Annotated in this window: 54 protein-coding genes (1 of these 54 running past the window's edge); 18 read left to right on the plus strand and 36 right to left on the minus strand. The window is 67.0% G+C overall.

Features of this window, described 5'->3' with window-relative positions; genetic code table 11:
* Positions 1–343 precede the first annotated feature (343 nt).
* Positions 344–976, minus strand: coding sequence for a TetR/AcrR family transcriptional regulator (locus IBX18_RS28160; RefSeq protein WP_194836531.1), 633 nt, complete (start codon positions 974–976; stop codon positions 344–346).
* 129 nt (positions 977–1105) lie between these two features.
* Here IBX18_RS28160 and IBX18_RS28165 point away from each other — a divergent pair, with 129 nt between their 5' ends.
* The 3 genes from IBX18_RS28165 (at position 1106) to IBX18_RS28175 (ending at position 2997) form a co-directional block, all read left to right on the plus strand.
* Positions 1106–1552 carry a hypothetical protein gene (locus IBX18_RS28165; RefSeq protein WP_194836532.1) on the plus strand — a complete coding sequence of 149 codons (447 nt, stop codon included), beginning with the start codon at positions 1106–1108 and terminating at the stop codon, positions 1550–1552.
* A gap of 198 nt (positions 1553–1750) precedes the next feature.
* Positions 1751–2521 carry an SDR family oxidoreductase gene (locus tag IBX18_RS28170; protein WP_194836533.1) on the plus strand — a complete coding sequence of 257 codons (771 nt, stop codon included), beginning with the start codon at positions 1751–1753 and terminating at the stop codon, positions 2519–2521.
* 158 nt (positions 2522–2679) lie between these two features.
* Complete coding sequence (locus tag IBX18_RS28175) at positions 2680–2997, plus strand: DUF222 domain-containing protein (RefSeq protein WP_194836534.1); 318 nt, start codon at positions 2680–2682, stop codon at positions 2995–2997.
* A 68-nt stretch (positions 2998–3065) separates the two neighbouring features.
* Here IBX18_RS28175 and IBX18_RS42325 read toward each other — a convergent pair whose 3' ends face one another.
* A complete protein-coding gene (locus IBX18_RS42325) occupies positions 3066–3377 on the minus strand; it encodes a helix-turn-helix transcriptional regulator (RefSeq protein ID WP_234390876.1) in 312 nt (103 codons plus the stop codon).
* Between the two features lie 102 nt (positions 3378–3479).
* Here IBX18_RS42325 and IBX18_RS28185 point away from each other — a divergent pair, with 102 nt between their 5' ends.
* A complete protein-coding gene (locus tag IBX18_RS28185) occupies positions 3480–4433 on the plus strand; it encodes an alpha/beta fold hydrolase (RefSeq protein WP_194836536.1) in 954 nt (317 codons plus the stop codon).
* 46 nt (positions 4434–4479) lie between these two features.
* On the opposite strand, the gene IBX18_RS28190 is transcribed toward IBX18_RS28185, so the two are convergent.
* A complete protein-coding gene (locus IBX18_RS28190; protein WP_194836537.1) occupies positions 4480–5307 on the minus strand; it encodes an endonuclease/exonuclease/phosphatase family protein in 828 nt (275 codons plus the stop codon).
* Positions 5308–5337: 30 nt separating this feature from the next.
* Positions 5338–6567, minus strand: coding sequence for an NAD(P)/FAD-dependent oxidoreductase (locus IBX18_RS28195; RefSeq protein WP_194836538.1), 1230 nt, complete (start codon positions 6565–6567; stop codon positions 5338–5340).
* Positions 6568–6669: 102 nt separating this feature from the next.
* Between IBX18_RS28195 and IBX18_RS28200 the strand changes: the two genes are divergently transcribed.
* Positions 6670–7539 carry a LysR family transcriptional regulator gene (locus IBX18_RS28200; RefSeq protein WP_194836539.1) on the plus strand — a complete coding sequence of 290 codons (870 nt, stop codon included), beginning with the start codon at positions 6670–6672 and terminating at the stop codon, positions 7537–7539.
* Between the two features lie 77 nt (positions 7540–7616).
* On the opposite strand, the gene IBX18_RS28205 is transcribed toward IBX18_RS28200, so the two are convergent.
* The 8 genes from IBX18_RS28205 to IBX18_RS28240 all read right to left on the minus strand — a co-directional run bounded on the left by IBX18_RS28205 (position 7617) and on the right by IBX18_RS28240 (position 21806).
* Positions 7617–8990 (minus strand): hypothetical protein, encoded by a 1374-nt coding sequence (locus tag IBX18_RS28205; protein ID WP_194836540.1) that lies wholly within the window; start codon positions 8988–8990, stop codon positions 7617–7619.
* 93 nt (positions 8991–9083) lie between these two features.
* Positions 9084–12887, minus strand: coding sequence for a WD40 repeat domain-containing protein (locus IBX18_RS43195; protein ID WP_194836541.1), 3804 nt, complete (start codon positions 12885–12887; stop codon positions 9084–9086).
* Positions 12888–13182: 295 nt separating this feature from the next.
* A complete protein-coding gene (locus IBX18_RS28215; protein WP_194836542.1) occupies positions 13183–13443 on the minus strand; it encodes a hypothetical protein in 261 nt (86 codons plus the stop codon).
* Positions 13444–13468: 25 nt separating this feature from the next.
* On the minus strand, positions 13469–13993 hold the full coding sequence (locus tag IBX18_RS28220; RefSeq protein ID WP_194836543.1) for a hypothetical protein: 525 nt from the start codon (positions 13991–13993) through the stop codon (positions 13469–13471).
* Between the two features lie 50 nt (positions 13994–14043).
* Positions 14044–19218 carry a hypothetical protein gene (locus IBX18_RS28225; RefSeq protein WP_194836544.1) on the minus strand — a complete coding sequence of 1725 codons (5175 nt, stop codon included), beginning with the start codon at positions 19216–19218 and terminating at the stop codon, positions 14044–14046.
* Positions 19219–19381: 163 nt separating this feature from the next.
* On the minus strand, positions 19382–19681 hold the full coding sequence (locus tag IBX18_RS28230; RefSeq protein WP_194836545.1) for a hypothetical protein: 300 nt from the start codon (positions 19679–19681) through the stop codon (positions 19382–19384).
* A 289-nt stretch (positions 19682–19970) separates the two neighbouring features.
* A complete protein-coding gene (locus tag IBX18_RS28235) occupies positions 19971–21290 on the minus strand; it encodes an MFS transporter (protein ID WP_194836546.1) in 1320 nt (439 codons plus the stop codon).
* 132 nt (positions 21291–21422) lie between these two features.
* Positions 21423–21806, minus strand: a complete 384-nt coding sequence (locus tag IBX18_RS28240; RefSeq protein WP_194836547.1) for a hypothetical protein — start codon at positions 21804–21806, stop codon at positions 21423–21425.
* On the opposite strand from IBX18_RS28240, the gene IBX18_RS28245 reads away from it, so the two are divergent.
* The 3 genes from IBX18_RS28245 (at position 21805) to IBX18_RS28255 (ending at position 24531) form a co-directional block, all read left to right on the plus strand.
* Positions 21805–23268, plus strand: a complete 1464-nt coding sequence (locus tag IBX18_RS28245; protein ID WP_194836548.1) for an amidase — start codon at positions 21805–21807, stop codon at positions 23266–23268. The genes IBX18_RS28240 and IBX18_RS28245 overlap by 2 nt on opposite strands.
* Positions 23269–23317: 49 nt before the next feature.
* Positions 23318–24241: a cation diffusion facilitator family transporter gene (locus IBX18_RS28250; RefSeq protein ID WP_194836549.1), complete on the plus strand. Its 924-nt coding sequence runs from the start codon at positions 23318–23320 to the stop codon at positions 24239–24241.
* Between the two features lie 98 nt (positions 24242–24339).
* Positions 24340–24531 (plus strand): DUF6011 domain-containing protein, encoded by a 192-nt coding sequence (locus IBX18_RS28255; RefSeq protein WP_107655802.1) that lies wholly within the window; start codon positions 24340–24342, stop codon positions 24529–24531.
* Positions 24532–24559: 28 nt separating this feature from the next.
* On the opposite strand, the gene IBX18_RS28260 is transcribed toward IBX18_RS28255, so the two are convergent.
* Positions 24560–25537: a LysR family transcriptional regulator gene (locus IBX18_RS28260; RefSeq protein ID WP_194836550.1), complete on the minus strand. Its 978-nt coding sequence runs from the start codon at positions 25535–25537 to the stop codon at positions 24560–24562.
* Positions 25538–25807: 270 nt separating this feature from the next.
* Between IBX18_RS28260 and IBX18_RS28265 the strand changes: the two genes are divergently transcribed.
* Positions 25808–26311: a hypothetical protein gene (locus IBX18_RS28265; RefSeq protein ID WP_194836551.1), complete on the plus strand. Its 504-nt coding sequence runs from the start codon at positions 25808–25810 to the stop codon at positions 26309–26311.
* Positions 26312–26468: 157 nt separating this feature from the next.
* On the opposite strand, the gene IBX18_RS28270 is transcribed toward IBX18_RS28265, so the two are convergent.
* The 6 genes from IBX18_RS28270 to IBX18_RS28295 form a co-directional block, all read right to left on the minus strand.
* Entirely contained in the window at positions 26469–26636 is a 168-nt protein-coding gene (locus IBX18_RS28270) for a DUF4236 domain-containing protein (protein ID WP_135236547.1), read from the minus strand.
* Between the two features lie 77 nt (positions 26637–26713).
* Positions 26714–27532 (minus strand): endo alpha-1,4 polygalactosaminidase, encoded by an 819-nt coding sequence (locus IBX18_RS28275; protein WP_194836552.1) that lies wholly within the window; start codon positions 27530–27532, stop codon positions 26714–26716.
* A gap of 223 nt (positions 27533–27755) precedes the next feature.
* Positions 27756–28730, minus strand: a complete 975-nt coding sequence (locus IBX18_RS28280) for an alpha/beta fold hydrolase (RefSeq protein WP_194836553.1) — start codon at positions 28728–28730, stop codon at positions 27756–27758.
* Positions 28731–28901: 171 nt separating this feature from the next.
* Complete coding sequence (locus IBX18_RS28285; protein ID WP_194836554.1) at positions 28902–30140, minus strand: VWA-like domain-containing protein; 1239 nt, start codon at positions 30138–30140, stop codon at positions 28902–28904.
* The gene (locus tag IBX18_RS28290) at positions 30140–31360 is read right to left on the minus strand and encodes a MoxR family ATPase (RefSeq protein ID WP_194836555.1); all 1221 of its coding nucleotides are present in this window, start codon (positions 31358–31360) and stop codon (positions 30140–30142) included. Before IBX18_RS28290 ends, IBX18_RS28285 begins: the two co-directional genes overlap by 1 nt.
* 72 nt (positions 31361–31432) lie before the next feature.
* Positions 31433–32449 carry a hypothetical protein gene (locus tag IBX18_RS28295; RefSeq protein ID WP_306796452.1) on the minus strand — a complete coding sequence of 339 codons (1017 nt, stop codon included), beginning with the start codon at positions 32447–32449 and terminating at the stop codon, positions 31433–31435.
* A gap of 619 nt (positions 32450–33068) precedes the next feature.
* On the opposite strand from IBX18_RS28295, the gene IBX18_RS28300 reads away from it, so the two are divergent.
* The gene (locus IBX18_RS28300; protein WP_306796453.1) at positions 33069–33674 is read left to right on the plus strand and encodes a GNAT family N-acetyltransferase; all 606 of its coding nucleotides are present in this window, start codon (positions 33069–33071) and stop codon (positions 33672–33674) included.
* Here IBX18_RS28300 and IBX18_RS28305 read toward each other — a convergent pair.
* Positions 33646–33936, minus strand: coding sequence for a hypothetical protein (locus tag IBX18_RS28305; protein WP_194836557.1), 291 nt, complete (start codon positions 33934–33936; stop codon positions 33646–33648). The genes IBX18_RS28300 and IBX18_RS28305 overlap by 29 nt on opposite strands.
* Before the next feature lie 178 nt (positions 33937–34114).
* On the opposite strand from IBX18_RS28305, the gene IBX18_RS28310 reads away from it, so the two are divergent.
* Both IBX18_RS28310 and IBX18_RS28315 read left to right on the plus strand, forming a co-directional pair.
* Positions 34115–34873, plus strand: coding sequence for an SDR family oxidoreductase (locus IBX18_RS28310; protein WP_194836558.1), 759 nt, complete (start codon positions 34115–34117; stop codon positions 34871–34873).
* 26 nt (positions 34874–34899) lie between these two features.
* Positions 34900–35223 (plus strand): nuclear transport factor 2 family protein, encoded by a 324-nt coding sequence (locus IBX18_RS28315; RefSeq protein ID WP_194836559.1) that lies wholly within the window; start codon positions 34900–34902, stop codon positions 35221–35223.
* Positions 35224–35257: 34 nt separating this feature from the next.
* Here the strand turns inward: IBX18_RS28315 and IBX18_RS28320 are convergent, their stop codons facing one another.
* On the minus strand, positions 35258–36166 hold the full coding sequence (locus tag IBX18_RS28320; RefSeq protein ID WP_194836560.1) for a LysR family transcriptional regulator: 909 nt from the start codon (positions 36164–36166) through the stop codon (positions 35258–35260).
* Positions 36167–36387: 221 nt separating this feature from the next.
* Between IBX18_RS28320 and IBX18_RS28325 the strand changes: the two genes are divergently transcribed.
* From IBX18_RS28325 to IBX18_RS28335, 3 genes are all read left to right on the plus strand, one after another.
* Positions 36388–37899 carry a M28 family metallopeptidase gene (locus tag IBX18_RS28325; protein WP_194836561.1) on the plus strand — a complete coding sequence of 504 codons (1512 nt, stop codon included), beginning with the start codon at positions 36388–36390 and terminating at the stop codon, positions 37897–37899.
* Positions 37900–38000: 101 nt separating this feature from the next.
* On the plus strand, positions 38001–38411 hold the full coding sequence (locus IBX18_RS28330) for a hypothetical protein (RefSeq protein ID WP_194836562.1): 411 nt from the start codon (positions 38001–38003) through the stop codon (positions 38409–38411).
* Between the two features lie 157 nt (positions 38412–38568).
* On the plus strand, positions 38569–39066 hold the full coding sequence (locus IBX18_RS28335) for a DUF6764 family protein (protein ID WP_228541957.1): 498 nt from the start codon (positions 38569–38571) through the stop codon (positions 39064–39066).
* A gap of 72 nt (positions 39067–39138) precedes the next feature.
* On the opposite strand, the gene IBX18_RS28340 is transcribed toward IBX18_RS28335, so the two are convergent.
* From IBX18_RS28340 to IBX18_RS28395, 12 genes are all read right to left on the minus strand, one after another.
* Complete coding sequence (locus IBX18_RS28340; RefSeq protein WP_194836563.1) at positions 39139–39600, minus strand: SRPBCC family protein; 462 nt, start codon at positions 39598–39600, stop codon at positions 39139–39141.
* 141 nt (positions 39601–39741) lie between these two features.
* On the minus strand, positions 39742–40725 hold the full coding sequence (locus IBX18_RS28345; protein WP_194836564.1) for a DUF5914 domain-containing protein: 984 nt from the start codon (positions 40723–40725) through the stop codon (positions 39742–39744).
* A complete protein-coding gene (locus IBX18_RS28350; RefSeq protein ID WP_194836565.1) occupies positions 40722–42281 on the minus strand; it encodes an NAD(P)/FAD-dependent oxidoreductase in 1560 nt (519 codons plus the stop codon). Before IBX18_RS28350 ends, IBX18_RS28345 begins: the two co-directional genes overlap by 4 nt.
* Positions 42278–42610, minus strand: a complete 333-nt coding sequence (locus tag IBX18_RS28355) for a lycopene cyclase domain-containing protein (protein WP_194836566.1) — start codon at positions 42608–42610, stop codon at positions 42278–42280. Before IBX18_RS28355 ends, IBX18_RS28350 begins: the two co-directional genes overlap by 4 nt.
* Entirely contained in the window at positions 42607–42978 is a 372-nt protein-coding gene (locus IBX18_RS28360; protein WP_194836567.1) for a lycopene cyclase domain-containing protein, read from the minus strand. Before IBX18_RS28360 ends, IBX18_RS28355 begins: the two co-directional genes overlap by 4 nt.
* Positions 42979–42987: 9 nt before the next feature.
* Complete coding sequence (locus IBX18_RS28365) at positions 42988–43977, minus strand: phytoene/squalene synthase family protein (protein WP_194836568.1); 990 nt, start codon at positions 43975–43977, stop codon at positions 42988–42990.
* A complete protein-coding gene (crtI, locus tag IBX18_RS28370; protein WP_194836569.1) occupies positions 43974–45497 on the minus strand; it encodes a phytoene desaturase family protein in 1524 nt (507 codons plus the stop codon). The genes IBX18_RS28365 and crtI overlap by 4 nt, the downstream gene beginning before the upstream one ends.
* Before the next feature lie 13 nt (positions 45498–45510).
* Entirely contained in the window at positions 45511–46614 is a 1104-nt protein-coding gene (locus IBX18_RS28375; protein WP_194836570.1) for a polyprenyl synthetase family protein, read from the minus strand.
* Positions 46605–47915, minus strand: coding sequence for a glycosyltransferase (locus IBX18_RS28380; RefSeq protein WP_194836571.1), 1311 nt, complete (start codon positions 47913–47915; stop codon positions 46605–46607). Before IBX18_RS28380 ends, IBX18_RS28375 begins: the two co-directional genes overlap by 10 nt.
* 251 nt (positions 47916–48166) lie before the next feature.
* Positions 48167–49027: a MerR family transcriptional regulator gene (locus tag IBX18_RS28385; protein ID WP_306796454.1), complete on the minus strand. Its 861-nt coding sequence runs from the start codon at positions 49025–49027 to the stop codon at positions 48167–48169.
* 133 nt (positions 49028–49160) lie between these two features.
* Positions 49161–49613 carry a hypothetical protein gene (locus IBX18_RS28390; RefSeq protein WP_228541958.1) on the minus strand — a complete coding sequence of 151 codons (453 nt, stop codon included), beginning with the start codon at positions 49611–49613 and terminating at the stop codon, positions 49161–49163.
* A gap of 140 nt (positions 49614–49753) precedes the next feature.
* On the minus strand, positions 49754–51460 hold the full coding sequence (locus tag IBX18_RS28395; RefSeq protein ID WP_306796455.1) for a hypothetical protein: 1707 nt from the start codon (positions 51458–51460) through the stop codon (positions 49754–49756).
* Between the two features lie 526 nt (positions 51461–51986).
* Here IBX18_RS28395 and IBX18_RS28400 point away from each other — a divergent pair.
* The 3 genes from IBX18_RS28400 (at position 51987) to IBX18_RS28410 (ending at position 55434) form a co-directional block, all read left to right on the plus strand.
* Entirely contained in the window at positions 51987–52868 is an 882-nt protein-coding gene (locus tag IBX18_RS28400) for a hypothetical protein (protein WP_228541959.1), read from the plus strand.
* Positions 52869–52973: 105 nt separating this feature from the next.
* Complete coding sequence (locus IBX18_RS28405) at positions 52974–54353, plus strand: MFS transporter (RefSeq protein ID WP_194836954.1); 1380 nt, start codon at positions 52974–52976, stop codon at positions 54351–54353.
* 181 nt (positions 54354–54534) lie between these two features.
* The gene (locus IBX18_RS28410; RefSeq protein ID WP_194836572.1) at positions 54535–55434 is read left to right on the plus strand and encodes an SAM-dependent methyltransferase; all 900 of its coding nucleotides are present in this window, start codon (positions 54535–54537) and stop codon (positions 55432–55434) included.
* A gap of 27 nt (positions 55435–55461) precedes the next feature.
* Here IBX18_RS28410 and IBX18_RS28415 read toward each other — a convergent pair whose 3' ends face one another.
* From IBX18_RS28415 to IBX18_RS28425, 3 genes are all read right to left on the minus strand, one after another.
* Positions 55462–56424: a Gfo/Idh/MocA family protein gene (locus IBX18_RS28415; protein ID WP_194836573.1), complete on the minus strand. Its 963-nt coding sequence runs from the start codon at positions 56422–56424 to the stop codon at positions 55462–55464.
* Positions 56425–56440: 16 nt separating this feature from the next.
* Complete coding sequence (locus tag IBX18_RS28420; RefSeq protein ID WP_194836574.1) at positions 56441–57253, minus strand: VOC family protein; 813 nt, start codon at positions 57251–57253, stop codon at positions 56441–56443.
* A gap of 110 nt (positions 57254–57363) precedes the next feature.
* Positions 57364–57671 carry the 3' portion of a YafY family protein gene (locus IBX18_RS28425; RefSeq protein WP_194836575.1) on the minus strand. The gene runs 652 nt beyond the window's last position, so 308 of the gene's 960 nt are visible here — the last part of the coding sequence; its start codon lies beyond the right edge, outside the window — the gene reads right to left on this strand; its stop codon occupies positions 57364–57366.

Consider the following 57671-nt stretch of genomic DNA (forward strand, 5'->3'; position numbering starts at 1 on the left):
GAGGACGTCCAGGCGGTCTCGAGTAGCTGACCTCGCCGAACGCACGCATGTGCCGCGGAGCGCGTGTTGGTTGAACGTCCAGATTAGTTGGACGACAAGGCTTCCCAACGCACGCAAATGCCGAATATCGCGCATCCGATGGAGCTCGTCCTTCGGTTCGCGGGAGCGCACAGAAGACCAACGGGCCGGGCGACTTCCGGCCTCTGGCAGTGCGTGCTCATGCCGCTGAGCGAAGCGGCGAAGCCTCGGCCGGCCGATCGCACTGATCTGCCGATTACACGGTGATTGCAATGCTGTTGGGCAAGTCGATCCGCGGCTGGACAGCTCTCGATACCGCCGCTGTCTACGTGAGCGTTGGCGCCTCTGCTTGCAGGGCGTCGGGAATCGCGGCGAAGGCCTCGTGCAGGCGGGTGATAAGCGCGGATCGGCCGCCGGCGCCGTCGGCGGCGACCCAACCACGCCCGGCGATGCTCCAGGCCGTAGTGGTCAGTTCGGCGAGGATGCGGGGGCGCAGATCGGCGGGGGGAAGGGCGAGTTTGGACGAAAGGTGTGCTGCCACTTCGGTTTCCACACCGGAGCGGGCGTACTCGATGTGTCCGAGCAGGCTGGGGGCGGTCAGGATCAGGTTGCGTGTGGCGATGTAGCGCTGATCCCAGTCGGCGGGCAGCGCGGTTGCCGCGTCGGTGAGGACGTCGCGTAACGCGGTGAGGATCGGCCCGGTGAGTTCACTCGCTGCGAGGGCTTGGAGATAGCCGGTCCAGAGCTCGGTTTCGGCCTCGACGGCCACGGCTTCCTTGGTGGGGAAGGCCCGGAAGAACGTGCTGCGGGAGACCTCTGCCGCCTCGACGAGTTCCTCCACGGTGGTGGCGGCGAAACCCTTCTCGGTGAACAGCGCCAGGGCGGCGTCGGCCAGCGCGCGGCGGGTGCGGATCCGCTTGCGTTCCCGGAGCGGCAGGGCGCGGTCGTCTGCAGACATACCGAGATCCTAGCGCTTAAAGAACCTCAGGCCCGAAAGATACTCAGTCTAAATTGGTACTTGCGCACTTCTGATACTTAGTGTCAGAATTAATCACGTCACCGAGCACACCCGCACAAGGAGATCGCAATGAGCACCGCAACCGCCCCGACCACCCTGAACCCCTCGATCATCGGCCAGGCCGAGAAGCACCACACCGCGGTCCTGACCCGCGCGCTGTCCGGCACCACCCTGGACGAGAAGCAGTGGATCGTGCTGAATCAAGCCGTTGCCGCCGGCGAGCCGGTCGAGCAGGGCGCCCACATCGCCCGGATCGCCGCAATGACCCAGTGGGCCCCCGCCGAGGTCGAAACCGCACTGGACGCACTACTCGCCAAGGGCCTACTGGCCACCACACCCCGCGGACCCCTCGAGCCCACCGACACCGGCAAGGCCGTGGTGAGCAAGGTTCGCACCGAATCCGGCGCGATCGTGGCCGCCGCCTACGGCGCGGTCCCCGCCGAAGACCTGGCCACCGCGGCCCGAGTCCTGGCCACCATCACCGCCCGCATGGCCGACGAATTGGGCCACGCCTGAAACGAATTCGCCACCGGCCCAACGCTTTCGCGAGCGCGGCCGGTGGCACACGAGGCCCCGGCGGCAGCCGATGGCGAGACCGCCCGATCGACCAGCACGAGCGAACCGAAACTCGTTGGCACACGGGCCGGGTGGACCCTGAACGCCATGTCCGAATCCAGCCGGACATCGGATGATCATGTCCGTTGAATAGCTTTCATGAGCGAAACCGACATCCCGACAACCAAAACGGCCCTGGTCACCGGCGCGAGCCGGGGCATCGGCCGCGCCATCGCGGAACGATTGGCCCGAGACGGTGCGGTGGTAGCAGTACATTTCGGTCACAACGACACGGCAGCCAAAGACGTAGTCGCCGGCATCGAGGCCGACGGCGGCCGAGCTTTCGCGGTCCGTGGCGACCTCGGCTCCACCGACTTCGCCACCCTCCTGGACGACGTGGACGCGGGCTTTGCCGGCCTCGGCGCTCCCGCCGGCCTGGACATCCTGGTCAACAACGCGGGCATGACCATCATGAAAGGCGTCGACACCATGACGCCGGCGGAATTCGACACCCTCTTCGCCACCAATGTCCGCGCCCCGTTCTTCCTGATGCAGGGCGTCCTCGACCGGCTCCGGGACGGCGGCCGCGTCGTGAATCTGTCCTCGGCCGTCACCCGGATGGCGGTCCCGGAGATCCTGGCCTACACCATGACCAAAGGCGCCATCGACAGCTTCACCCGCGTCCTCGCCCAGACCCTCGGCCCGCGCGGCATCACCGTCAACGCCGTCGCCCCCGGCTATGTCCTCACGGATATGAACGCCTGGCTCATCGACAACCCCGACGGACAGCGCGAAGCCTCGTCCAATGTCGCTCTCGGCCGCGTCGGCCGTCCCGCCGACGTTGCCGACATCGTCGCTTACCTCGTCAGCGACGACGCCAGGTGGATCACCGGCCAAACCCTGGACGCCAGCGGCGGTACCGCACTCTGATAAGACCTGCTGTGCCGCAGTCGATTACGGTGCACGACAGTGCGCCGATAATCGTTACCGAGTCGAGCTCGCCGATCCGGCGGACGGCACAACCCCGGCCGACACCAGCAAGCCCGAATAGTCGAACATATGTTCTATTCTGCGGTAGGCTCCCTCGCGTGAACATACATTCGACCGCGCTGGCGCCGGATGCCCGGACACCGGGATGGGCGGAACTGGCCGATGCCGACTTGCTGCGCACCCTCGTCGAAACCGAACGCCGCCGGAGGCGACTGGATGCCGCCATGCGCGCGGCCGTCGCCGAAGCCGAGCGCCGCGGCCTCGCCGTGGACACCGGCTATCGGGACACCGTGGAGCTATTGACCGATCTGCTGCGGATCAGTGCTCACGAAGCGCGCCGGCGCATCGAATTCGCGACTCCGCAGGTACGCTCGCGGTCCAGAAAGCGGTGGCGGGTGCTGGCGGCAGCGAGCTGAGGCCGAACCCCTATCCCCCGAGCTTCGCGAGTACCAGCCGCCCGGTCGCCACGTAAGCGTGGCGACGTTTATCGAGACCCGATGGGTTCGGCGAGGGCCAGGTCGAGCAGGCCGGGGAAGCGTGCGTCGAGGTCGGCGCGGCGCAGGGTGAGGTAGAACTTGCGGCCGACGCGGCGCTGATGGATTATCCCGGCTTCGCGCAACGCCCGCCAATGGTGGGTCAGGCTGGATTTGGGTTCACTGGGCAGGATTTCGCCGCAGAACCGTTCCTCGCCGTCGGCCAGGGCGTGAACGGCTTCCATGCGCACCGGGTGACCGAGCGCGGCGAGCACGTCGACGAGACGGATCGCGGTTGCCTCGGGGTGATACAGGTCGACCACACCCCCACTGTACGTGATCTTCGTACGATGGGTTGACTTCCCGGTTCGATTGTACCAACATCTCGTACTATCAAAGGTACGAAATGTTCGTACAATCGAACGATGCGTGAGGAAGTCACCATGCCCAGCACCACCGCGCCCGAGATGTTGTCCGACGCCGCCCTGGCCGCGTCGCTGGAGGGCGGGTTCACCAGCCATGTCGCCGAGGTCAACGGTGTCCGGCTGCACTACGTCGAGGGCGGCACGGGCACGCCGCTGCTGTTGCTGGGCGGCTGGCCGCAGACGTGGTGGCAGTGGAACAAGGTGATGCCCTCGTTGGCAGGCCGGTACCGGGTGATCGCGGTCGACCTGCGCGGCATGGGCGGTTCGGACAAGCCGGTCGACGGCTACGACAAGAAGACGATGGCCGCCGACCTCCGCAGCCTGGTCACACACCTGGGACTGGAGTCGGTGAGTATCGCCGGCCACGACATCGGCGCGATGGTGGCCTATGCCTACGCGGCCAACCATCCCGAGGCCACCGACAAGATCGCGCTGCTCGACGTGCCGCACCCCGACGCGGGCTGGTCGCAGTTCGGGCTTCTTCCAGAGCCGGATCAGCACGTCGACTCGGTGATCGAGGCCGGAAATCGTTCGTATCTATGGTGGTTCGCGTTCAACCAGGTCCAGGGCCTGCCGGAGCTGCTGCTCGGCGACGGCCGCGTCCGGCTGCTGATCGACTGGCTGTTCGGCCGCCAGGCCAAGTATCCGACCACCATCGACGAGCACTCGCGCCAGGTCTACGCCAACGCCTACGCCACCGCCGATGCCATCCGCGCCGGTAACGGCTGGTACCGCACCTTCAACCAGGACATCGCCGACGAGCGCGGCTACGGCCCGATCAACGCCCCGATCCTTGCGCTGGGCGGCGACGAGAGCAACTATGAGTACCTGCGAAACCTGATGCCCACCAAGGGAACCGACGTCACCGTGGTAGAGATCGTCAACTGCGGTCACTACGTCCCCGAAGAACAACCCGACGCCGTAATCGAGGCTCTGGTCACCTTCCTCGGCTGACCGATACTCCTGACGCGCGCAGATCGCGCATTCGCCGACACGATGCTCACTTGTCCTTGCCGATCTCGACGTCGACCACTACCCCGTAGTGGTCGCTCGGCCAGACCCCATCGGTGGGCTGATTGAAAGCGAGTCGCGCGGCACGAATCTCGCAGCGCGCCTTCGGATGTGCATGCCAGGAGCCGGTGAAGACGTAGTCGAGCCGACGGCGATGACCGGGCTGTCGCACGATCTGGTCGAACAGTGCTGCAGCGGTAGCGTTGTCGACGCTCCAGGTATGGCCGGGACCGTCACCGGCCACCTCCCACGCGTCGTGGTAGTGCACGCTGCGTCCGGAAATCGATTGGCGGCCGGTGAGATAGCGGATGCTTGCCGCGTCGGGGTCGGCGTTGAAATCACCGGCGATGATCGTGGGTAGGTCGGTGCGGTGCCGGGCATCGAGATCGGTGAGCGCTACGGCCTGCTGCTCGCGGACCGCCTCGGCATCCAAACGCCAAGCGGCCGTGGTCGATACGAACAGCACCTCGCCTTCGCCTGGCAATGGAACTTCGGCCGCCACCGTGCACCAGGGGACGTCCCCGGCACCCGCCAGGCGCAGATCGAGCACTTCCACGACCCGGTGGGGCCAGCGGCTGGCCACCGCGGTCCCGCCGTAACGGTCGACGAACGGCGGGGCGTAGGCCATCACCTCGGCCTGGTGGGTGCCGTGCAGCTCGGTGCCGTCCAGTAGCGCGTCGAGCTGCTCGGTGTCGACAACTTCCGACAGCGCGACGAGATCGGGGGCCAGGCGACGCAACTCCTGGTTGAGCAGGCCCAGTCGGCGAGGGTCACCCTCGTTGTTCTGAACGTTGATCGTGACGATGCGTAAATGCATTGTGGCTCAGGCTTTCTGAACTCGCGGCGGTCAGCCGACGATCGTGGCCAAATCGACTGTGGGATCGGTGAGGCGGTCTACCTCGGTGTAGGGGTGATCGCGGATGATCCGCTGCCACTGCTCGAATTCACTGCTCCGACCGACGTACGTCGCCGCTACCAGGCGATCGTCCTTCCAGAACAGCGCGGAGAAATCCAAGTCCCCCGGTTCACCGCGGACCGTGCAGCCTCGCTCGCCGTAGACGTCGGCGGCGTCGGGCCACCCGCAAATTTCCAGTCGTGTGCCGAACTGCTCGGACGTCGCGGAGGGAACTGGCGCGTAGGAAGTCTTGTTGCCCAGCATGTTCCGCGCCGCGGCGGTCGCCTGCTCCAACGCATTGCCGTAGTGCTCGATCCGGTACAGCCCGCCGAGCAGCGGATGGGTGATCGTGGTGACGTCACCGGCCGCGAAGACTCCCGGCGCGGAGGTACGGCACCACTCGTCGACGACGATGCCATCGCTGACGGCGAGTCCGGCATGTTCGGCCAGCCCGGTCGCGGGCACCATTCCGACCGCAGCGACCGCGAGGTCGGCGGACCAGTTGGTGCGCCCGTCCTCGGCTACCGCGACGACACCGTCCTCGGTTCGGCTCACCCGGTCCAGCCGCACACCCAGTCCGAACCGCACACCGTTACGCCGATGCAGCGCGGCGAAGAGACCACCGAGCCACGGCGGTGCCACCCGGCCCAGTGGTGCACCGGCGACTTCCAGGACTGTGACCTCACACCCCAGCGAGCGGGCCGTGGCCGCCACCTCCAACCCGATCAGCCCCGCTCCGACGACCAGCAGCGAGCGCTGCGCGGTCAGTTCCGCGCTCAGGGCGAGCGCCTCGGGCAGGGTGCGCAGCGTGCGCGCACCGTCCATTCCCGGAAGCTGCCGGGCTCGGCCACCGGTGGCCAGCAGCAGCTGGTCGTAGCGCAGGGACGAACCGACATCGAGAGTCAGCATCCGTGCGGCGGGATCCAGTTCCTGCACACAGATTCCGGTGCGCAGGTCGATGTCGTTGTCCGCCCAATCCTGCGGTGGTGCCAAAACGATGTGCTCCGGCTCGGCATATCCGGCCAGCAGTCCCTTGGACAGCGGCGGCCGCCAATACGGTTGGCGCGGCTCGTCGCCGATCACGACGAGCGGGCCCGCGTAGCCTTCGGCGCGCAGCGTCTGGGCGGCGGTGGCACCGGCCAGACCGGCTCCGACAATGACGAGGGGATCCGAGGAGTTCATGGTTCGAACGCTAAGCCGGGAGGCCTCATGCCTGCCAAGACCAGTTCTGCCATAAACTCATGCTCCTGAAGGCATCAGCTGGGCGGCACACGGAGGAACCGGATGGACCTACTGCAACTGCGCTACTTCCAGGCGGTCGCCCGGCGCGAGCACATCAGTCAGGCCGCCGCGGAGTTGATGGTGGCGCAGCCCTCGGTGAGCCGGACGATCGCGCGGCTGGAGAAGGAGCTCGGCGTCCCGCTGTTCGACCGCGTGGGACGGCAGGTGCGACTCAACGCCTTCGGCGTGACCTTCCTGCGCCGAGTCGACCGTGCGCTGTCCGAACTCGATGACGCGCGTAGCGAATTGGCCGACGCCGCCGGACTCGACCACGGCCGCGTCACCGTCGCCGCGGAGACCCTGCTGACGATCACCGGATTGCTCGCCCGATTCCGCGCCGAACACCCGGGCGTCGATGTCCGCCTGTTCCAGTCGAATGCCGAAACGATGCAGCGGCAACTCGCCGATCGCGAGGTCGACCTGTGCTTTGCTTCGCAACCGCTGGACGGTCCCGCGCTGCGATCCGTCGAATTGTGGCGCGAGAAGGTACTACTGGCCGTGCCGCTCGCGCATCCGCTGGCCGCACGCGACCGAATCACCATCGCGGAGTTGGCCGACGAACACTTCGTCACCTGCCGCCCCGGCTACTGGCCACGGACCCTGCTCGACCGTTTGTTCACCGAAGCCGGACTACAACCGTCGATCTCCTGCGAAGGTGACGAGCCCGGCGCGACCGGCGATCTGATCAGCGCCGGACTCGGAATCGGGCTTGTCCCAGCGGGTTCGAGACAGGCGGCGCCGCGCTACCCGGTGGCCTGGCTGGAAGTCGACAACCCCGGCTGCGAGCGCGTCTTGAACCTGGTGTGGCGGACGGACACCTACTTGTCGGCGGCCGCCCGAAAACTGCGTGACCGAGCGCCCGTTTTGCAGTAGGCCAGCAGCAAGTACCCGCACTCCCCACCACGAATCCCTCTGTCGCCCATCTCGATTCGAGACAAAAGCAGCAGCTCCTACCCCGCACCGGGCAAGCCGCTGACTTGCCGGTACCAAACCGGCACAGCCCGAACTCTTTTGCGGATCCAGTACTGCGGATAACGCCGGAATCGTTGAAACCGGTTTCCCGTCGGAGGCTGGATATCGTCGTCCGGCAATTCGCTGGCCCCTTCGGCCTGCGGATCCATCTGACGCCTCATGGACTTCGACCAAGAGTGGAGACGGCGGCGCACCAGCCACCGAACCCAACCGCCAGGCATCCATAAAGCATTCGATGTCCGCAGCCCGTTTGCCGAAAGGAGGAGCGGCATGATCGAGAATGATAGGAATGCCAGCGAAATTCCTATCTTTCCGAGGCCCGAAACATCGGACCCGACAATGCTTTCCAGGAGAGACAGACACCACAGCAGTACTATCACAAGCAAAAGCAGTCCTATGAGGATCGCAAGCACAAATTGCCGCTCAACTATGTCCACGACTATCAGCGCGACACCTCCGCCGACGACCACCACGGCCAGTGTCGCCATCAAGATAAGCTTCAGATAGGAGGACCCTGCGTCGGTCCAGTCCGCGCCCCTTACAGCGGCAGCAGCGACAAGTGGCCCAGCGGCGGTCAAGACCACAGTAAGCGCGAAATCGCAGAGCAGCCAGCCGGTCCGGCCCACTGTGCCACGTCGTGTCCATCCGCCAGCCGCGCGGTGCTCCGACCAGGCAGCTCGACCGTTCGCTGGGCCGTGCTCACTGGGGCTGCCCAGCAGCCGATGGACACGACGGTAGTCCTCCGCTACTCGGTGTAGCCGCACCTCACTCCGGATTTCGGGGCCTTCGACCAAGCCCGCGCTGGTGTCGATACTCAGCACTGCGATCACACTTCCGGCACCGAAGACAGCAAACCCGCCGAGTATCTCGCCGCTGTAGACACCGGCAACCAAAGAAGCAATACCCACCAGAACTGCCGAGTAGCTGCATACCTGCGCCGCCTGCGACAGCATCAGGTATCGCGCATATAGGCCGGCGCGGGCTGCCAACTCGGCCTCGTCCGCCTCCTCGGAGCCATCGCCTCTTCCTGGCGGATTACTGGCCCGGATCGACCAGGCAGCGACGTTCAATCCAATGATGAGCGCCGCAAAAACACCGAGGATCCCGGCGCCTGACGAGACACTGATGGTCGGCGTAGCCGAGTCGTTCGGAGATTCCGGACCTGAAAGGAATCGGACCCAGCCGATGAATATTGAAAGGACGATAAACACGATTCCAGCGGATACGGTCACAGTCGCCGTTGCGCGCACATCTCTGTCATACAAAGCACGCACCGAACCTGCCACCCGACGATACTGGCCTCCCCGTTCGTCAGGGTCTACGTCTCGATCCTGATCAGCACCAATCAGCATTCTTTACCCCCTCGCGCGACGCGCCACCGATTCGCTTATCTTCCCCGAATCGCGATCACCCAGCAACCAAATCGGCTACTGAGTTGCGGAACTTCAGCAAGGGCGCACATAGGGAAGCGACGGGAGCAGGTCATGCCAGGTTCGCTCGTCGACGTGCACCGCGGAGGAGTCGCACAGTTCCGCGGCGACCGCTTCCGGCGCCAGGTACCACAGGGCGGACAGTTGATCTCCGATGCCCAGCAGGCGGGACTCGTCGCGTGGGTCGAAGCGCAGGAACCACGTCGAGCCGATTCGCGCTTCGATCGGGTCACCGAGTGGCTCGATGTCCGATGGGTCGGCGATGTTCCACAGCCGGGCGACGCCGTCGTCACCGCCGGAGGCCAGGCGGCTGCCGGATTGATCGATGGTCAGGGTCCGCACCGCGTCGGTGTGGGCGCGGATCGCGTCCAGTTCGCGTACCCGGGCCGGATCGGTGATGTCCCAGGACCGGATCATGCCGTCGCCGTCGGCACTGAAGAGGGTCTTGCCGTCCGGGGCGAAGGCCAGTGCTCGCACGATCGCCGCACGGCTGCCCGGCAGTGTCGCCACCGTCTTGCCCGGTACAGCCGTGTCCCACAGGTGAATTCGTGCGTCCTCGTCGGCCGCCGCGACCAGTCGACCATCGGGAGCGAACGCCGCGAGTTCGATCGCGCTGTCGTATCCGGTCGACAGTTGCCCGAGCGGGCGCCGGTCGGTCACCTCCCACAGCTGGAGCGATCGGCGGTCGACTCCGGTGAGCAGACGGTCCCCGCTCGGGTTGAAAGCGATCGGACCGCCGCCAGGTAGCGAGCCGATGGGGTTCGGCCGCGTCGGATCGGCGAGATCCCACAGCCGCACCTCACCGCTGCCCGCGGTAGCCAGCAGCGAACCATCCGGCCGCAGAGCGACTTTGGCGCCGCGCCGATCCGGCGGTGCGCCCGCAGGCAGCTCGCTCAGCAACCGGGTGTCGAACGGAGCGCTGACATCCCACAGGGCGATCTGACCGTCGTGCAGGCCACTGGCCAGCACCTTGTTCGCCCGATCGAAGCTGACCGAACTGAGTGAGCCCGCGAACGCGAGGGCGAGATTCCCCCGCGCATGGCGCCACGTTCGGATCCGTCCGTCCCAGCCCGCGGTGACCATCTGAGTGTCCGAAACGATCACGAACGACCGATTCGTACCGCTGTTGCCGCTCAGTTCCCGCCCGATCGGGGACACGCCATCGGGACGGCTGGTATCCAGGTTCCGCACGGCGCCGTCGGCGTCCGTCGTGACGAGCAGTCGCCCGTCCTGCCAGAATTGCAGCGAGGCGATGGCGACCGGACGGGTCTGTTTGCGGCCGGCCAGCCGTGGCAGTCCCGGATCGGACACGTTCCACACCTGCACAATCCCATTGCCGGTACCTACCGCGAGCCGACCACCCGGCCCGAAGGCAATGGCCTGCACGGCGCCTTCGCTGTCGAGCGGTGCACCCAGCGGGAGCGGCTGTTCGGGGTTATCGATCGACCAGAGCCGGACGGTGCGGTCCTCGCCTGCGGTGGCGAGGACCTGAGCGTCCGGCGCGAGCATCAGTGACCGTATTCCGTTGGCGTGTGCGGCAACCGGTGTTTCCAACCGCCGAATAGCCTGCGGTGTCTCGACATTCAAAAAGTTCAGCGTTCCGTCGACGGCGCCGGCGACAACGGTGCGACCGTCGGGCAGGAAGGCGACCGAGGTGGTGGCCGTGCCGGCGTCGAACTCACCGAGCCTGCCTGCCTCGGCCGGATTGTGGACATCCCAAAGCCGCACTGTGCCATCACTACCCGCGCTGGCCAGCACCTTCCCGTCCGGACCGAACGCCACAGACTCGACATGACCGCGATGACCGGTCAGCGCCGGTCCGGTCGCGGTGATCGCCTGCGGATCCGACAGATCCCACAACCGGATGAGACCGTCGCTGCCCGCACTGGCCAGCAACTTCCGGTTCGGGCTCAATGCGAGCCCGCGCACGAGTCCGTCGTGTGCCGCCGCCGACGCGATATTCAGCGGCAACAACTGCATCGCAAGCAGGCGGGCTCGGGCGGCCGGGTCATCGGGGCTCAGCCGATACGCGGCCAGCGCGAGCTGGGTCGAGAGCCCCGGGTCCACCCCGTCGATGCGTTGCGATTCCTCGATCAGCTGGCCGAGCACGACGTCCTTGTGCTCCTGCGCGACCGACGCGCGCTGGGTGATCACGACCACCGAAAGCACCAGTGCCACAATGGACAACGCGGCAACGGCGGCGAAGATCAGCCGCCGTCGCACGGCGCGGTTGCGCTGCCGTTCCGAGGCCGCCGCGACGAACTCCTTCGCGAGCCGGTTCGCGGAATCCGTGCGCCGCATCCACGCGACCGCGTCCTCGAGCCTGGTCCGCGAGTAGAGCAGCGACACCGGCCGGCCCTGGCGGGCCCACTCGCGTGCGTCCGCTTCGATGCGCTGGCGGACGGGTGCGAGTTCCTTCTCCTCGGACAACCATTCGACCATGCGCGGCCATCCGGTCAGCAGCAGATCATGGACCACTTCGACTTCGTCGTTGCGCTGCACGATTATTCGCGCGCGAGTCAGCCGCGCGATGACCGCGCGGGTCGCTTCCGGATCGGCGGATTCCGCGATGAGCAGTTCGACCGGCATCCGGTCGCGCACCGCCGCGGTCGGCCCGATGATCGTCAGGGCGACCAGCGCGTGCCGGGCGGCGGCGCGTTGCCGATCGGTCAGCCGGGACCAGAACTTCTCGGCGCCGACCGCGCTCACGCGGGCCAACCCGCCCGCTTCGCGATAAGCCTCCAGCGTCAGCGTTTTGCCACGCCGGTTGGCCCATGTCGCGGCCAGCGCGAAGGACAACAGCGCGAGTCGCACCGAACTGTGCGGTTCGATGGCGTCGAGGTCCTGCAGCAGCGTGTCGACCAGGCTGTCCTCGATACGCAAACCGGCTACTTCGACGGGGCGGACGATCGCCTCGCGCAGTTCCGCCGGTGTCATCGGGTCGAGCACCATCGCGTGCGCCCGCAACACCGTCATCAGCAACGGATATCGCAGCAGTTCGGGGAGATGAGCGGCATCGAACGCGACGACCACGGTGGTCGGTGGCTCGACGCCGGGCGCGGCGAGTGCCGCCAGAACGTCCAGGAACTGTTGCCGCAGAGCCTCATTGCCGCATCGGGTGAACAGCTCCTCACCGCGGTCCACCACCAGCAGACAGTGACCGGGTAGCCGCGCGTCGAGTGCGGCGGCGAGCGCGGCCATCGGGTCGTCGCCCGGTGTCATGGTGATCGGTATCCGCGGGCCCGGCGTGGCCTGTAGCCCGGCGGCGAGCAGTGAGGACTTGCCGACACCCGAAAGACCCAGCAGGACAGCCATTGCCAGGCCGCCGCTCGATTCCGCATCGGAAATCAGTTGGAACAGACGCTGTTTCGCTTGCTCGCGGCCGAAGAACAGGTCACTGTCCTCGGTTCGGTACTCCAGTAGCCCGCGGAAGGGCTCGCGACCGATATCGATACTCGGCGGCTCGACCTTCGCCGCCTCCCAATCCGCGCGCCAACGCGCCAGATCCAGCAAGGTGGCGTCGGTGGGTAGGTTGTTGCGGCGCTTCGCCTCTCCGATCAGCACCTCGAGCACCGGATGGATCGAGGCGAAGGTGGCGGGCGTGCGGTTGCCGCGCCGCCAGTCGCTGATCCGCTGGGCGGTGACCCGGCCGCCGTCGCGCGTCTGTTCATTCGCCGCGCGGACCACCGATTTCACCGGTGGCGCGCCGGCCGCGGCGAAAAGCTGGCCGAGGCGGGCGGCGAAGACGCGGCGGCCTTCGGCTCGGCTCGGACCGCTCGGCGTCGGACCGACCGGGGAGGGCGTTGTGCGCTCGTCCACCTGTCGGCTATCGCCGCGGGGGCGGGGTTGTGGATTGTGGGCAGATCAGCGAACAAGACAATCGCATGTGCTCCACCGAGGTGTCGGGGTGTGGGACCGAGCCGGGATCGTGCTGCGACCGACCGAGTGGAGTGTCCTCGGGCTGCTTGCCATCGAGCACGGTTTCGGCGCCACCGGGCGCACCCGGTCGAGCGGCACCCAGATCGTACCAGCCGGTTTGGTCCGAACCGGTGGACACGACGAGGCACACCGCGGATGCAGTCACGGTGTGCCTCGCGCGCCCATCATGGGACTTTTACAGCCCCATGAGGATTGCGTTCTGCACCGCAGGCACGAAGCCAAGGGTGCCGGCCAGCATCAGGCCGACGCCCAGTCCGGCGTGCCGGTGCCGGTTCCACCAGCCGACGGGGCCGACCCGGGGCTCGTGACAGCGGGCGATGGTGTCGTCGTCGGTGGCGTTCTGCTCGTAGTAGCCGAAGCAGACCGGTGCGGAAGCGGCGTCGAGCAGTCCGGCGAAGGGGGCGGTGCTGCTCGGTGCGGATCTCGTCTCGAACATGATCGATCTCCTTTGCTGGTCGGGATCAGCTGATGGCGTCGGTCCAGGGATCCATCAGGGCGTTGTAGACGTCCTTGGTGAAATCGCCGCGGCCGATCAGGTCGCCGAGCACCGCCGCGGTGACCGCTCGGTTGATCGTGCTGAGCGCCCCTACCCCACCGAGCGAGGCGAGCAACCCGCCGAAACCTTCGGCACCGCCCGAGATGGCCGGGGTAATCGACTGTCCGGCAATCAGTCCCGCGATCTGCACGGCGCGGGTGCGGCCGAACTCCTTTGCCGTGACGGCCGCGATCGCCGCGGTCTGCGTGTCGGCGGTCGAGGTACGGAAGCTCGCCAGCAGTCGCTCGATGCTTTCGTTGGCGGATGGGCCGGCCGTGAACCCGGCGTCCTTGTTGGCGTTGAGTTTCGCCAGTTCGTCGGGGGTGAGCTGGGCGGCGCGTTCGACGATCCGCACGACATCACGCCACTGTGGGCCGTAGAGATACTCCAGGTGCAGGGCTGGGTCGGCGGTATCGAAGCCGGCTTCGGCATTGTTCGTCTCAGGGTTCATCTTTGACTCCGAGTTCGTTGTAGGAGAGAGGGTTTCGGTTCGGCGCGTGCTCATACGGACACCGTGACCAGACGACGGTCGTCCTGGTTGGTGGTGCGCCCGTCCGCCGCACCGATGCCGACCAGCGGGAGCTCGGCCTCGGCGGCCGCGGGCTGCGGGGCCAATGCCTTCTGCAACGAGGCGATCAGATCCTCGAGGCTCGCGGTGTCCTGGATGTCGTCGAGGAACTGGGTTCCGGTCGGGGTCATGCCGCTGTCGGAATCCCCGCGCTCGGTGTTCTGGTCGCGCCAGGCCCGGATCGCGGAGATGAGGTAGGACTTCACATCCGGGATCGACAGTCCGACCAGCGGCACCACCACGATGACCGCCAGCAGGAGCAGCGGCAGCACGACCACCAGCGGCAGGAAACCACCGGCCAGCAGCAGTGTCGCCGTCGCGGCCAGCAGCAGCGGAGCGCCGAGCAGTGCTGCCCCGCCGACCAGCGCCGCACCGCCCACCGCCGCCGCCAACGCGGCCGCGCCGAGTGCGGCAGCAGCGCCGACCGGCACCGCTATCGTCAACAGCGTCGCCAGCAGTGCCAGCGTCAGCAGAACCGCCAGTGCCGCAGGCACTCCCAAAGCGACCAGCGGCAGCCCGATCACCGCCACCGCGACCGCACCGGCCGCGATCACCGAAGCCGCCACCGCGGCGATCGCCAGCAGTGGCAGTGCCGCCAGCGCTAGTGCCAGCAAGCCACCCGCACCGAGCAACGCGACAACCGCGCCGAGCGCAATGGCCCCGACCACCAGAGGCGTGATAGTGAGCGCGGCCAACGCGACCGCACCCGCAGTCAGCAGCGCGACCGTCGTCAGCACCGCACCAACCGCCAACGCCCCCAACACCAGCGGCGTCGCCACCGCCAGCGCGGCAATCGTCACCGCGACGGCCAGCGCAAACGCACCGAATGCGATCAGCCCGGGTGCGGCCAGCGCAGCAGCCACAGCGGCTGCGACCGCACCTAGAGCGCCGAGGGCGACCAGGCCCGGCAGAGCCAGCGCCGCAGCCACGGCAACCGCACCGAAGGCCAAGGCTCCCAACACAATCGCTGCTGGAATACCCAGCGAGGCGGCCGCGGCGGTGGCAAGCAACGCGAGTGTTCCGATTACCGCACCAATGCCAAGCGCAATCAGCACAGGCAACGCCAGCGCAGCAAGCCCGATCAGCGCCGGCGACGAGAGGGCCGCCAGCGCAACCGCGCCGACTGCCAGCAGCGCACCCACTGCGAGAACGGCACCCACGGCGAGCGCACCGAGCACAACCGGTGCCGCCGCTAGAGCCAGTGCCGACAGAACGGCAGCACCGGTGGCAAGCAGTGCGCCGGTTCCGATGACTGCGCCAATAGCCAACGCGCCCAACACAACCAGCACGGGCAACGCCAGAGCCGCCAGCGCGACCGCGCCGACCGCCAGCAGCGCGCCTGTCCCGATAGCCGCACCCACTGCGAGCAACACCGGCACCGCAACGACAGCGAGTGCGGCGAGAGCGAGCCCAGCCGTGGCAAACAGTGCGCCTGTCCCGATGACAGCGCCCACCGCGAGCACAACCGGCGCCGCTACCAGAGCCAGTGCCGATAGAACGGCAGCACCCGTAGCAAACAGTGCACCCGTTCCGATAGCCGCCCCAATAGCCAACGCGCCCAACACAAGCAGCACGGGCAACGCCAGAGCCGCCAGCGCGACCGCGCCGACCGCCAGCAGTGCGCCCGTCCCGATAACAGCACCCGCCGCGAGCACACCGAGCACAATCGGTGCCGCTATCAGAGCCAGCGCCGACAGAACGGCAGCACCGGTGGCAAGCAGTGCGCCGGTTCCGATGACTGCGCCAATAGCCAACGCGCCCAACACAACCAGCACCGGCAATGCCAGCGCGGCGAGGACTAGACCGCCGAGCACGATCGGCACCGCGAGCGCAGCGAGAGCGACCGCGGTGACCAGACCGCCGAGCGCGGCCAGAACGGGTGAGCCCAGGACGGCGGTGATGACGAGCGCGGCGAAGGCCAAGCCGGCCAGGATGACCAGCGTGCCGACGGCGAGTCCGGCGAGGGCGACCACTGAAGCGGTCACCGCGGCGGCGACCACGATTGCCGCGACCACTGCGATGGCGGCGAGGGCGACGAGCGCGGGAATTCCGGTCCAGCCCGCCAGCAGCACTACTGCCACCGCACCGAGGGCCAGTACGCCGAGGGTGACGGCGGTGCCGAGCGCGATCGCGCCGAGCGCGGCCAATCCGGTGACGGCCGCCGCGACGACCGTGACCACGGCGGCCAAGGCCAGCGCAGCCAGACCGATCGCGTTCGCAACACCGAAGACGGTCAATGCGATCACCGCGGCAAGGGCGAGCGCACCGAGCACAACCGCCCCGACCAGACCGATGGCTGCGAGCGCGATCAGTGCGGGCACGCCCGTCCAACCGAGCAGCAGCACCACGGCCACCGCGGCGAAGGCCAGCACCAAGGTCGTCACCACCCCGGCCAGCGCCAGCGCACCGAGAGTCACCGTCCCGGCCAGACCCAACCCGAGCGCACCGAGTACAACCGCCGCGACCACAGCCAGCGTCGCCAGCGCGACGGCCCCGAGCCCGAGCAGCACCGGTGCCGCCACCAGCGCCAACGCGATCGCGCCGAGCACCAACGCCGTCAGCGCAACCGCGCCAGCAGCAATCAGCGCCCCGATCCCGACAACAGCAGCCACCGCCAGCACCGCGAGCACCACCGGCGCGGCAACTACAGCCAGCGCGGCAAGCACAGCCGCACCGGTAGCGAGCAACGCCACCGTTCCGATAACAGCGCCTAAAGCCAACGCGCCCAACACAGGCAGCGCCAGAGCGGCGATCGCGAGCGCACCCAGTACAAATGGCGCTGCAAGCACCGCGAGTGCCACTGCACCGACCACCAGCGCCGCAATCACTCCCAACACCGGCAGCGCCAATACCGCGAGCGCGACGACGGCGGCAATAGCGAGCGCACCTAGGACAAACGGTGCGGCCAGCAGGGCGGCACCGGTGGCAAGCAACGCCACCGTCCCGATAACGGCACCTATTGCCAACGCGCCCAACACAATCAACACAGGCAGCGCTAGAGCGGCAATCGCCAGCGCACCAAGCACAAATGGCGCGGCGAGCACGGCAAGGACCACAGCCGCAACCGCGAGCGCACCGAGGACGAACGGCGCGGCAAGCACCGCAAGCACTCCGGCGCCGACAACCAGCGCCGCAAGCACTGCCAACACTGGCAGCCCCACTACAGCGAGCGCGACCACCGCAGCGATCGCGAGGGCGGCAAGTACGAACGGAGCCGAGACGACAGCGAGGGCGATCAGCGCCGCGATCGCAGCCAAGGTGACTACCGCGGCTACTGCGCCGAACGCGAGCAGCGCAGGTCCGCCGAAGACCGCGATCACGACCAGTGCAGCGAAAGCCAGTGCCGCAAGGGCGATCACACCACCGACAGCGAGGGCAGCGAGTCCAACTACCGCCGCGACAACGAACGCAGCCACCACGGTCAGCGCAGCCACCACACCCGCCGCGACAACGATCGCCGCCACCGCAGCGATGGCACCGATGATGAGCAGCGCGGGCAACCCCGTCCAGCCCAATACAACGAAGACGATCACCGCGGCAAGCGCCAGCACCCCGAGCGTGGCCGCGACCCCGAGCGCGATGGCACCGAGCGCGATCGCCGCCGGCAAGCCCAACCCGAAGAGCACAGCCAACGCAGTAAAGGTGACCGCACCGATCACGATCAACGCGGCCAACGCGAGCGCGGACAACGCGATCGTCTCCACCACGGCGAACACCGTCAGCGCGACGACCGCAGCCAGGATCAGCGCACCGATCGTCACGACGCCGACGAGTGCGAGCGCGGCGAGCGCGATCAACGCGATCGGCCCGGTCCACCACAGCGTCAGCACGACCACCAGCGCGGCGAAGCCGAGCACAGCCACCGTCGCCACGGCGGCGAGACCCAGCGCGCCCAGCGTCACGATTCCGGCAAGGCCGAGCCCGACCAGACCGAGCACGACCAGCGCAGGCAACGCCACGGCCGCGAGCGCGATCCCGCCGAGCACCACCAGAACCGGCAGCGCGACAACAGCCAGCACAACTCCGAGGACGATCAGCGCAGGCAAGGCCACCGCGGCCAGCACGATGCCGCCGACCAGCAGAGCGCCGATGATCAGCGGCGCGGCCAACAGCGCGACGGCACCGATCGCCAGCGCGGCAACAACACCGACGATCACTACCGCGGCGAGCACCGGCAGCGCCAGCAACGGCAAGGCTGCCTCACGCCGAGAGTTGATCAGCCCGCTGTCCAGCACCAGATTGCGAATTTCGGTCAGCACCGGCGCGAGCGCGGTACTCAGCGAGCCGACCGGATCCGCGATGAGCTGCCTGATCCCTTCGGCCAAGCCCTGCAACGGATCCGCGCCACCCACGGTCTGCCCGAGCATCGGCGTGAGCAGATCGCGCAACGCCTGGGTCGGGTTCGGCCCGTCCTTCGGGAAGTCGAACAGGGTCTGCGCCTGGTTGATCAGGTCTTCGATCGGCGAGCTGATCGGGTCCCGGCGCGTGCCCGCCTGTTCGATCGCCTGATTGACGAAGGCGAGCATGTCTTCCACGGGCCCGCGAAGCGGCCCGCTCGGAAAGGTCTTGTCGGCCCAACCGGCCAGCTGCTGGAGATCGACACCAGTGCTGATCACCTGTTCCGCAACGGCGGCCATCTCGGTGACCTGCGAGGGAACGAAGCCGAGCGGGCCAGCCGCAGGAGTAGCACCGGATATCGGGGCAGCAGGTCCCGGCTGGGCAGCGGGCGGCGCCGGCGGCGTAGTGAATCCGCGAATCATGCTGCCCGCGTTTTCGGCCGGTGTGCCTGCGGTGACGTTGTCCAGCGCGTTGAGCGCCTGATCCACCATGTCCTGCCCGGCGGGACCGAAATTGGTGGCGACGTTGCCGAGTTCGGGTACGGCCGCCCCGATGTCCGGTACGGAGTCGCCGAATTCGGTGATCGCCCCGCCGATCGCGTCCCCTAGGCCGGGCACGGCGGAGTTCAAGCCGGGGACGAACTCACCCGGATTGGTCGGAATCGGCGGAAACGCGGGCGCTTCCGCCGACGCCCGGCCGGTCGACACCATCACGGTGGCCAGCGAGGCGAACGCGGCCGCCGCATACAGGCCGCGACGATTCCGTTTCACTGCCTTGCGATGCTTTGCACCTTGTTTGGTGGTCCTGGAACGCTCGTGAGTTACCGACATGAGGAACCTTTCGATCGAACAGGAATGCAGCGAGGACCCAGCCGAGAGGGACTGGGCATGCCGAGCTCGGAGCGAGCTCGCTGAACGAAAAGGAGGGGGCGGGTCAGACCGGGCCGTATTCGCCGGTCGCGCACGCCGCCCTGGACCAGCCGCCGTTGGCACCCACGGTGGTCCCGATTCGGGTGTGCAGTACGCCGCCGATATCGCGGCACCTGATGTACGCGTGCTGCCCGACCCCTGCCCCCGGTTCACAGGTGATCGTGAGCTGGTTCGGCACCGCGTAGTCCGAGCTACATCCGGCGGGCGGCGGGTCGGCCGCGGCCATGCCCGAGACGAACGCGGCGCAGACGATGGTCGGCAAGCACACCACAGCTAATAGCTTGCAACTGCTGGTGATGTTCATGCGACCAGCGTCGGACCGCCGAGCAAACCGCGTCAACCAGCAAACCAGGCAGTTTTCACATCCTCGCAGTTCACGGCATATGGACGACTAATCCCACGCGGATTATCGTAACCAAGAACTGACATAAAAACTCTTGACATACACCACCGACGCGGTCGACAAGCCAGTCGAGTCGTCAGTTCAGCGATCTTCTAGCAACCCGGGGAGTAACCACAGGGAAAAACCCGCACCCGACGTGAATCAGGTGCGGGTCACCCCTCGACCTAGGCGGCGCTTCGTCGAAACCCGACTACAACGCCCTGTCTTTGGTCTCCACCAACGCCTTGGTGCAGAAGAAACTCAACAGCGCCAGACCGGCCATCATGTAACCGATCGCATTGCTGCCGTAGGCCGACGCGAGCGGCGTGGCGATCAGCGGCGGAATCGCACCGCCGAGCACCCCGGCCAAGTTGTAGCCGAGCCCAGCGCCGGTGTACCGATACCGGGTCTGGAACATCTCCGGCAACAGCGCCCCGCACGGTCCGTACGCGACACCGAAGATCGCCAGGGTGACCAGCACACTGATCACGAATGCGGGACGAGAACCGCTGTCGAGCAGCGGGAACAGCGCCAGCGACCAGACCACCGCGAGCCCGGACGAGACCATGATGACCAACCGGCGACCGAGCCGGTCGGAATACAAGGCCGAAAGGACGATCGCCGCACCGAATACCACCGCGGCCGCGATCCCGACGGTCAGCACGAACGGGCGACTGAAGCCGAGGGTCTTGGTGCCGTAACTGGTCAGGAATGCGGTGCCCATATAGAAGAAGGCGAACAGAATGGCCAGCGCACCTGCCGAAAGCAGGATTTCCTTGGTCTGGAATCGCCACGCTTCGAGGAACGGCAAGCGCGCGGGTTCGGGGTCGAGTGCGCGTTGGGTCGCGTTGGCCCGGAACACCGGGGTCTCGTCGATCGCCAGCCGCACATACAACCCGATACCGACCAGGACGATGGAGAATACGAACGGGATCCGCCAGCCCCAGTTCAGGAAATCGTCGTTCGTATCACCGAACAGCGTGCCGGTGATCAGGAAGGTTGCGCTGGAAAGCGCGAAGGCGAAAGCGGGACCGATCTGCGGGAACATGGCATAGAGGCCGCGTTTTCCGGGCGGTGCGTACTCGGCGGTCAGCAAAGTCGCACCGGCCCACTCGCCGCCGACGGCGAAGCCTTGACCGAAGCGCAGTAGCACCAGGATCAGCGGTGCCGCGACGCCGATGGTGGCCGCGCCGGGGAGCAGGCCGATCAGCAAGGTGGAGACACCCATCAGCAAAAGCGTGGAGACGAGGGTCTTCTTGCGACCGATCCGGTCGCCGAAATGTCCGAAGACCATGGCGCCGACCGGTCGTGCGACGAAGGCGACGGCGAAAGTCGCGAACGAGGCGACGGTGCCCGCCGTCGACCCCAGCGCCGGAAAGAACACCTTCGGAAATACCAGCGCTGCCGCGGTCCCATAGATGAAGAAGTCATAAAACTCGATGGTGGTGCCGATACAGCTGGCGATGGCCACCCGCCGCACACTGGTGCGGCTCGTCGTCACCGTGGTCCGTTCTGGCGACAGTCTTTTCATACGTTCCTCATCTCGTGCACCCTGCGCTGTCCACGCGGGACGCGGGGTGAGTGGGACCATAGTGATGCAGGTCACTCGTCGACTACCCCTCAACGGGGGTGGTCGCACTGCCGGGCAGGCACCCGCAGTCGCTTATGGCGACGGCATCGTGCGCGCGGGCAACGGAGCTGTGCGCGATGTGGTGTCGAGTAACTCATCGCCGATTTGCACATTTCCTTGAATAATGCCCACGCGATGTGAAGGCTCTTCGACCTCGTGAACTCCAAACAACAAACGCGACAGCGGAACATACGGAGAATTGAGACATGCATCCCGTTGCGCGCAGCCATATTTCATGGCCTGCGCAATGGCGATCAACTCCTGCCAGATAGCCCTGACCTGCGCTAACAAGATATCGGTGGCGTCACAGATGCGCGACCTTGCCAATCGCAATGCGACGCGGCCAGAATTACCGGTAAATGTCAACGACTTTATGCTAGTCAGGCATCCGAAAAAGGCCGGTATGGTCGAATCCATGGAGTTGAACTTTATTGCGGCAGAACAGCTTTTGGCGGCGTTGCGCGCGGGTGAGGTGACGTCGGTGGAACTCACCGACGAGGCGATCGCTCGTATCGAACGCGACGACAAGCTGATCAACGCCATCTGTGTGCCGGACTTCGATCAGGCACGAAAAGCCGCCCGCGCTGCCGACCAGGCGCGCGCCCGCGGCGAAGATCGGCCGTTGCTGGGCATCCCGGTGACGGTCAAAGAGTCGTACAACATGGCCGGCCTGGCCACCACCTGGGGCATGCCGCAGCATCGGAACTATCTGCCGACCGAAGACGCGGTACAGGTGTCGCGGCTCAGGACCGCAGGCGCGGTGATTCTCGGCAAAACCAATGTGCCGCACACGTTGCGAGATATCCAGAGCTTCAACGAGATCTACGGCACCACCAACAACCCGTGGGATCACACTCGCACGTCGGGTGGATCCTCCGGCGGCTCCGCGGCGGCCCTGGCGTCCGGCTTCGGCGCACTGTCCATCGGCTCGGATATCGGCGGTTCGTTGCGCACGCCCGCGCACTTCTGCGGCGTCTACGCGCACAAGCCGACCGTCGGGCTGGCCGCGACTCGCGGCATGGTCGCGCCGCCCGCATCCGCATTGCCGGTCGAGCTGGACCTCGCGGTTGTCGGCCCGATGGCGCGCACCGCCCCCGACCTCACGCTGCTGCTCGACGTGATGGCCGGACCGGACCCGCTGACGCTCGGCGTGGCCTACAAATTGACGCTGCCGCCGGCGCGCCACGACCGGCTCCGCGACTTCCGGGTGTTGGTCCTCGACGACCATCCGGTCATTCCCACCAGCTCCGCTGTGCGAGCGGGCGTGCACAGAGTCGCCGGCGCGCTGGTCGAGGCGGGCGCCCGCGTCGAACGGCACAGTCCACTGCTACCCGATCTGACCGAAGCCGCGACGGTCTACATGCAGTTGCTGATGTCCAACGTCGCCGCGAGCCATACCGCCGAGGCGTATGAGCAGCTGGTGCACCATGCCGCCGGATTGAGCGCGCAGGACGAGAGTCTCGATGCGGCGCGATTCCGCGCCATGGTGTTCAGCCACCGCGAGTGGATCGAGGCGAACAACCGTCGCGAACTGCACCGCCAAGGCTGGCGTCAGCTCTTCGGCGAGTTCGATGCGGTGGTGTGTCCGATTACGCCCACTCCCGCGTTCCCGCACAACCACGGCACGGGTATAGAGGAACGGCAGATCGATATCGACGGCGTCGACTACCCGTACTTCGACCAGCTCGTGTGGGCCGGGGTGGCCACCATGCCCGGCCTGCCCGCCACCGCCATCCCCGCAGGCCGGTCCCCCGAGGGCTTGCCGGTGGGCGTGCAGCTCATCGGCCCGACGTTCGAGGACCGCACGCCGCTGCGGCTGGCCGAACTGCTCGAGCAGCAGATCGGCGGCTTCCAGGCACCGATGGGCGGCCACACGTAGGCCGTGTCCGCGCACGGATGGCGCGGTGCCGCCGGTAGCGTTGGCGTCCATGTCGAGCGGTGGCAGCAGTACCACAGCAATCCTGGCCGCGCTGGGCGCCAACGCCGGTATCACGCTCGCGAAGTTCGTCGGCGCGGTGCTGACGGGTTCGTCGTCGATGCTGGCCGAGGCGATGCATTCGCTGGCCGATACCGCCAACGAAGCCCTGTTGCTGCTGGGTAAGCGGCGGGCCGCCCATCCGCCGGATGCGGTGCACCAGTTCGGTTACGGCCGTAATCGCTACTTCTACTCGTTCGTGGTCGCGCTGGTGCTGTTCACCATGGGTTCCCTGTTCGCCATCGATGAGGGCATCACCAAGATCCGCCGTCCCGAGGAGCTCAGCTCGCCGGTGGTCGCGATCGCCATCCTGCTCATCGCGATGGTGTTGGAGACCTTCAGTCTGCTCACCGCGCGGCGCGAATCCCAGCCGCTCAAAGGGCGTGGCAGTTGGTGGCAGTTCATCCGCACCTCGCGCAATCCCGAGCTGCCGGTGGTGCTGCTGGAGGACAGCGGGGCGCTGGTCGGGCTCGCCTTCGCGTTCACCGGCGTCGGATTGACCGTGCTCACCGGCGACGCACGCTGGGACGGCGTCGGCACCCTCGCCATCGGCATTCTGCTCGGTGTCATCGCGGTGGTCCTGATCGTGGAGATGAAGAGTCTGCTCATCGGTGAGGGTGCCACGCCCGAGGAGGACCGTGCCATCCGCAGCAATCTCGTCGACGACACCCACTTCGACCAGGTAATCCACCTGCGCACCGAATATCTCGCGCCTGATGAATTGCTCATCGCCGCGAAGGTTGCCGTCCGACCAGGTCTGACCATCGATGACGTCGCCACCGCCATCGATGCCGCCGAGGCCCGCGTCCGCGCCGCCGTCCCCGCAGCCGGTGTCATGTACCTCGAACCCGACCTCTACCGTCCTGACCATTCCTGAACTCACTGCGCACAAACGATCCCTAGCTTCCCGCACCAAATGTGTCGGTCCCTTATGTCAGGCTTCCTTCTGGAACAACCTGGCCGGAGGAGATCGATATGGCCGCGACCGACGACAAGCCCGAAGTACGACTGGTTGCGCACTGCCGCCGATGCCATGGCTGGCTGGTGTCGCCGGAATCGGTGTCGCAAGGGATCGGTCCGACGTGCGCGGTGCGCGAGCGGGCGGATCAGCGCGCCGCGGCGGCACGTGAGTTGACGCTGTTCGATATCACGGCGTCGGCGGCGTAGCTTCGGCGACACTGCTCGATCCGCCGGTTCACGACAGGAAGATCGGTCGGTCCACCTCGGGAATCCAGCAGTCGGCGGCCATATCTCGGTTGTAACTACTGCGGAAGTGCGCGATGAAGGGTGGGAGACCCGGGTGGTTATTGGTGGTTTCCCAGAGTAATGCGTGCGGGTACGCCGGGGTCGGGTCGGTGATCGGGAGTCGTCGAATATTGGGGTTCCAGGGAGCGATGAACCCATCCCCGCTGAACGTCGCCAGTGTGTCCGAGCCGGCGATGCGATCGAGCATCGCGTCGAAGCCCGCCAGTTTCTTCGCGTCCGAACCTGATTTGCTGCCGGGGTCGGGATCTGTAACCACCGCAATCCCGCTGAACTCAGCCAACTCCCGATAGAAGTCCGCCCACTCCGAGGGCACCGAAGCGCCGGGCACCCAGATCGGATGCGGCACGATATCGGGCAGTGACACCGTCGACCGCCCGGCCAGCGGATGGCCCCTGCCGACCAGCATGTGCAAGGGCTCCACATAAGCCGGGACGACACCGATGCCGGACGGCAACGGCCGCGGCCCACCGTGCGGCCGAGCGAACGCCCCGTCGGCGCGCCCACTCACCAAGGCGTCCCGCGAGGTGACGAACGCGTTGGACAGCACGATCTCGACATCCGACTCCGGATGCCGATCCAGGTAGTACTGGATCGACCGCGACGCCACCTGCCGCTCCCCCAGAATCGCGAGACGCAACGGTCGCGGCTCCTGCCGCACCGAGGCGACCGTCTCGTCCGCGGCCACCAGCAGCGACCGAGCGAACGGCAGCATCGTCAACCCCGCGGCAGTCGCCTTACCCGCCCGCCCCCGATCGAACAGCCGCACCCCGACCTGACTCTCCAGCTTGGCAATTCGCTTGGACACCGCCTGCTGGGTAATGCCGAGCATCGTCGCCGCATGACCGAATTGCCCCTCGTCGACGACGGTCACGAATGCCCGCACGGCCGCCAGATCGAGATCCGCCACGAAGTCTCCTTGTACGCCAGTTGGTTGCGGAATCGTAGCGTTGCCGTTGTCCGTCTATCAAGCGATCGGCCAACGCCCGTTCTGCCAACTTCCCTGACAGCCTGCGAGTTACGAACGTGAACCCCAGCCAAGGGCCCAACCCACACTTCGAAGCCGCCTCCTAATGACACAACCAACGGTTGTGTTTGCGCAGACAATTGGTTGTTCGAACGCCCTGCCGCTAGTTCGCTTCGACGGTCCACCTGCGAGCGGAACTCGTACCCTCCAGGAATGGTCGAAACATATTCCGACACACCGGTGTCAGCCGAGACGAGGACCGTCATGATGGACTACGGCCAGTTCTATCTGACCGGCACCGCGGACACCAGCGAGGAGCTGCCCGAGGTAGTGGATCGCGCGAGCGACCACGGGCTGTACGCGATTACCGCAGGCGGCAACATCGTTGTCTTGAGCCCACATCAGTACAACTTCGCGATGCGGGTCGATCTCGAACTGTTCGACCGGCCACAGCATCCGGATCGGACGGATTGGCAGGTTGTCATCGATGAGACCACCACCATCGATGACCGAGGAGAGTTGTGGATCACCTCCGCCACCAGTACCTCCGACGTCCCGATCGCGATCGCTCCCGGTACCTATCACATCGAAATCAGCGGGCGCGGGCTACGTTTCGTCGGTCCGCCCGACTCGACCAGGCCCGGCGATGTGTGGCGCGTGCGGATGTGGCCCGCCTACGAGCACGCCGAATATCCGCCGCCGCAGCGTTGGCCCTGAGCCGGCTGCCCGCGTACTTCCGGCCGGCAACAATTGAAATGCACAGCTGGACAGGCGATCATGAGGAACCAGTGCAGTTGGCCTCTCGGGCCGATGCCGACACCAGTTCCCCCTGATCACCCGACCAAGGCCCATTTGCGGCGTGGGCCCGGTCGATTCAGCGCTGGCGCCAGCTCAGTGGGCCTGGCAGGTCCACGTTGTTCTTTTTGGTGCGTGAGTTCCATGACCACGGGCCGATTTTGATGCCCCACGAGGACAGGCCCGACTGGGTGAAGTTGAATTTCAACGGCCCGAAGGACTTACGTTGACGATATTTGAAGGGCATGTGAAACCTCTCTAGCTCTTCCCCAGGATAACCGACCGTGTTGTCCCCTATGGCTTTCGCTGGTCAGCGCACCGGTTTCAGCACGTCTTCCTGACGTAATCGGGCTCACCCGGAGTGGACACCTCGACGTCCCGGAGCACAATGCTCAGCTTGTTTCCGTACTCTGCGCACGCGGCCGCCAGTCCGGGTTCGGTGTACTCGATGTCGATGACATTGTTGTTGTATGCCCTGGCGTAGTCACCGCATTCCTCGGTGTCGCCGCATTCCTCGGCTACCGCGAAATCCAGTCCGGCAGCGGCTCTTTGGTCGAGGAGTTCGGCGGCGTTCTTCTGGCCGATGGCGAGGCCGCGGTCGTGTGAGTACTTGGCGAGCAGGGCGATGAAGGCAACCGCCTGGTCGGGGGCGAGCAGCCCCTTGGAGCGGTCGTAGCTGTCGTAGTTGTCGACTTCGACGGCGTTGAAACGCTTGTCGGCGCAGCCGCCGATCCACTGGTTGACCTTGTCGGCGATGCGGGTGCGCTTGTCGGCGGTGCGGATGTCGAGCAGCGCCTCTTTCCATCGCGTGTCGTAGACGATCTTGCCGTCCTTGTCGCGCAGCAGCAGGTCGGCCGGCCATTCACCTTCCGCGCCGGGCTGAACCTGAAAACCGTTGACGTAGCAGATGTTGTAGAGCCCGGCGGCCGGTTCGACGCTGTGGTCACGACTGACGACAGTCACGCCGGGCGGCGGCGCGTACGGGCTGGTGATCTGGTAATCGAACCCCGCGTTGACCGGCGGCAGGGTGATCGCCGGTGCGGCGACCGCGGTACCGGCCTGCTGTGCGACCAGGCAGGAGGCCGCGGCGACGAGCACCGCGACGGTGGTCGCCCAGCGGCGGCGGATGGAAGTGGTGCTCACAAGACCCTCGTTCCCTGGTGACGGCTACCGCCCGAAGGACATCACCCGGCCACCGCCCCACCCACGCACCGTGCCGAAAGCCCTTCAGGCACAGCCAGATACAACCACCCCCGGACGGTCCCGTCAACGCCCGAGATCAGTGGTAGCGGGATGCCCTGCGCGACAGCGGCTTACCGAGCCAGGTCTCGGCCGGTCCGGCAAACGCGCCCAGAGACTTCCGAAGTCAGTCCGCAGCGCGCATGGATTCCATGGCAGCTTCCAGGATCTGCCGTGTGTTGTCGCCACCGAGGACACTGAAGTGATTACCGGGCACGTACCGCAGATCGAGGTGCGGCGTACGGCTTTCCAGCCCGTCGATCAACACCGGCGTCTCCAGGAAGTCGTCGGTCGGATAGAAGACCTGCAGGACCGGAATGTCGATGTAGTCGTACTGCGGTTCGGTCAGATGCGGCCACATCGCCTGCCGGTATCGCTCCAGCCCGTCGGCGTCGTCGTCGGCATTCGTGTGCAAACCCCCGCCCGGCATCTCGGGAGCCATCAGCGAAGCCACCACACCCAGCATTTGCACCGGAATACCGGTACGTACCGCCGCGTCCGGCAGCACCGGGATCTCGATACCCGCCAGATAACTCAACACCGCGACTTGCGCGGCCCACTGCCCGGTCAGCTCCGGCTTCTCCCGCGGCACCCGACGCAACGCGTTTCCCGCCAGGTCCGCCGAGGGGAATCCGATCACCGACATCGAGGCGATCCGGCCGGGATACATGGTGTTGTACTGGCTTCCGATGAACGGCCCCCACCCGTCACCGAAGATGTGCACGCGACGCCCGGGAGCGGTCTGATCCAGCACCGCGCCCAGCTCCCCCGCCAGGTTCTCCATCGAGTAGGCGCCCGGCCTGCGGTCGTGACTCGTGCGGCCCGCCCCGTGCATATCCCAGCGCACGACATGAAATCCGTTCGCGGCCAACTGTTCTGCCATCGGCACCATGAGGCTGGAGTCGCCCGGCCAGTCCCCGGTCATCATGACGGTCGGTGCGTCACCGTCGGGTCCGTATTCGAAGTACGACACCGGGAAGCCCTGATATTCGACGAATCCCGGGCGACCGGAATCCTCCGGGTCTGCCTGCGCGGCGCCGGCCGGGCCGACCACTGCCAGTGCCACGACAGCGAGGAATGCCGTACTCCTGAACAGCCGCATCGTGCAGCCACCTCTCCACCATCGTCGAGAAAAATGGATGACCCGCCGAGATCACAGCGCTGACAAGCCCAGGAGCATGCCCGAGGAGGATATTACGACCTTCTCACGCCATGGCAAGCATCCAGCTACCGCTGGGCGTGGCGCACCATGCCCGCATCGCGCGCCGGGCTCCTACCCGATATCCACCACGCGGGCCCATGCGGGCGGCGCGTCCGGAACGTAGTCGGGATTGTTTTCGCTCCAGGTATCGGCAACCGAGCGACGAAACAGACCGACCACCGTCCGGCACGGTGGCCGTCTGGTCGGCCAGGGTGTCTGGCCATCGGTCAGCACCACGAGAACGTCCGGACATGGCCGGGCGCCAACGGCTTTGGCGAAACCCGTGCGCAGGTCTGTTCCCCCGCCACCCACCAGTGGTATCCGCTCGGCACGACACAGCGGGTGCACGATCCTGGCCGCCGCGTCGCACGGCAGCACGGTGATCAGGTCGCGCCGCCCGCCCACAGCACGCGCGATGGCCGCCACTTCGAGCAGCGCGCTGCCCAATTCGATGTCACTGACCGACCCCGACGTGTCGATGAGCACCGAAACCCGTGGCGGCGTGCGCCGCAGGCTCGGCAGCACGACGCCGGGCACGGCGGCCGAGCGCCGAGCGGGCCTGCCGTAGGTGTAGTCCTCGCCCGCACCGGACCCGCCGACCGCTGAGCGGAGCGCCGCCCCCAGCAGATCACGCCACGGCTGGGGCGAATGGAGCGCCTCCTCGGCCCAGCGCTGCCACCCTTTGGGCGCGTCCCCCGGGCGGCCGACGATGCCCTGCGCCACCCGGAACCGGACCGCGTCGCATTGCTGCTCGCTCAGACCGTCGGCGCCGTCTGGCCCCAACTCCCACTCACGGTCCAATCCGTCTGCGCCACTGCCACAGTCGAGCCAGGCCATGCCCTCCGTAAGCGGCCCGAGCCGAAACTCGAGCAGATAATCCTCCATGAGCTTGCCCGCGGACAATTCCAACGACGCGGGCGTGACAGCCCCCTCCGGCTGGACGAGCCCGTCGCCGAACACGTCGTCGTTGATCTCGCAGTCCGCGGCGATGTTCATGCGCAATCGTTCTGCCGGACCGTACAATTCGTGTCGCCGCGCGAATCGGTCACTGCGGCCGTGGTGGTCGCGCAGCAGGTGCGACACCTCGTGCACCCACACTCCGGCCAGTTCCTCGACCGGCGTCCGGTCCACGAACCCCGGCGAAACGTAGCACCGCCAGTGCCGGTCGACGGCCATCGTCGGTACGACGCGCGACTCGACGACGGACAGGGCGAACAGCGCGGTCGCCAGATAGGGCCGGACGCGGGCGGCGTGCAGCCGGGCGGCAAAAAGCTTGTCGCGGTCCAACATTCGCGGTGTGCTCGCGGCCATCAGTTCGCCTTCGCGACAAGGCGGACAGCGGCCTGATCCGCGCTACGGGACACCGATACCACCCCGGCGAGTTGCTCGATGGCCACCGGCACATCCCAGTCGCCCTGGCGCAGGGTAGCGAGAGTTGTTGCGGGAACGACGATCAGGTCCGGAGCACCGGTTTCCAAAGCGTGGACCAGCAACGCCCAAGCCGCGTCCCAGCGCGCCTTCTCCGGGCGCTTGCGGACCGCCGCCACCACGCCGTCGAGCACCGCCTGGCGCAGGTCACCGCGCTCGGGCAGGACGGCGGCCGCCGGGTCGGCCAGCAGCGCCTCCGGGTCCGGCAGGTCCATCCGGTCCAGGCTGGCCAGCAATTCGAAGCCCGGCCCGTCGCCCACCGTGCCACGGACCAGCAGGGAGAGCACATCGCGGGACGAGCCTGCCGCGGTAGCGAAGGCGATCAGCGACACTGCCATCTGCCAGCTGCGCGGCGACGGCCAAGCACCTCCCCGGCGCGTGTCACTGGTGGGAATCTGATGCACCAGCGCGGGCCGGGCCGCGAGCAGCACGCATACCGCCCGTCGAGCGAAAGCAACTGCGTCAGTCAGCTTTTCCGTGGCCAGTCGCGGCAGTGTCGCGTTCGGCCAGACTCCGCCGAGACCCCGGACCACCACGTCGTGATCGTGGGTCCAGCGCAGGTGCACGAACCGGTTGGCCAGCGGCGGGCTGAGCTCCCAGCCATCGGCCGCCGACGATCGCGGGTTGGCCGCCGCCACGATCCGGACATTCGGCGGCAGCTGGAGGTTGCCGATCCGCCGCTCCAGCACGAGCCGGAGCAGGGCCGCTTGCACAGCGGGTGGTGCGGTGGACAGTTCGTCCAAGAACAGCAGCCCACGGCCGGCCCGGACGAGACGCACCGCCCAGTCCGGCGGCGCCATCGGCACACCCTGCTCCGCGGGGTCGTCGCCGATGATGGGCAGACCCGAAAAGTCCGATGGCTCATGCACACTCGCGATCACCGTGGTCAGTGGTAGGTCGAGGTCATCGGCGAGCTGGGTAATGGCGGCGGTCTTGCCGATCCCCGGTTCGCCCCAGAGGAGCACCGGCAGGTCGGCAGCCACGGCGAGCGCCAGGGCTTCCAGTTGGTTGTCGGGGCGCGGTTCGGTGGTTACCTCATGGAGCAGAGCCAGCAACTCATCGGCAACGTCGAGTTGGGTGGAGGTGCGGGTGGCAGTAAGCATGCGAATCACCTTGTGGTTGACAGAGTTGGGTGTGGGGCGAAGGTCAGTGAGTTCAGGACGAAAGCGGTCCGGTCAGTGGGAAGCCGCGTTGCGCGGATGCGCGCGACGGTCACGGGAACGGCGGCTCTGCGGCGGAACTCGGCCCATCCCTGGTTCGGACAGACCCGCCCTGAACAGCCCGTGGGTGATCCGTCGACGCGCGGCCGCCTCGAGTTCGTCGCGCAAAGCGCCGTCGCGGAGCAATGCCTCGGGACCGAGCAGTCCCTCGACGATGGTCAGCGCGCCTGCGATATCGCCATGGTCCAGGCGTTCACGGACGCCGACGAGCCAGTCCGGTTGTCGATGCGCCGTGTCGATGGCCTGAAGGCAAGGCAGCGGCGTGCCGGACAGCGCGGCCAGCAGCTCTTCCCGCCGAATTTCGGCCGGGTCGTGATCCAGCGCCGCCAAAACCCCGTCGACCAGCCCTATTCGGTGCTGCTCTCCTCGGCACTCCACGATCCGCTGCCCCGTTTGATCGGGAGCCCGCGGCGCATCGGCCGACGAATACCCGGGCACTAGCGCCGAGGCCACCAACGGATGCAATCGTTCGGCTGTTATCGCACCGGCACGGAGCAGCGCGAGATCGGGCAGCACGTACGTCGCCGCGTCGGGCAGCACCGGCAGCACAGACATGCCGCCGATCGGATACTCCGACGCGATCCGCAGCGTGCGCGTTCCGTCCGCGCCGGCAGCGGCTAGATCCAGCACCACCCGCTGTTTGGCTCCGAACCGGACAACGAACGTAGTGGTCGGCCGACCTTCCGCCTGGCACAGGATCTCGCCCTCGGCCGCCCAACGGCCGACAGCACAGTGTTCGAGTTCCATTACCGCAGTGCGTAACTCGGGATCCAGCGGCGGGCTGCCGCTCTCGGCTCCGGACCGCATGCGCAGCTCACCCACCCTGCGCGCATCCCACAGGTGGCGGTGCAGATCCAAGCGGAACCGCCGGTTGGGACGAGGATGCGGATGCTGTCCCGCGGTGGACCCGTCCCACAACGCCAGGCTGATCCGTTGCCCCGCATCCGCCCAGGCCGGCGCGGTACGAACCACGAGGTACAGGAAACCTGCACTGCCGCAGCGTATTCCAGCCTCATACCGGGCGAGCGCAATGGTCAGCCCCGGCCGCAACAGCCCGTCCGGAGCAATCCTCGGCATATGCCAGCGCAACAAATCAGGAGCCAGCGACCGCAGATCGGCCCGAATCCGACTCGCGAGTTCGGACCCATGACGACGCGCCACGGACCGCATATCAATATCGACATCGAAACCTGCTGCAGCACAAGCCCCCGCCCAATCCCGGACCAGGCGCCGGGCGGTAGCAGTCTCGATCATGGAGGGCGGCACGGCGAATTCACGCACGCGCGGCCAGAAGGACAAGCCGGAGAAGTTCTCATTCGCAAAGTGAGTAAGCATCAGCACTCACCTGAGACGAATGGAACCCCCGATCTTTCAACAGAGTGAATCATCATCACCGTGATCATATCGTCCGGCTTCGCACCTCGCCAGCCGAGGGGGTGCCCGGACTGCTTCGCGTCATGACGGGTGGAAGGGATTATCGTACAAGGTTATCCACTCGACCAAGGCTCGGTTATCGCTCGGACAGACGACAATCCACGCTTCCGGATGAGTCCGTTGACGCCAGTAGTCAAGCCGCTCAGGAGATCTCGCTGTGCCGATCACTGTTCGCACCGCCACGACTGCCCACATCGATGCGTGCACACGCGTGCTTGCCGAAGGCTTCGCCGACGATCCGGCGATGTCGGCGATCTGGCCCGACCAGGCGAGACGGCATCGCGCGGTGCCGCGCTACTTCATGACGGCCTTGCGGCACTTTCATCTGCGCGGAGGCGGTGTGCAGATCGCGACCGGCGAGCACGGTGAGATCGGGGGTGTCGCGGTGTGGGATCCGCCTGGACAGTGGGATCAACCCTTTTCGCGTACGTTGCGCGCGCTGCCCGAGTTGTTGCCTGCGCTGCGGGCCAGGACAACGGCTGCGCTGGCTGTACGGCATGCGCTGGACGAGCATCATCCGCGCACTCCACTGCACTGGTATCTGGCCAATATAGCGACGTCGGTCGACCGTCGCGGGCAGGGTTATGCGGCTCGGCTCATCGGGGATCGTCTCGCGGGCGCGCCGGACACGGCCGCTTACCTGGTGTGCACGCGGGAAAAGAACATCCGGTTCTACGAGAAATTCGGGTTCGCGGTGCGTGCCACCTTTGTGCTGCCCGCAGGAGCCAAACCTCCTATGTGGGCAATGATTCGAGAGCCTTAGGCGACCTCGTCCGATACCACGCGACAGCAGCGACGATCGCCGGCGGGGTGAAGTTGGCGAGGAGGAAGGGGATCTCTTCCAGAACACCGTAGCCCGCGTCGATAACGCCGACTGCCATGTTGCCGACGGTCAGGGCGAACCAGACCAGGAGGAAGTCTTCAGCTGCGCGGTGCAGTCCTTTTCTGCCGAAGCAGGATCCGACCAGCAGGAATATGACGAGCAGGACAAATCCGACGATGATGATGACCGATGTACGGCTCACTTTTACTCCATCTCTGATGTTCGAGTCGCGGTGTGCATTACGGACGATAAGTGGTGATGAGCTACACGGAGCACCATACAAGCAGGATTTGTGGAGTCACCAATAATCACTGTTTCCGATGCGCCGATATTCGCCATAGCGTGGCCGGTGTCCGCTGAAAGTTCGAGCAGATCGGAGCATGATCGTGGTACAGAGTTTGCAGGGTAAGTCGGCGGTGGTCGCGGCAGGTGCCAAGAATCTGGGCGGGCTGATCAGCCGTACGCTGGGCGAACGCGGCGCCAATGTCGCCGTGCACTTCAACAGCGACAGCACCGAACCCGAGGCCGACAAGACCGTCGCGGCGATCGAGGCGGCCGGTGCCAAAGCGGTGAAATTCCAAGCGGACCTGACTGTTCCGGGGAATGTCGAGCAGCTGTTCGCGGTGGCGGTCGACGCGTTCGGTGGCGTGGATATCGCGGTGAATACGGTCGGCAAGGTGTTGCGCAAGCCGATCATCGAGACGACCGAGGAAGAATACGACTCGATGTTCGCGATCAACGCCAAGTCCGCCTACTTCTTTCTGAAAGAGGCGGGCAAGCGGCTCAACGACAACGGCCGTATCGTCACCGTGGTCACCTCGTTGCTGGCCGCGTTCACCGATGGCTACTCCACCTATGCGGGCGGCAAGGCGCCGGTGGAGCATTTCACCCGCGCGGCGGCCAAGGAGTTCGCGCCGCGGCTGATCTCGGTCAACACCGTCGCCCCCGGCCCGATGGATACCCCCTTCTTCTACGGCCAGGAAACGCCGGAGCGGGTCGAATTCCACAAGTCGCAGGCCCTCGGCAATAGCCTGACCAAGATCGAGGATATCGCCCCGCTGGTGGAATTCCTGGTCGGCGACGGCTGGTGGATCACCGGACAGACCATCCTCGCCAACGGCGGGTACACCACCCGCTGAGGCGACACCGAAGGAAGGAAGTCACCGTGTCCGACAAACTCCCGCAGGCCGTCGAACAACTGCTCGACGCGACCAACGCTGGAAACATCGACGCGTTTCTCGATGGTTTCACCGCCGACGGTATCGTCGACGACTGGGGACGCGAGTTCTCCGGCCGCGCAGCGATCCGCGGCTGGAGCGATGGCGAATTCCTCGGCAAGCAGGTCACTTTGGCGGTCGATGATGCCGCTGACGACGGTGCGGAAACGACAGTGCATGCGCAGGTCGGCGGCAATGGATTCAACGGACCGAGCACGTTCGTATTCACCACGGCCGGCGACAAGGTCTCTCGAATGACCATTCGCGCGTAGCCAAGTGACGGCTGGCCGTCCGACGATCGGGCGGTCAGCCGTCGGCGCGCGTACTGAGCAGCAGGTCGCGCAGGCCGGAGGTGGTGTGCGGCAACCACAGTGCCTGGGTCGGCGCCACCGGCCCCTCTTTCAGGTCGACGACCTGCACGCGACCACCCAGCGCCTGCCCCGCGGGCGCCGTGACGATGGCGACGTGATCCGTGCCCACCACCGCGGTCACCGGCGGCGTGCCCTGGATGTGGTTGACAACGAACCGCGGCTCGAAACCCGCACGCCGACAGGTACTCAGGATGAAGTCGGTGTAGTACGACGCCCCCGGCGGCGCCCAGATGACGATCTGCTCGTCCTGGAGGTCGCGCACCGTGACGGCCGTGCGATCGGCCAGCCGATGCGGCCGCGCGACCGCGACGCGAACCGGGTGATAAGCGATGACCGCCGACGCCAGGTCGGCCGGACTCGCGACACCGCGCCGCAATGCCACGTCGACCGCGCCCTGGTGCAGAGCGGCCGCGATGGCATCGGGAAACAGCTGCCGCACGGTGACCGACACATCGGGCCGCGCCGCGCGCACCGGCTCGATCAGGTCGTAGACCTCATCCGCGGTGATCGCCGGCGTATGACCGACGACAAAAGCGGGCGGTGCCGCGATACCCGCCTCATAGGTCCGGCGATACAGCGCATCCGACGCCGCCAACAGTGCTCGCGTTCCGTCGCGCAACACTTCGCCCGCGTCGGTGAGGACCAGCTGACGACCGCTGCGATCGAACAGCTCGACCCTCAACTGCTTCTCCAGCTGACGAACCGAACTGCTCAACGCCTGCTGGGTGATGTGCAGCTCCGCTGCCGCGGAGGTGAAACTCGACAGCTCCGCCACGGCCAGGAACTGCTGCAACCGATGCAGGTCCAGCACTCTGCCACCGGAGCCGAGATCGCCTGGAACCATGCCGCCCATCGTAAGCCGACCGCAAAAGGGAACTGCTCTCCCCGTGCAGAACGCAATGTCGGCTCCGAAATTATCCGGTAGCTGATTCAGCGCTGAAAGCCCATGCCGCGCGACTTCCGAGTCAACCCCCTTCCCCACTCTCAACTGGGGTTTTACCGGACCGACGGACAGGCTTAATCTCCGGCCATCGGGATTTATCCGTCCGTTTGGAGGAATTCGAAATGTCCCACACCTTTCGCAGAGTCAGAGCCGGTCAAGTTATCGCAGTAGCCGCCGCGGTGCCGCTCGCGCTATCGCTCGCGATGGCCGGGTCGGTGTATGCCGAGCCGGGCGCGCCGCCCGAACGGCAAATAGCCGATGAGATCAAAGCGGCCGCCGTCAACCAGCACCTGGAGAAGTTCCAGAGCATCGCCAACGCCAACGGCCGCACGCGCGCCGCGGGCACCGCGGGCTACGACGCCTCCCGCGACTATGTGGCCGGCGAACTGCGCCGCGTGGGCTACACGGTGACGTTGCAGCCGTTCACCTTCCAAGCCTTCCAGGAACGGACGACGGCGGTGCTGGCGAAGGAAGCACCGGCCGCCCCGACGACGTACAAGGCGACCCCGCCGAACCGCAGCGAGATCGGCGACTTCGCGACGGCGACCTATTCGGGTTCGGGTGATACGAAAGCGCCGGTCCAGGGTGTCGATCTGGTGCTGACGCCCGGTCCGCAGCCGAACACCTCGACCTCCGGTTGCGAGGCCGCGGACTTCACCAAATTCACCCGCGGCAATATCGCCCTGCTGCAACGTGGCACCTGCACCTTTGCCGACAAGGCCCGAAATGCCCAGGCCGCAGGCGCTTCCGGCGTGATCATCTTCAATGAGGGACAGGCGGGCCGGACCGATACCTTCACCGAGCCGCTCGACGAGAAAGGCATCACAGTGCCGGTGGTCGGCGCGAGCTACACCGTCGGCAAAGACCTCGCCACCGCGGCGAAGCCGGTCGTGCGCTTGAAGACCGACACCGAGAGCCTGCCCGCCACCACGCACAATGTGCTGGCGGAGAGCAAGGGGGGCGACGCGAACAAGGTCGTGATGGCGGGTGCGCATCTCGATTCCGTGCGCGCCGGTGCCGGCATCAACGACAACGGTTCCGGCAGCGCGGGACTGCTCGAGGTGGCGCTGCAAATGGCCACACTCCAGCCGAAGAACAAGGTCCGCTTCGCCTGGTGGGGCGCTGAGGAACTCGGCCTGATCGGCTCGAAGTACTACGTGTCGAACCTGCCCGCCACCGAGCGCAGCAAGCTTCGGCTCTACCTGAACTTCGACATGATCGGTTCGACGAACTTCGCCTACAAGATCTACAACGGTAGCGGCGGGCCGGCCGGATCCGCGCAGATCGAGCAGAACTTCAACCGCTACTTCGATTCCCGTGGTCTGTCCCACGTCCGCACGCCCCTCGACGGACGCTCGGATTACGGGCCGTTCCTGCGGGCCGGGATCGCGGTCGGTGGCCTGTTCACCGGCGCGGAGGGCATCAAGACACGTCAGGAGCAGCAGATGTTCGGCGGCACCGCGGGCCGTCCGTACGACCCCTGCTACCACCGGTCTTGCGACACCACCGCCAACATCAACAACACGGCGTTGACCGTGAACACCGGTGCGATCGCCGACTCGATGCAGACCTATGCCAACGCCGACAACCCGCCCGGCACCGCGGCGACGCCGCGTCCCGCGGCAGAGCGCTGACATCGATCGATGACTACGACCCTGGTGGGGGCGGGCAGCTGCCCGCCCCCACTTTCCGTCGAAAGACATTCCGCTGCAAGCTTTTCTGAAGGGTTGATGCGATGACTTCGGTGACTGCGCTACTGGTGGCCGCGTTACTCGGGGCGGTGCCGCTGCCCGCACCGCAAGCCGAGGCGGTCTGGCTGCACGACGACATCTATGTGTCCGCGGGCAAGGCCAATGCCTATGTCGACGTGCGGTGTCCCAAGGGGCAGAAGCGGTGGACATTGACCGTGCGCCTCACCGCGGTGCAGCCCGGCCGGCCGAACGCTACCGGCTCGCTGACCACCTCGGCGGTGATCTGCGACGGTGAAACCCAGTGGCGCCAGCACCCGATCACCGTCCGGCCCGACAACGCTCCGTTCTTCGCCGGCCGGGACGAGCGCAACGTCGGCGTGGCCGAACTCCGCGACCCGAACGGCACCCTGGTCGAGACCATCACCCGGCGGATGTACTTCTACGCCTGGAACTAACGACATAGCGCATCGCTTGTGCATCATTTTGGGTAGAGTGGCGGTGTGCCGTTCCAGCAATGCCCGGCGGCAGCAATCGAAAACCGCCTCATCGAATCTCGGATCGCCGCGCCTCGGACGAACCTCCTCGGCCCGGCGGTCAGCACAGGAGAGCACCATGACTATCTCGTCCTCGATCCGCCGGACCGGCATTGCGCTCCTCGGCGCGGGCCCGGTCGTTGCCGCGTTGGCGCTCACCGCGCCCACTGCCGCGGCGGCCGAAACCGCTTGCCCTGCACCGGGTGCCAGCACCACCTCCGCAGCACAGTCGAACGCGCGCTGCTCGGCGACCAGCGAGGCGGGCGGCGCGGCCGCCGCGTACGGCTTCGACGGCACCGCCGCCGCCGACGCGGATGCCACCAGCTTGTCATTGGCCATCGCCCAGAACGGCGGGCGCGCGACGTCGTCGTCCATGGCACTGTCCGGGCCCGCGGCCATCGCCATCGGGCCCGGGGCAACCGTCAACGCCTCCGGGGTGCGCCCGGGACTGTCGATCGGTATCGCCGGTCCGGGCGCGACCGTGACGGTCACCGGAGTCACCGGGCCGACGTGCAGCGGCGGTGTCGGTTTCGCCGGAGACTTCCAGACCTTCCAGGGCTGCCTGTCCCTCGGCTGACCCAATGCCGTAGGCGCAGTGGCGGTTTCGTGATCACCACCACTGCGCCGCATGCGGCGATCGGACTATCGATCAGGCGTCCGGCCGGGCAACGTCCCCGCGCCAAGCCCCGGTTTCCTGGCCGCGCTGCTCGATGAACCTCTTGAATCGCTGCATATCGCCCTTGATGCGATGATTCAGCAGACCGAGTTTGTCGGCGGCATGCTCGACGAAGCCGTCGGGGTCGATGTCCATCTGCGCGGTGACCCGCGTGGTGTTGTCGTCGAGCCGGTGGAAGGTGATCACCCCGGAATGCTCGGGGCCACTGTCGGATCTCCAGGCCACCCGCTCATCCGGATGCTGCTCGGTGATGGTGGCGTCGAATTCCCGTGTCACACCGGCGATCTCGGTCACCCAGTGGGTGTGGGTGTCGTCGATCTGGCGAATCTCCTCCACGCCCTGCATGAACGCGGGGAACGACTCGAACTGCGTCCATTGGTTGTACGCACGAGCGACGGGGACATGGACGTCGACCGACTCGGTGATGGTGCTCATCGCTACCTCCTGGTTTTCCGGCTCACAGACTGCACGAGCACAGGTGTAATGCATCATTCGTGCATCGCACTTACCTTCGGGCAGTACCCGGACCACGACGACCTACACATCGGACGGCATACCCGGTCGCCGCCGCTCGACTCAGTTCTGATGGGTGCGCAGCTGGTAGCGCCGTTCGGCGTAGTCCATGTCGTCGCGCCACAGCCGCGTCGCGGCGCGGTTCATCAGCGGGCGCAACACCGGCAGCGCCCGATGCGCGTGCCGAAAGCCCGGACGGTCGGAGTTCGCGATCACCGTCTCGATCACCGCCGTGCGTGCCCGGCCGTCGGGGCCCGAACCCATAGGGGTGGCGTGCGTTTCGACCACGCTACCCGCACCTTCCCCTTCGAGGATTCGCATCGTGATGGTGCGCGGGTCGGGACAGCGGAACTCGGCCGCCACCGGCACGCCGAGACTGCGGGTCACGCGGAAGGTCACCGTCAACAGGAATGCGTGGTTCTCCTCGGTGATGCCGTCGCGTGGCGGTGTCCGCGTCACGTCGAGTCGCGCGAACGAGTACGGATGGAACCACGCGCCGTGCCAGGGGTCGAGCCGATTGGCGATGATGTCGCGCGGCTCGCACACCCCGACCAGGCTGGTCACCGCATGCACGGTGGTGTCGGCGGGGCGCGCACCGAGCACCGGCGCGTCGGTCGGCTCCTCACCGCCGACGGCATCCAGGCGTACCCAGGCGAGCACACCGTCGTCGTAGCCGGGGTACGGGCACCAGCGCGAGGCGCTGTCGTCGGCGCCGACCCGCAGACCATGCCAGCGGCAGATCAACGCGTCGTTCTCGACCTCAGCGGAAGCGAGGGGCGCACCCAGATGCGGGCAGGCGCCGGGACCGATGTGCAGCCCACCGGAATCATCGCGCCAGGCGACGATCTCGCGGCCGGCCACCTTGGTGGCGAAGGGGCGATCGCGACGGATCGCGCGGCTCGCGGCGATGACGTACCAGTTGCCGGAGGGACGCTGCTGCGACCAGCGCAGCGCGGCCGCGATCAGGCCGGGGTCCGCGTCCTGGTAGGTCGGCCGCTGCCGCGACCACTTCTCCGGCGCGAATCGCTGCAAGGGTGAGATGTTCACCGAGTCCGCCTTTCACGAGTAGCCAAGGCGCGCAGCAGCGCCGAGCGGCCCTGGGCGGGTACCGATTCCAGCGTGTGACCCGCCGCATTCCATTGGCGCAGGAGGGAATTGGCGGCCAGCCACCCGGTGGTCGCCGCGCGTTCCATCAGGGCGACTGGGAGATCGACGCGTATTCCGTCGCCCGCCAGGACCAGCCTGGGGTGCGGCGTGACAACGCCTGGGCGCGTAGCGAAGTCGCCGGGCGAGAAGCGCGGGCAATCCTGTCGCCACAGCATCGTCTCCCCCACGATGTTCGCGGCGGCGGTCTCCGGGTACATGGCGTGCAGCCGCGCCAGCAGCTCTTTGCGCACCTTGGCCTGTGCCGCGGGTGTCGTCTCGGCCACCGCGTACGCGTGCAGTTCGACGACACTGCCGCCGGTTTTCCCGGCCCAGTCCGCCGCTTGTCGTTCGTATCGATCCAGCACGCTGATGTTGTCGAGCGGGTCCATGTTGCCGGTGCCGAGGAAGCACGTCCGGTCGGCGCGCACCGGCTGATCCAGCCAGAGCCGGAGCACCGCGAAGGCCGGGGCCAGCGCCAAACCGGCTACCTGCGAACGCCATTCGTCGTCGCCGAGCTCCGGGGACGCGGCGACGACACGCTGGAGTCCGCCCGCGTCGGTGGCCAGCACGACCGCGTCGGCGGTCAAGGCCGCACCGGTGTCGTCGACCACTCGGAATCCGTCGCCCTCGCTGTCGATCCGCTCGACGGACACCCCCGTGTGGAATCGAACGGTGCCGGGTCGCTCCCGTGCGGTCAGGTATTTCGCGAGCGGCGTCCACAGGCTGACATCGAAATTGTCCCGCGCCACATCGAAGACCAGCCCTTCGCTGGAACCGAGGAAGTAGATGTGGAACATGGCGGCCAGCTCGGCGGCGGACATGCGCCGCGGTTCGATGAAGAAGCTGCGCGAAAACACCTCGAACGCTAGATGCCGGGCCGCTTCCGGAAAGTTGATGCGGCGCAGGAAGGTTTCCGCGTCCAGGTGATCGAGCCGATGATAGATGTCGGGCACCGATACCGCGGCCAACGGCGCTGCGGCACGCGGGTCCATCCGGACCAGGTCGCGCAGCCGGAAGGTGGGGCTGCGCAGCGCGAAGGCCAGTGCGTTCCAGGGTGGTGTGCGGGGCAGGCCACGGAAGGTGTCGCGGCGGCCGTGGGCGTCGACCAGCGGATAGTCTTCCAGTCTGCGCAGCTGCCGCAGCTGGGGATCGCTGCGCGCCAGCAACTTTCGCAGGTTGTAGTACTGCGCGAAGAAGGCGTGGAAACCGCGGTTCATCCCCACCGAAGTCCCGTCGGGGAGCTGTTCGGTCCAGCCTCCGACGCGCCCGCCCAGGTACTTCTCGCGCTCAACCACCTCTACCTGGCAGCCGCGTTCGACCAGACCGGTCGCGGCCGCCAGGCCCGCGATGCCGGCGCCGACCACGACCACCCGTGACCCGTTCCGGCCGAGGTCGCGCACGCCAGGCGTCGCCGGGTAACGCACGCGTCGCCGATCGCGGCCGTACTCGGTGCTCATTGCCGCACCTTCGCCTGGCGCTGCAGCGTGCGCTCCCAGCCCAGCAGGACGGCGGTCACCAGCGCGAACCCGAACAGAAAGTCCTCGACCGGGATATCCCATGGAAAGCGTAGTCCGAGAATGTGATCCGGGTTGTACAGCACGATCGGTGCGTCGAGTTTGGTGAGAAATCCATCGACGAGGATCTGGAAACCCAGCACGATCAGCATCGTCAGCCAGTAGGCCGGACGCCGGAACAAGCCGGTGCGCAACACCATTCGCTCGACCAGGCACACGATGATCACCGCCGCGATGGCGGGCAGGGTGTATCCCACTCCGGTGAAGTTCATCGGCCCGCTGCCTTTCTCGCGTCGCCGACCGGTTTTTCGGCATTGCCGAACCGCCGCCGCCCCGCACCGAGCAACGTGTCGACCGCGACGTAGGTGAGCAGGCCGCACAGCGGCACCACGGCAAAGAACAGCAGTTCCTCGAGCGGCATCTCACCGGGCAGCCGCACCCCGAGCACGTAGCGGTCGTTGTACCCCCACACGTCCGTGGCGATCGCCACGAGATCCCAGACCACGAACAGCGCGGCGGCCGGCCACAGCGCACCGAGCAGCACCCTGGGCCGCCGGTATACCCCAGGGCCGAGGAACTCCAGCGGTGCCGTCACAGCCAGGCAGCCGAGCAGAACGAGCAGGTAATGCCAGTGATCCATCAGGCCTCCTCAGCCGTGCTCACGATGATCGACGGCGTCGAGCGAGTGCGGAGCGGCCGGACCGGGTCTGCTGGAAACCGTCGTCCGGCGCGCCTGCCATGCGCGCAGCAGGCCTGCCGCGCCGACCCTGATGCGGCGCGCGGTGCCGACCCTGGCGCGCTGGCCGAACACCTCGAAATCATTGGCTTCGATGCGATCGAGGATCTCCCCGTACAGCACCAATGCTGTTGTCACGCAGGGACGCGAGCGCGGCGCGAGCAAGTCGATGCCGTGGCGCGCGAAAGTGTAGATGTCCCTGGTGATTTCATGCTGTTCGGTCAGCGCGCGACGCACCTTCGGGTCGATGCGTTGATGCGTACGGCACCACAGCAGCAGCTCCCGGTCCACGCCGTGCGCCGCCAGTTCGTCAGCGGGTAAGTAGACGCGGTTGCGTGCCAGGTCCTCGTCGACGTCGCGCAGAAAGTTGGTCAGCTGGAACGCTTTTCCGAGCGCGGCGGCATACGGTGCGGCGGCCTCCACCGATTCGGTGGTGCCGAGCACCGGCAGCAGTTGCAGCCCGATCACCTCCGCCGACCCGTAGACGTACCGGTCCAGGGCCGCACGATTCGGATAGTCGGTGACCGACAAGTCCATGCGCATGGATTCCAGGAAGGCGTCGAACAAGCGGCGAGATATCCGATAGGTGTCCGCGGTGTGCAGCACAGCCGCGAGCACCGGGTCACCGGCCGCATCGGCGTTGCTGAATTGTCCAGCGAGAACCTGCAATCGGACGGCCCGCTCAGCGGGGGTCAGATCAGGCTCGAATTCATCCAGGATGTCGTCCGCGCGCCGGGCGAAGCCGTAGAGCGCGTGCACGGCCGGGCGCTGGTCGGGCGCGAGCAGCCTGGTCGCCAGGAAGAAGGTCTTGCCGTGCGCTGCGTTGAGCTCGCGACACAGGTGGTAGGACCGTCGTAGGTCGGGGTCGGTGATACCGGCCGCGTCCAGCTCGGCGCGCGTCATTTCGCTGTCCGATCCATCGCCGAACCGGCGGGGCGGACGGATCGTTGCCCGGCCCCGGTGATGCGGTCGGCGGCAAGCCGTCCGGAGATCAGCACCGGTGGGATGCCGACGCCCGGCACCGTGGATCCGCCCGCGAGCACCGCGTTGTCGATACCGCGAATCATGTTGGTGGGCCGGAACGGGCCGGTCTGGGCGAAGGTGTGCGCCAGCGCGAACGGACTGCCCGCCAGCATGTCCTGACTCGCCCAGTCGTCCGGGGTGACCACCCGCAGCACTTCGGCGTCCCGCAGTAGCGTGCCGCCGAGTCTGCGCTGCGCCAGCTCGAGAATTTCGGTCGCGTACTCGGGTCCGGTCTGCGCCCAATCGATCTCGCTCTGCGCGAGGTTGGGCACCGGAGCCAGGATGTAGAGCAGATCACGTCCGTCCGGTGCCAAGGACGGGTCGCCTGCTGTCGGCCGCGTCACCAGCAGCGATGGGTCGGACATAACGCGGCCTTCCTTGATGATGTCGCGGAAAGCCTCGTGCCAGGCCGCACCGAACAGCAAGCAGTGGTGCGGGATTCGTGGTTCCCGCGCGCAGCCCACATGAAGCACCACCGCGGACGGCGCGGGCCGGACGGCGATCGGACGCCGGGACCGATGCCCGAGCAGTTCGTAGGAACGATGCCGCTCGGTGGTCAATACCACTGCGTCACAGTCGATCCGCTCGCCTTGATCAGTCCGTACCGCGACTATCCGGCCGCCTTCGCGCGCCAGCTCGGTCACGGTTGCGTCGTAGCGGAAGCACACGCCCGCTGCCTCGGCCGCCGCCGCGAGCGCGTCGGGCACCGCCCGCATGCCGCCGCGCGGGAAATAGACCCCGGCCATGGTGTCCATATGGGCGATCACCGCATAGGCGGCCAACGCCCGGTCCGGTGCGACTCCGGCGTACAGCGATTGAAAGGTGAACACCCGCCGCAACTCCGGATCGGTGATGAACTCGGCGACCTTGCCGTCCCAGTGCCGGAAGCCGCCCAGCGCGGCCAGCCTGGCCAGCGCGGGCGTCAGCATCGACAGGGGTGATTCGAAGTTCGATGCGATGAACCCGTCGAACTCCGCCGCGTACAGCCGGCTCAGCCACGCACGTAACCTGCGGTAACCCGCGGCCTGCTCGGCCCCCGCGAACGCGGTGATGGCCTGCACCATTCGCTCTTCGTCGCTGTGCACGTCGAGGGTGCGCCCGTCGGCGTAGATCGCGTGGTAGGCCGGGTCGACGGGCACCAGATCCAACCGATCCGCGGTCCGCTCGCCAACCGCGGCGAAGACCTCGTCGATCAGCTCGGGCATCGTCAATACCGTTGGGCCGGTATCGATGTGGTACCCGCGCAGGTCGAGCCGCCCCATTCGGCCGCCGGGCACCGATTCGCGTTCCACCACGGTGACGGCCCGCCCGCGTCCGGCCAGGTGTATCGCGGTCGACAGGCCGGCCAGCCCCGCACCCACCACCACGACGCGGTCGGTACGTCCCTTGACTGTGCGCATCAGCTTCCTCTCGTCACAACTGCCGTGCCGTACAGAGCAGCGCCATCTGTTCCAGTGCGTGCCGCGGCTCGGGGCCGAGCGCGCCGGTCCGCAGCGCGAGCAGCGCATCGGTGACCCGATCGGCGATCATGGCTTCGATGCGTTCGGCGGCGCCCGAGGCCGCGATCAACGTTCGGCAGCGTTCGATCGCCGCGGCGTCGAGTTCGGGCCGGTCGAGCAGCTCGGACAGTTCCCGTCGCGCGTTCGCCCCGGCCATCTCCAACGCCGCGACGACCACGCTGGTGGCTTTGTGCTGGCCGAGATCGCTGTCCTGCGGCTTGCCGGTGATCGAGGCCGCTCCGAAGATCCCGAGCAGATCGTCGCGCAGCTGGAAGGCCTCGCCGATCCGAGTTCCGTAGTGGCCGAGGGCTTTCAGTGTCGACCCGGTGGCCCCCGCCAGCGCGGCGCCCAATTCGAGCGGGCGCCGGACGGTGTAGTTGCCCGATTTCGCGCGGGCGATGTCGAGCACGGTATCCAGGGTCGGGCGCTCGCGCGCGTCGTTGGCCAGATCCGCGAGCTGACCCATCGCCAGCTCCACCCGCATCGCGTCATAGCGCGGCCACAACCGGGCCAGTTCATCGGCGCCCACGCCACTGTCGCGCAGCATCTGCTCGGCCCACACCAGGCACATGTCGCCGAGCAGGATGGCGGCCGACTCACCGAACCGTGGCGGCGCTGCGGGCCCGCCGCGATGCGGCACGGCCAAGCGCAGGTGTGCTGCCGCGGATCCGCGCCGCAGGACGGCGGCGTCCATGACGTCGTCCTGCAGTAATGCGAAGGCGTGCAACAGTTCCAAGCTGGCCGACGCGCGCAACGCGGCGGGGTCGGGTTCGGCGGCACACAGCCAGCCGAGGTACATGAAGGTTGAGCGCAGACACTTACCGCCGAGGGCGTATTGGGCCAGCACGTCGTCGACGCCGGTGGCGCGGAGTTCGGCCACCCGCACCCGCCGCAAGAATTCGGTGAGTTCGTCGAGGACCAGCGCGCGGGTATCGGCCCGCCAGCGCTCGAACCCCATGGCGAGCCCGGGCGCCGATGATGTCCGGGCGGGGTCGAAAGACAGTGTGCTCACCGGCATTCTCCGTTTCGCGAGGCCGACATCCGGGTCAACGACCGATCCCCGCCGACTTCGGCGAGGACATCCGAGATCACATCGAAGGGCGCGGCTTTCGCCATTTTCTGACCCAACCTGGTTGCGGCGGAGCGGAATTCGCCGTTGCTCAGCACCCGGTCCACCGCCGCGGCCACTGTGGCGGGGCCCGGCCGCGCGGTGCCCAGGTCGATGCCCGCACCGGTGTACGCCACCCGCGCCGCGACTTCCGGCTTGTCGGCGGTGTCCCCCGCGACGATCAGGGGCACGCCGTGACGCAACGCTTGCTGCACACCGCCATAGCCACCGTTGGTGACCATCACGTCCACGCGCGGCAGCAGGTGGGTGTACGGAAGGTACTCGGCGGCATGCGCATTCGCCGGCAGCGGGCCGGGCACGTCGCGGGAACCGCCGGTGCACGCCACCACTCGGACGTCCGCGCGTCGGCTCAACGCCGTGAGAGTGGGCCGGACCAGCTGGCCGAGATCTGCGTTGTCCCAGGTCCCCTGGGTCACATGGACGACGGTCCGTGCGCCCGCGAGTTCGCCCCACCAGCTCGGCAACGCGGCATCCTTCGGACCGTCGATCGGTATCGGCCCGGTGAACACCACCGAAGGCGGCAGATCACGGCGCGGATATTCGAACCCGGGCACCGTGAACTGGAGCAGCCGGTCCGCGAGCACCGGCCAATCGAACAGATGCAGCGGCGCGGGCCCGAGACCGAGCCCGCGCAGGATCGCAGTCAACCGGCGTTGGCCGTCACGGAACAACACCTGACGCACGAACCGATGCATCGCCGTGTAGTCGCGGCCAGGTTGCGGTTGCCAGCCCATGCCGAACGGCGGTGTGTCCGCGCTCGACAGCATCAGCGGCACCACACCGCAGGCCAGCACCGGCGGCCGCGGCCGATGTCCCAGCAGCAGCGGAACGGCACCGGTGAACATCCCGTCCACGAGCACCGCGTCGTAATCCGTCCGGCTCAACTCGGCGGTCAACGCGCGGAACTGCGCGACGATCGGGTCGAGGAAACCCGAGCGCAACTCCGAGCGCCCGGTTCGCCATCGACGGATCAGGTTCGGTGGACCGCCGGTCGCCGGCGCGGACCTGGTCACCGCCGCATCGGCCGTGAGCACCGAGCAGGGCAGGCCCTGTGCCGCGATGGTGTCGCGGAACGCCGCACCGGTGAGCATCCGCACCTCATGGCCGCGTCGGCGCAGATTCGCCGCGACGGCGAGCATGGGCGCCACATGACCGGGTATGGGACTCACCGCCACGAGATATCGAGCCATGCCGAGCTTCCTTCGCTGTCATCACCGCACATCCGGACTGTTTGTCCGCACCTCGCGCGGGCACCCCGGCACCGAGGCGACCGCACTCGATCTCGTGCACCGCCGCGACGGTCGCCGTGCGCCGGGACTCACCGCCGAGCACAGACCCTGCGACGCCATCGTCAGTCCGGTCACCCGCAATGCTACCTGCAAATGATTCAAAAACGATGCACATATTCGGCGTGCTGCGCGCGACCCGCCGTAAGCGCAGGTCAGTGGAGCTCCGACACCGCCGCACGCTGCACTTCGTCCACGGCCGACTCGAGTGTGTTGACCCGAACCGCCGCTTTGGATGACCCTCGCTCCGGCCACCCCGGTCCGGCCAGGACCCAGTCCGCCCGCGACCGGTCCGCCGGAACCGGATGCGCGGTGTCCCGCGATTGCGACCACAGCACCACCACCGGCCTGCGCTCATGTTTGGCCAGCGCCGCGGCCAACGCGTCGGCGGGCACGGACGCGCCGAGCAGCAGTGCGGGCAGGCCGACTTCGGCCAGCGCGGCACGCAGCACTTCCAACGGGAGCACATGGCTTTCCCCGTCGGTGCAGGCGAGCACGATCGGCGCCCGATCGGCCGAGTTGCGCAACAACGGCACCGCCCGGTGCAGGCTGGTGGTCACCGCCCAGGACAGCAGGTGCTCCACATCGACGAGTCCGGCACCGCCGAGCTGCCTGCGGACTATCTCCGCGAAAGCGGGGCGGCACAACTGGTTCCACGTCACGACCACGCCGTAGTGGATGACGTGCGCGGTGATCACGGCGAGCAGTTCGGCATGATCGAGCCGCTCGGCCGCCGACAGCACCGGCACGATGTCACCGCGCGTGGGCATCGGACCCGCCACCGCACGGGCGGCCACCGCCGCACTCGCCGGGCTGGCGCCCGCACGCACCAGGTCGACCATCCGAGCCGTCACCGCGAGATCGGTCTGCGTGTAGTGCCGGTGCCTGCCCGGCAGATGCTGCGGCGGGCCCAGGCCGTATCGCCGGTTCCAGCTGCGCAATGTCGCGACCGGTACGCCCAGCGTGCGGGCCACCGTCCCGACGGTGTACTCGACCAGTGGCTCATCGTTGCTCACCGGCTCACCGCGCTCACGTCACCGCCGCTCCCCTCGGTGACCTGCCCGAAGCTACGCACCACCGAGCCTCCTACCGTCGGATGCTCGCAAATCGTAGCGCAGTAATGATGCAAACTCGATGCAACACGGCCGATTATTCGGCGCGTTCCGCCGGGGTGGCCTCGTGGGCTCGCCGACCGTCGGTGCGGCGCTGCCTCTTGAGTTCGGCCTCGTGCAGGTGGCGGTGTCCGCCGGTGAGCCGACGCGCCCGCTCCTCCCAGTCCCGGACACAGCGGTAGTAGGTCTCGTCGTAGTCCTCGACGACCTGGAAGGTCCAGCGACCCGGTAGCACGTTGCGCCCGACCAGCTCTCGCGTGAGTTGATCAGCCAATTCGCCGTGCCCGGCGGCGCGGAGCAGTTCGGTGGCTTCCTCGATGGCGAAGTCCGCGGTTCCGGTCTCGCGGTGGAAGTTGTACAGATGCCCGCGCGCCACTTCGACGATTTCCAGCGCTTCGGTGAGCTTTCCGACGGCCGCGACGGTGCGCGCGTCATAGGCCTCCGCGGTCGGGTTACCGTCGTCCAGCCTTGGATCCGATATCGACGTCATGCTTGCCAGATACCCGACCACACCCGAAAGATGCATTATTGATGCATGCCGGGCCTGCGCAAGTCACGGCCTGCTTCCTTGCCGCGCCGGCTCCAGTCCTGGCCGCGATTGCGCCGCACCGGCATCGGGCAGCGAACTGGTCAGCTTGCGACGGTTTGGCCGCGGCGCAGCGTCGGACCACAGCCCGATTTCTGGGACTCCGCCAAGAGGGTCGGCAGGACCTTGCCCGCGTACTCGCGTAGTTCTTGCAGCTTGGCTTCGTCGCGGACCGCGTCCTTACGGATCCAGTCCTCATCCGGCACGTTGGGGTCGACGGAGCGGTGAATCGGGTAGTAGTCGCGGTTGATTCGCGCGTCGAAGGTGATCTCGTTGGGTAGCCAGATCCCGTGCGAATGGATGAAGGTGGGTTTGCGTTCCTCGAAGACGTAGTCGCTGAGGTCGGTGGAGTCGTTGCCCGCGTAGATGTCCGCGATCCGCGCGTCGACGAGCCCGGCCATGTCGATCAGCTCCAGGCGTGACGTCAGCGACGTGCCGCCCATGTCGGGAGCGAACAAGCTGCCCTGCTGGACGCCTGCGATGTCCGCGTAGCCGTTGAAGAGGCGTCCGAATCGCATGGCGATCCAGCACAGCGGCACATCCGCGTCGGCGCGGTACGAGTCGCCGGCATCGGCGAACGCGACGCCGGACGGGATCATCGCACCGATCAGCGTCAGCACGACCAGGACCCGGCCACGTGTGCGCAACCGTTCCAGCAGTTCCCCCGCCGAGAGCACGACAACGAACGCACCCAGCGCCCACACCGGGGTGGCGAAGCGGAACTGCGCCATCCAGTCCGGTTGCAGCACGCAGTAGGCGATCACCGCCAAGGCCAGCGGTGCCAGCAACGCGACCGCGCCGTCGCGCCATTTGCTCGACGGCGCGAGGGTCAGACCGACCACGCCGATGGCCACGATCACCGCGGGTGCGCCCGCGTATTGCACCAGGTCGCCTGCCCTGGTCAGGTCGTGCACGGTCGGCGTCGCCTGGTGTTTCGCCACCGCGGTGTTCGGTACCAGCCTGCCGAATTCGGCAATCCGCCACAGCAGATAGGCCCCGAAGGGGACCGCGAATGCGAGTGCCGAATACAACCCGCATCGGAGGGCGGCGGGCAATGTCGCGCGGCGCACCAGGATCAGCGAGACCGCGGGATACGCGGCCAGATAGATGAGGCCGTCGGGCCGGGTCAACGCGGCGAACGCGGCCAGCCCACCGGCTAGCACCGCCACCGTGGGCGTCCACAACCGATCGTCGAGCACCGCCAGGAACAGGTGGACCGCCAACACGCACACCGCCAGCGCGAACAGCGAGTTCTCCAGGCCGGAGAAGCACCAGATCACGAAGGACGGGATTGCGGCGAGCACAGCTGCGGTCAAGAAGGTGATCACCGCGGGCCATCGTGAGACCCGGCGTGCGGCGACGTAGCAGGCGGCGAGGATCCCCACGCAGCAGAGCAGGGCGAACGCCTTGGGAAAGAGGACATAGTCGGGGACGCCGAAGAGAGAGCCCCGGTCGAACAGAGCGAGCCATTTGCCCACCACCAGCACGAGCAGCCAAGTGGGATTGGAGAACCCTTCCACTGACGGCGCGCCGGGCTGCAGCACCGGGCCGAGGCCCTCGGCGACGCTGCGCGCGTAGGCGAAGGTGATGCCCGCGTCGTCGACTATCCAGTTGCCGTAGGCGCTGGCCCGCCAGCCGAGCAGTACCGCACCGCCCAGTAACGCTGCCGACAGCGCCAGCCACGACCGGCGGTCTCGCTGACGCGCCCCCTCCGAGGGCTCGGCCGGAGCACGTAGCCGCGCTGTCAACACCTCAACACCTCAACGCCCTCCACCAGTTTCTGTCGTGCGGGGTTATCGGTCGGCATGAGCACCGACCCGACCCGCCACCGCCGTCTTGCTGCTACGTCGGCATCCTCATCTTTACAGCACTGTTCGATCGCACGGTGCGCACCTCCGGCTCGGCGCGTCCATCCTCGCCGTCCGAGTCCGAGACACCGCGTGGTCGGCCGGTTTTCGGCCCGCCAGCTCTGGCAATAGTAAGCACCAGCCAGGACTTATAGCGAATTCCTTTGCGTGCAGCAGTTTTACCATCGGATCCGCGGTGGCGCCGGTCGAGTGTGCCTGGCAGCGCGGCAATCTCCGCCGTCGCGGGATACCGCAGCGCCATCGGTGATTACCGGCGAGCCAGCGGTTATCGCCTCGGGGACAAACGGTTTCACACTTCGGTGGCGCAGCCATAGGGATGTGAGGTGTGTCATGTTCCTTCGGGTTGTCCATATACCCCCTAGGGGTATATGTTTCTCCGTAGCAAGACCACGATCGAGAGGACGAGACGATGACCACACCGACCCACACCGACCACCATGGCGCGCACGAAGGACACGATCAGCACGCCGCGCACGAGACTCCGGTTGCCCATGCCGGGCACGGTGCGATCGGCCACGCCGGCCATGGTGAGCACGCCGGACACGGGGCGCCGGTCGCCCACGCCGGACACGGCGGTGGACTGCCCGGCGGACTCCTGATCACCCAGGACGGCTACACCCTGCAACTCCTCGAACCGATCGCGGCGCCCGGCGCGATCGACTTCCGGTTCCGCATCCTCGGCCCGGATGGCGAGCCGGTCACCGAGTACACCGCCATCCACGATCGCCGACTGCACCTGATCGTCGTGCAGCGCGAGCTCACGGGCTTCTGGCACGTGCACCCCGAACTCGCCGCCGACGGGACCTGGGCCGTGCGCCTGAACCTCCCCGCCGCAGGCATGTATCGCGTCTTCACCGATATCGCACCGCGAGCGCTCGGTAAGACCATCACGCTCGGCGCGGATCTCGCTGTCGCGGGCGCATACGAGCCGCGTCCGACCCCGGCGGCCGCGCGCACCGCGCTGGTGGACGGGTACGAAGTGACCCTCGACGGCGAACTGGTCCCGGACGAGGGGCGACTGCTCACCCTCACCGTGCGCAAAGACGGCAAGCCGGTCACGGACTTGCAGCCCTACTTGGCCGCCTACGGTCACCTGGTGGTCATCCGCGCCGGCGATCTCGCCTACGTGCACGTGCACCCGAATGGTGAACCCGGCGACGGGGTTACCGCGCCCGGTCCGGACGTCGCGTTCCACACCGTCGTCCCGGGGCCCGGAACCTACCGGCTTTTCTTGGATTTCAAGCACGGTGACGTCGTGCGCACCGCTGCGTTCACCGCAACCGCCGTCTAACCCCTTCCACCAGAAAGGATCTCGTCATGTGCGAGTGCTGCTGTACCGGCCGCCGTGATCCACCCCATCTGATTCGAGGAAGTGTTTTCCATGCGTTCCACGTCCATGAGCGCCACCCTGTTCGCGCACCGTGACTATCTGAAACTGTTCACCGCTCAGCTGTCCGCGCTCTTCGGTACCGGATTGACCACCGTCGCATTGGGTTTGCTCGCCTACGAGCTCGCCGGTGGTAACGCGGCCGCCGTGCTCGGCACCGCACTGACCATCAAGATGCTGGTCTACGTCACCGTCGCACCGGTGGTGGCCGCTTACGCCGACCGCTTCCCCCGTCGACTATTTCTGGTGTCACTCAACGCAATTCGAGCCGTAGTCGTACTGGCACTGCCGTTCATCGATCAGGTGTGGCAGATCTACCTACTTATCGCCCTGCTGCAAACCGCCTCGGCCGCTTTCACTCCCACCTATCAGGCGATCATTCCCGATATCCTGCCCGACGAGCGGGAATACACCCGGGCGCTCTCGGCGGCCCAAACGGCCGCGACCATGGAAACACTGCTGAGCCCGATGCTCGCCGCGGCCGCACTGGCGGTGATCAGCTTCCATTGGCTGTTCGTCGGCACGGCAATCGGATTCGTCGTCTCGGCCGCGCTGGTGCTTGCCACCCGGATCCCGAACGCGACCACCGGCACGCCGGGTTCCTTCCGCGAGCGCAGCACGGTGGGCATGCGGATCTTCGCCGCTACGCCTCGGCTGCGCGGTCCGCGCGGCCTCAACCTCGTGGTGGCTGCCGCCGGATCGGTGATCATGGTCAATACCGTGAACTACGTCCGCGACACTCTCGGCGGCACGCAATCCGGAGTGGCGATGCTGTTGGCCGCCAACGGGTTCGGCACCATGGTGATTGCGTTGGCCTTGCCCAGGGTCCTCGACCGGGTCGGCGCACGGCCGGTCATGCTCGCGGGTGCGGCCGTGCTGCTCCTCGGCCTCGGGTCGGGTACCGCGCTGTCGACCGCGGGTAGCGGTGACTGGCGCTGGACAGCAGCGATCGCGGTATGGGCAGTGATCGGTGCGGGTACCGCGGCGATCCTCACGCCGATCGGCCAGGTCCTGCGGCGCTCGTCGCAACCGGCCGACCGGCCCGCGCTCTTCGCGGCCCAGTTCTCGCTGTCGCACCTGGCCTGGCTGATCACCTATCCGATCGCCGGATGGCTGACTACCGCCGCAGGTTTCACCGCCACCTGGGTGACCCTCACGGCCCTTGCCGGCGCGGGAATCACTGTGGCACTGCGGATGTGGCCACGCCACGATCCCGAGGTGGTGACCCACCTGCACGAAATCGGCACCATCGATCCTGCCCGCCTCGCCGACGCCGTCCGCGTGGACGACCGCTTTTACCGGCACACCCACGCCTACGTCATCGACGCCGACCACCGCCGCTGGCCCACTCCGGCGGCCCGGCAGCGCGAAACCGCCGTAGCGGCTTGATCATTCCCGAGCGGCCCTGGGATCGGAAGACCACCGACCCAGGGCCCCTCTCGTTCCGAATTCCGTCGGTTAGCACCCCGGGGTCTCGATTTGCGGGCGCGACGAATGCGCCTTGTCTGTAGGCCGTAAAGAAACCGACGAGTTGGTGCAATAGTTCCAGATGGCAGGTATGTTGGCGATCGTGCGTACCGAGGGAGATACCTGGGACATCAACACCAGCGTCGGGTCCACGGCACTGTTCGTCGCCGCGGCTCGTGCGCTGGCCGCGCGCGGCCCCGCTCCGCTGGCAATCGATCCGCTCGCCGAGGTCTTCGTGCGCGCCGCGGGACCGGAATGGGCCGATCTGCTCGACGGCAAGGCGGCCGAGCATCCGCTCCTCGACCCCGACTTCGGGCTTCCCTTCCAAACCTTCCAGGCCGCGCGCACCAAGTACTTCGACGACTATTTCACGGCGGCCGTCGCCGCGGGAGTGCGCCAGATCGTCATCCTGGCCGCGGGCCTCGACGCCCGCGCCTACCGCCTGCCCTGGCCCGACGGCACGGTCGTCTACGAACTCGACCGCCCGCAGGTGCTGGAGTTCAAGCGGCAGACACTGGCCGCCCACGGCGACAAGCCCCGCGCCGACCGCCGCGAGGTGCCGGTGGATCTGCGCGAGGACTGGCCGAAAGCATTGCGCGAGCAGGGTTTCGATTCGGCCGCCCCCACCGCCTGGCTCGCCGAGGGGCTACTCCCGTACCTCCCCGCCACCGCCGTGGACCAACTGTTCGCCGCTGTCGACCACACCAGCGCCCCCGGCAGCCGCATCGCCATCGAAGAGCTGGACCCACTCCCCGACCAGGCCCACACCGCACTGCTCGAGGACCCCGACTCCGCCCCGCACGGCTGGATCGACTGGGCACACCTGATCTACAACGAGCAGCGCAGCGACGCCGTGGAGTGGTTCGCCGCGCACGACTGGTACGCCACCGGCATCACCCTGTCCGACTACCTCGACTCGGTAGGCCACCGGATCGAACCAACCTCCGACACACCACTCTCGCTACCTACGCCGGCCCGCCTGACCACCGCCGTCCGCCCCTGAGCTGGACCACCCGCCCGATCGTCCCGGTCACCTGACTGGTGCGGACCTCGGCTCCGGCTGGAGCGCGTGGTGGACATCGAGGGTGAGCGCGAGGGCGTCGAGCACGCTCGACAGGGCGATGCGATTGTCGGCCTCGCCACGCAAGCACGCCAGGACATGCTCGATCATCGCGGTGTAGCTGTCGGACCCTTGCGCGGTCAGCACACGCCGACCCGCGGCGGTGTACTCGACGACCGTGGTGTCCTCGCCATCCTCGCCAACCTCGCCGAAGTAATGCTCCAGGACGCCGTCGGTGAAGGTCGCACGGTAGCCGCCACGCGAGCCGTACGCGTCCGGCATCAACGCTGACGCGCTCACCCGAGCGGTCGCGGCCGGATAGGTGAGCACCGCGTGCGCGGTCGAACCTCGTTGCCCGCCGGCGACTCCCGTCGTGGACACCGATTCGGGCACGCCGAGCAACTGGGTGACGATATCGAGGTCGCCGTGCATGACGTCCAGGGCGATGGAGTCGAGGCGGAGGTCGTAGCCGGGCCACCGCAATGCGGTGTGCATGTCGAGTTCCAGCGCTACCAGTCTGCCGTAGGTGCCCGCGTGTACGGCATCGAACAGCAGCCGGTTGGCCGGGCCGAATCGGTCGAACATGTCCACGAACACTTGGCGATCGCCGGCCTCGGCCGCCGCGGTCACCTGCTCGGCATCCGACATGGTCAAGGCCAGCGGGAGCTCGCAGAGCACGTGTTTGCCCGCTGCCAGCGCACGCAATGTGTGCTCGGCGTGCAGCGCGGTCGGCAGGCAGATGTCGATGAGGTCGATCGTGGGGTCGTCGTAGAGACCGTCCAGGTCAGTGGTGGTGGAAAAACCGTGGCTGTCGCGGATGCGGGCCAGCGCCGCCGGGGTGCGCCCGAACACGACGACCTCGACGTCGCCACGGCCGGCGTATACCGCGGCATGGGCTTGCCCGAATCCGGTACCCAACAAGGCGATTTTCATTGAATGACTCCTTGACTCAGGCTTGGGTGGGCGTGGCGACGAGACCGAAACGGTTGCCGCTGAGATCGGCGATGCGCGCGTGCACGACTCCCTCCGAGTTCGAGGCAGGGCCGTACTCGATTGTCGCGCCGAGCTTTTCGGCAACGCCTGCCTGCGCACGCACATCATCGGCGAGAAAGCCGGGCATCAGGTAGTTCGGGCCGTCCGCACCATGGTCGTAGAGCCCACCGGCCGGATGATCCATGCCGGTAAGAATGCTGTAATACGGCTTCCCGCTTGCGGATTCGTCGAACTCGAAGCGCCAGCCGAACGCCCGCGTGTAGAAGTCGCGGGTGGTTTCGACATCGCTGGTGCCGAGCTCGAACCAGGCCATCGAGCCCGGCGACGGCGCGTGCGACGACTCGGTCATGTATTTCTCGGTGGCGTCGGCGCGGTCCTGCAGGTTCGCGCTTTCGGTGCGGGAAAACAGCGAGAACAGGTTGCCCAGTGGGTCGGCCAGCACCGCGAAGGAGGTCACCTCCGCGACCTGCGTCGGTGGCACGAGGACCTCGGCGCCGAGACCGCTGAGTCGCTCGGTGTCGGCAGCGACATCGGCGGACAGCAGGGAAAGATTGAGTTGTTCACCACCGGCAGGGTTTTCGTGGATAGCGCCCAACGGCCACGGTGCGGACGGTGCGAGGATACGAATATAGCGGCGACCATCGATCGACGAGTCCAAATCGAGTTCGAAACTCCAGCCGAAGAGTTCGGCGTAGAACTTTTCGACGGCGGTGGCGTCGCGGGTGCCGATTTCGAACCAGACGACCTGGCCCGGGGACAAGAACCCCATTATTCCTCCTGGTTACTCCGTTGTTTGCCTTACTCGGCCACGGTAGGAAACCAATAGGTCATCGAAGGACCTAATAAGAGCTCGGTGCGGTTCAGATCACGACACCGGTGTCACGCGAGCGCGTCGGTGGCACGTTCGGCGAGCGCCCGCAATTCCGCGATTACCGCAGGCGGGTCGAGCACAACATAGTCGACGGGCAGCAAAACGATTGCGCGAGCGAGGTATTCGGGCGCGTCCGGGTAAGTGGTGAGCAGGCAGGTGTGGTCGTCGATGGGTTCGAGCAAGCCGTTGCGCGCCGGTATCCGGGCGGCCGCCTGCTCGATCGGCATCGGCAACCGGACCCGGGCTCGAACGGAACCGGCTGCGGCACTCAGCGAGCGCGTGAGCCAGTCGGCCGCGTCGACGCCATCGGGCAGTT

The organism is Nocardia sp. XZ_19_369, from assembly GCF_015355715.1.
In the GTDB taxonomy this organism is placed as follows: Bacteria; Actinomycetota; Actinomycetes; order Mycobacteriales; family Mycobacteriaceae; genus Nocardia.

What these genes read in the sequence shown, in the direction of transcription:
- IBX18_RS28165 (WP_194836532.1), top strand. Translation starts at nt 1,106, where the DNA reads ATGAGCACCGCAACCGCCCCGACCACCCTGAACCCCTCGATCATCGGC.
- IBX18_RS28230 (WP_194836545.1), bottom strand. Translation starts at nt 19,681, where the DNA reads ATGAACATCACCAGCAGTTGCAAGCTATTAGCTGTGGTGTGCTTGCCG.
- IBX18_RS28420 (WP_194836574.1), bottom strand. Translation starts at nt 57,253, where the DNA reads ATGGGGTTCTTGTCCCCGGGCCAGGTCGTCTGGTTCGAAATCGGCACC.
- IBX18_RS28200 (WP_194836539.1), top strand. Translation starts at nt 6,670, where the DNA reads ATGGACCTACTGCAACTGCGCTACTTCCAGGCGGTCGCCCGGCGCGAG.
- IBX18_RS28280 (WP_194836553.1), bottom strand. Translation starts at nt 28,730, where the DNA reads ATGCGGCTGTTCAGGAGTACGGCATTCCTCGCTGTCGTGGCACTGGCA.
- IBX18_RS28160 (WP_194836531.1), bottom strand. Translation starts at nt 976, where the DNA reads ATGTCTGCAGACGACCGCGCCCTGCCGCTCCGGGAACGCAAGCGGATC.
- IBX18_RS28355 (WP_194836566.1), bottom strand. Translation starts at nt 42,610, where the DNA reads ATGAACTTCACCGGAGTGGGATACACCCTGCCCGCCATCGCGGCGGTG.
- IBX18_RS28380 (WP_194836571.1), bottom strand. Translation starts at nt 47,915, where the DNA reads ATGGCTCGATATCTCGTGGCGGTGAGTCCCATACCCGGTCATGTGGCG.
- IBX18_RS28415 (WP_194836573.1), bottom strand. Translation starts at nt 56,424, where the DNA reads ATGAAAATCGCCTTGTTGGGTACCGGATTCGGGCAAGCCCATGCCGCG.
- IBX18_RS28235 (WP_194836546.1), bottom strand. Translation starts at nt 21,290, where the DNA reads ATGAAAAGACTGTCGCCAGAACGGACCACGGTGACGACGAGCCGCACC.
- IBX18_RS28340 (WP_194836563.1), bottom strand. Translation starts at nt 39,600, where the DNA reads ATGAGCACCATCACCGAGTCGGTCGACGTCCATGTCCCCGTCGCTCGT.
- IBX18_RS28390 (WP_228541958.1), bottom strand. Translation starts at nt 49,613, where the DNA reads ATGACGTCGATATCGGATCCAAGGCTGGACGACGGTAACCCGACCGCG.
- IBX18_RS28350 (WP_194836565.1), bottom strand. Translation starts at nt 42,281, where the DNA reads ATGAGCACCGAGTACGGCCGCGATCGGCGACGCGTGCGTTACCCGGCG.
- IBX18_RS28325 (WP_194836561.1), top strand. Translation starts at nt 36,388, where the DNA reads ATGTCCCACACCTTTCGCAGAGTCAGAGCCGGTCAAGTTATCGCAGTA.
- IBX18_RS28215 (WP_194836542.1), bottom strand. Translation starts at nt 13,443, where the DNA reads ATGTTCGAGACGAGATCCGCACCGAGCAGCACCGCCCCCTTCGCCGGA.
- IBX18_RS28330 (WP_194836562.1), top strand. Translation starts at nt 38,001, where the DNA reads ATGACTTCGGTGACTGCGCTACTGGTGGCCGCGTTACTCGGGGCGGTG.
- IBX18_RS28335 (WP_228541957.1), top strand. Translation starts at nt 38,569, where the DNA reads ATGACTATCTCGTCCTCGATCCGCCGGACCGGCATTGCGCTCCTCGGC.
- IBX18_RS28365 (WP_194836568.1), bottom strand. Translation starts at nt 43,977, where the DNA reads ATGACGCGCGCCGAGCTGGACGCGGCCGGTATCACCGACCCCGACCTA.
- IBX18_RS28320 (WP_194836560.1), bottom strand. Translation starts at nt 36,166, where the DNA reads ATGGTTCCAGGCGATCTCGGCTCCGGTGGCAGAGTGCTGGACCTGCAT.
- IBX18_RS28255 (WP_107655802.1), top strand. Translation starts at nt 24,340, where the DNA reads ATGGCCGCGACCGACGACAAGCCCGAAGTACGACTGGTTGCGCACTGC.
- IBX18_RS28285 (WP_194836554.1), bottom strand. Translation starts at nt 30,140, where the DNA reads ATGGCCGCGAGCACACCGCGAATGTTGGACCGCGACAAGCTTTTTGCC.
- IBX18_RS28170 (WP_194836533.1), top strand. Translation starts at nt 1,751, where the DNA reads ATGAGCGAAACCGACATCCCGACAACCAAAACGGCCCTGGTCACCGGC.
- IBX18_RS28240 (WP_194836547.1), bottom strand. Translation starts at nt 21,806, where the DNA reads ATGGATTCGACCATACCGGCCTTTTTCGGATGCCTGACTAGCATAAAG.
- crtI (WP_194836569.1), bottom strand. Translation starts at nt 45,497, where the DNA reads ATGCGCACAGTCAAGGGACGTACCGACCGCGTCGTGGTGGTGGGTGCG.
- IBX18_RS28220 (WP_194836543.1), bottom strand. Translation starts at nt 13,993, where the DNA reads ATGAACCCTGAGACGAACAATGCCGAAGCCGGCTTCGATACCGCCGAC.
- IBX18_RS28360 (WP_194836567.1), bottom strand. Translation starts at nt 42,978, where the DNA reads ATGGATCACTGGCATTACCTGCTCGTTCTGCTCGGCTGCCTGGCTGTG.
- IBX18_RS28195 (WP_194836538.1), bottom strand. Translation starts at nt 6,567, where the DNA reads ATGAACTCCTCGGATCCCCTCGTCATTGTCGGAGCCGGTCTGGCCGGT.
- IBX18_RS28250 (WP_194836549.1), top strand. Translation starts at nt 23,318, where the DNA reads ATGTCGAGCGGTGGCAGCAGTACCACAGCAATCCTGGCCGCGCTGGGC.
- IBX18_RS28245 (WP_194836548.1), top strand. Translation starts at nt 21,805, where the DNA reads ATGGAGTTGAACTTTATTGCGGCAGAACAGCTTTTGGCGGCGTTGCGC.
- IBX18_RS28205 (WP_194836540.1), bottom strand. Translation starts at nt 8,990, where the DNA reads ATGCTGATTGGTGCTGATCAGGATCGAGACGTAGACCCTGACGAACGG.
- IBX18_RS28375 (WP_194836570.1), bottom strand. Translation starts at nt 46,614, where the DNA reads ATGCCGGTGAGCACACTGTCTTTCGACCCCGCCCGGACATCATCGGCG.
- IBX18_RS28190 (WP_194836537.1), bottom strand. Translation starts at nt 5,307, where the DNA reads ATGCATTTACGCATCGTCACGATCAACGTTCAGAACAACGAGGGTGAC.
- IBX18_RS28265 (WP_194836551.1), top strand. Translation starts at nt 25,808, where the DNA reads ATGGTCGAAACATATTCCGACACACCGGTGTCAGCCGAGACGAGGACC.
- IBX18_RS28400 (WP_228541959.1), top strand. Translation starts at nt 51,987, where the DNA reads ATGACCACACCGACCCACACCGACCACCATGGCGCGCACGAAGGACAC.
- IBX18_RS28405 (WP_194836954.1), top strand. Translation starts at nt 52,974, where the DNA reads ATGAGCGCCACCCTGTTCGCGCACCGTGACTATCTGAAACTGTTCACC.
- IBX18_RS28310 (WP_194836558.1), top strand. Translation starts at nt 34,115, where the DNA reads ATGATCGTGGTACAGAGTTTGCAGGGTAAGTCGGCGGTGGTCGCGGCA.
- IBX18_RS28185 (WP_194836536.1), top strand. Translation starts at nt 3,480, where the DNA reads ATGCGTGAGGAAGTCACCATGCCCAGCACCACCGCGCCCGAGATGTTG.
- IBX18_RS28290 (WP_194836555.1), bottom strand. Translation starts at nt 31,360, where the DNA reads ATGCTTACTGCCACCCGCACCTCCACCCAACTCGACGTTGCCGATGAG.
- IBX18_RS28270 (WP_135236547.1), bottom strand. Translation starts at nt 26,636, where the DNA reads ATGCCCTTCAAATATCGTCAACGTAAGTCCTTCGGGCCGTTGAAATTC.